Genomic DNA, 57,671 nt, shown 5'->3' on the forward strand with positions numbered 1-57,671 from the left:
TTCCGGCGAGAGGCAGCCTCGCTTGAGCCCCTCGGACAGCACCTTGTCGCCCATCGTGCTCATGAGGAAGACGTTCGGCTCGCCCGGCAGCTTCATGAGTTCGGAGTGGTTGATGCGGTCCACGTCCATGTTGTGGGTGTAAAGCCGGGTGATGCCATGCGGCAGCGTCTCGCGCGTGGGCTTGCGGCTGGCGAGGATTTCGAGGTGCTCGCGCCGGCAGGCGTTCGAGCGGATGGCGCCGAGAAGCTCGGAAAACGCGTGGTCGGTCTGGCGGTGCTGTTCGGTCAGGTAGCAGATGGCGGGGTCGAGGTCGCGCCACGCGCGGCTCGCATAGGCGAAGGGCGACGCGTCTGCCTCGTCCTGGCTTTCCGTCTCGGCGCCCGGATGCTCGTCGCGGCGCACCACGGGCGGAAGCTGAAAGAAGTCGCCGACGAACACCGTCTGGATGCCGCCGAAGGGCGCGGACGACTTGCGCACATACTGGCAGACCTGGCTGACGGCGGTAAGCGTCTGCCCGGACAGCATCGACACTTCGTCGACGATGAGGACGCGCGCCTTCTTGATGCGGTCGGTCACGCGACGGTTGCGCGCGATGAAATCGAGGTCGGCGCGTGACAGGTTCGAGCGCGTGCCGATGCCGCTCCATGCATGCACCGTCATGCCGCCAAGCTGGGCTGCCGCGATGCCGGTCGACGCGGTGACGCTGACGGGGATGCCCTCGCGCCGCAGATAGCCGACGAAACGCGACGCGACGTAACTCTTGCCGCTGCCCGGCTCGCCCGTGAGGAAGACGCTCGCTCCCGATTTGAGGATTTGAAGTGCTTCGTCCTGTCTCATGCCTGCTCGCCACCCCTCTGAGTGGGCAAACATAGCGGATCGCGAAAGGCCCCAACAAGCTGCGATTGAGCCCTGTCCCCTTCCTTCGCGCGGTGAGGGGCACCGCCGCCGGAACCGGCGCCGCGCTTTGCGGCCATGAATAGCGCGGCGAGACCGATTGTGTGCCGTCGAACCGGCTAAGGCCTGAACTGGAAGGAAGTATGCAGGCCGAAGCGCTTTACGATAATGGTCTTCCGGCCCGCGTTGCGGTCTGTCGAGGCGCTTCGCGTCCCCCCTCCGGCGTTACTGAATTTGTCCGGTCACGAGCCAACTGTTGGCCATATAGGCCCCGCCCGTCTGACCGCTACCGCCGCCCGTACTTGTGGCGACGAGGGCGCTGTCCTTCTGAGCGCTCCCGCCTGAGGCGGCAGTCTCGGAGCGCACTTTGCCGGTAAGCTGTTCATTCGCCTGCTGGAGTTCGACCCATTCTGTCCGCATCACGTCGACGCTGCCCGCCTTGATTTCGGGGCGTACGACCGTAGCCGCAGACGCCGTCCACCGGCCGGTTACGGTCGCCATCTCGGGAGGAGTGCGGAACGCATCGGGTCTCGCCACCATTTCGGGATTGGGCTGATAATTCGTGTTGGAAACGACATGCACGAACTTGTAGCCGTCTTTCTTGAGCGCGGTGATGATGCCGTCGAGCGCTTCCGCCGTGGGCTTCTTAATGTCGTGGAAAAGGATGATGCCCTTGCCTGCTCCGCGAACGCGCGCCAGCACGTCACGCGTCACCTTGGCTGCATTCGCGCCGGGATCGGTATCGCCCGAAATGACATCGACCGACCACGTGCTGATATTGCGACTGGCCAGATAGGCGACGACCTCGGGAGAATCGCGAAGACCGGGGAAGCGGAAGAACGGTGCGACAGGTTTGCCGAGCGCATGGCTCACCGCTGCGAACCCCTTCTCGATCTCGGCGATGGCATCCCGCGGAGCCATGCGGTCCATGCCGAACGGATGCGAAAAGGTATGTGTGCCGATGGTATGGCCCCGCCGGTCATATTCCTTGAGAAGCTTCGGATCGGCGAGCGCCATGCGTCCCACCGAGAAGAACGTGGCCTTCACGCAGTGTTTGTCGAGCGTGTCGAGCACCGTGCGTGTATTCGAGCCAAGGGGGCCGTCATCGAATGTCAGCACCACTTCGCGGTCGCGGAGGTTGAGCGTGCGCGCATAGGACCGGTTGGACTGCGCATTCAGCGCTGTGCCGTAAAGCGCGCCGTGGGTGGAATCGGCTGCGATGATGCGCGAAACGGAAGATGTTTTCGGATCGTACGCGCAGTCGTTGTCGTTTGCGAGAGCGCCCGAAAAAACGCCCCCCGCCAGGATCAGACTTAGTACAAACCGCATCTCGAAATACCTATCGTCCCGCTAGACACCGCAAATATAGATCGGAACCGCATGCCTGACGAAGCCCAAAGGCCGCGATGCGGTCGGATTTTCACGCCGCTGTTGATTCAGGGAGACAGCTGCCGCCCTTCACGACGCCGGCGCAAGTTTACGGGTGAGAGTCTCGAATTCGCGCCTTAAATTTTCATTGCGGAAGATCTGCTCGAAGCCGGGAGCGTCAAGCTTTTGCAAAGAATCGAAAGAGGTTTTTGCTTCATCCATGAGCGCTTTCAACTGAAAGCTCGCTTCGACGGTTTCATAGGTATTATCCGCGACGTTCAGATCGAACAGGGTTTTTTCACGCGTTTGCCATAAAAGGCGCCGCTGCGTCGCGAGATAGTCGCGGTAGAAGCCGGACACCTTGCGTGAAAGCTCCTGCGCCCTGGCGTTCGCTTCCAGCGTCCGGCGCTGATCGTCGCGCGTGGCCGACTGCATCAGATCCCTCGTCTTCGCGCCCGTCCTCGCGATGTCGCCGATGATGCCGTCGAGACGCGCCATGTAAACCTTGTCGATTTTCTCGATGAGCAATTCCTGCGCCTGCACGAGGAGCGCGAACAGCGCGGCGTGCATCGCGAAATAGCGGCGCGCGGCCTTCAGATCGTCGTTCGATTGCACGACGAGTTCCGCAAGCTTCCGGTCGGCGATCTTCGCCACTTCATAAGCCGTCATCAGCTTCAGAAGATCCCCGCCGAGCACGCTGTCGAGCAGGAGATCGAGTTGATCCTGGCTGAGGGGGATTCCCGCGACGTCGAGCGCCTTCCCGATCTCCTGCTTGACACGCACGATGTCCGCTTCGCGTTCCTTGATGTCGTCCTGAAGCGCCGCGATGGTCCGGTCGATCGAGTCTTTCGTGTCCGTGAGAATACCGGGCCACACGCCGCCCTGCGGCGCGTCGAGCCGCCGCTCGCGCAAGGTGGCGATGCGGTCGCGGTTGGAGGCGATCTTCTCGCGCTGGCGGGCGATGTCGTCCTGAAGCTTCAGAACGGGAGCATCGGTCACGATTGACAGCGCGCCATCAAGCAGCGCGCGAACGGTTTTCTCGCGGTCCTGTCGCGTTTCGGTGAAGACCGGCTCGAACAGAAACTTGTCCCGGTTCGGCAACGTCTTCACCGCCTCGCGTTCTGCCGCCGCGCGTTTCAGGATGCGGTCGATGGTGGAAAGCAGCGCGTCGGACTGAAGCCCGCGTGTATCAGGCTCCGGGGCTTGCGTCGCAGCAGCGGTGGCGGCCTCGGGCCGCTCCTCCGCGGCTCGCGATACGGCCAGCCCGAGAGGCGCGGCAAATACGACGAGCGCCACGGCGGCGCGGGCAGCGACGGTTCGTGACATGGCAGGCAACATGACGCAAGTCCCGGTCCCAGAGCAGGTTGGGCGTTAATATGGCGTCGTTTTCGACGGTTCCAATCTCCCACCTCTCGCGGGCGTTGAAGGTGGCGTCATGCACAGGTTTGTGAGGCAGGCGCAGAGGTCGCCTCGCGGCCGTGACGCGCCATTGCGAGGCCGCATTTTGCTTGCGGGATCGGCGAAGGACATTTAACCCGAAGCATCTTATCCGGCGTCGCCTCGCACGACGCGGACCAATGGCAGAGGCCGTGTGTGATATGATTTCGAACCATGTCGCAGATTTCGACAGCGCGTCAGGCATCGACGAGAACGCCCTCAAGGATCAGAAAGAAAAGGTGCGCCGCTTCCGAAAGCGCTTGCAGGCGCGCGAAGCGTTCATCCTCCCTGAGGTCTGGGACGTCATTTCTGCGCGCGTGATCGGCGACGCGGGTTTCGATATCATCGGCATATCGCCCGTTTCCGTCGCTTGGTCGCGCGGGCTCCTGCCGGCAGATCGCGTCCCCCTCGACACGCTTGTGGAAACCGCAAAAAGCGTCGCCTCGAATTTTTCCGTGCCGGTGAACGCAGACCTTGAGGGCGTCATCGGCCGGTCCATGGAAGAAATCGGCCGCGCGGTCAACGCCGTCGTTTCGGCCGGTTGCGTGGGCGTGACCATCGGCGACGGCGGACGGGGCGGCCAGCATGGCATGGCCTCGATGCATGACATGACGGCGGCCATCAAGGCGGCGAAGGCGGCCGCGCTTGAAACGCGCATTCCAGCCGTGGTGACTGCCCGCACCGAAGCGTTTCTGCTGGAGCCGCCCCCCTATTCTCCATTTGAAACCGCCGTCGAGCGCGCGGAAGCCTACTTTGCGGCGGGCGCGGACTGTATCGCCGTGCCCGGCGTGCAACATATCCAGATCGTCGAACGGCTTTCCGCGCATGTTGACGGCCCGCTCCAGATCAATGTCGCGCTGACGCCCGCGCCGGACCTAAAGGCCCTGAGCCGGGCGGGTGCATCCTCCGTCGTGCTCGGCACCGCGCTGATGCGCTCGCTGCTCGGCAATTTGCGCCTCAAGGCCGAGGAGATCCTCGCCTTCGGCCAGTTCAACAACCTCGACAAGGCCATCTCCGCCGACGCGCTGAACGACCTGCTGCGATAGCGATCAACCGCAGCGGAAGCTTCGCGTTCGAGCTTGCGCAGGAGGGCCCGCCGCCTTATTCTTAACGGCGGTCGGCAGTTCACCGAGGCGTCGCTATTCCCGCCGGGAAGCTAAACCTGCCCTCAACACCCATCGACGGACACCCTCGGTGCCAGTCGTCAAGAGCGACCCGCGACCCGTTCTCCAAGCGGTTTGGCGCCATGAGGATGAGCCATGTCCAGAACCGTGTTTCCTTACGCCACCAACGATATATCCGCGCTCGCCCGTTCGATCGGTCGCGAGCTTCAGTCCACGCCCGAGAAGCCGGGCCATGTTCAGATCCTGAACATGCTGGCGCGCGGAGCGGGCTTTCGCAACTTCCAGCACCTTCGCGCGCAACACGAGGCGGAAGCGAGGCTCGAACGCGCGCCCGCCGCGCCGGAGCCGGTGGATTTCGTCCGCGTCGAACGCATCGCGCGCTATTTCGATGCCGCCGGACGGTTCATCCGCTGGCCTTCGAAGGCTAGCCACCGCGACCTCTGCCTGTGGGTGATGTGGTCGCGATGGCCCGCCGGCGCGGTCCTCGCCGAGCGCGAGGTGAACCACCTTCTCGCCGCCCATCACCTGTTCGGCGATCACGCCCTGCTCCGGCGGGAGATGGTCGACGCGGGTCTCCTGACCCGCACGCCCGACTGCCGCGAATATCGGCGCCTTGAGAAAAAGCCTCCGGCGGATGCGGTCGCGCTGATCCGTCACTTGAGCACCCGTCTGCAAAGCTGACGCCGTGGCCTCGATCTTGCTAACGGAACTTATATATAGAGTAATACAAGAAAGGCTCCCGACCATGACCGAGGCCACCGCACCCAGCGCGCGCACAACAGTCAATCGCTACCGCTGGCTCGCGAAATACGACAAGGACACCATCCATGCCATCCTCGACGCGCAGCCGCTTTGCCATGTCGCGTTCATCCACGACGGCAAACCCATCGTGACGCCGACGATGCAGTGGCGCGAAGGCGACCGCATCTACTGGCACGGAGCTGCCGCGGGACGCGCGATGAAGGCGGCGACGGATGCGGAAGTCTGTCTTTGCGTCTCGATTCTCGACGGATTTGTCATGGCGCGCGCCGCTTTTAACTTCAATGTCAATCATCGCTCCGTGATGGTGTTCGGAAAGGCGGAGAAGGTTACCGATCGCGCGGAAAAGGAGCGCCAGTTGAAGCGCATGGTCGACGGCTATGTCGCGGGCCAGTGGGATCGCCTGCGCCCCGTCACCGAAGCCGAGATGAATGCAACGACGATCCTGTCGCTTTCGCTCGACGAGGCTTCCGCCAAAGTGCGGACCGGTCATCCCGAAGACAACGATGCCGACTATGATTTTCCGGCATGGGCGGGGACGATTCCGATCCGTTTCGATGTCGGCGAGCCGATCCCGGACCCGCGCAACCTGCCGGGCGTCGAAATGCCCGCCGGTGTGAAGGACTTCAAGATCGGCTAGAATCCATTATCTCTTCCCATGACTTTTCTCTTCGCGCGAACCGGAAACCCGCTTCGCGCGAAACCGCTTCGGGGGCTACCATGCGCATTCTCGTTTTCCAGCATCTCGCGGTCGAACATCCGGGCGTCTTTCTCGATTTCTGGCTCGACGCGGGTCATGAGGTGCTGGCCGTAGAACTCGACGAGGGGGACGAGATCCCGGCCCTCGAAGAGTTCGACCTGCTCGTGGCCATGGGCGGCCCGATGGATGTCTGGCAGGAGGACGAATTGCCCTGGCTCGCAGACGAGAAACGCGCGATCCGTCGTTGGGTGGGCGAGCTTGGCCGCCCTTATCTCGGCATCTGCCTGGGGCATCAGCTTCTGGCGGCGGCGCTCGGTGGCGAGGTCGGCCCGATGGACGCGCCCGAGGTCGGTTTCACACATGTCGACCTTACAGAGGCGGGCCTTGCCGACCCCATCTTCAAGGGCTTCCCGCCCCGCGCTGAAATCTTCCAGTGGCACGGCTCGGAAGTGAAGCGGCTGCCCGAAGGCGGCGTCGTGCTCGCGTCAAATGCGGCCTGCGCTACTCAGGCGATCCGCGTCGGCCGCCACGCCTACGGCTTCCAGTATCATGTCGAGATCACGCCCGACACGGTGCCGGAATGGCGCGACATCCCGGAATACGCCGCGAGCCTCGAAAAGGCACTCGGCAAGGAAGGGGCAGCGGCGCTGGAAGGCGAGACAGAAGCGCGGCTCCCCGCCTTCAACGAAGCCGCGCGTAAGCTCAACGACAATCTGATGGCCGTCATCTCACCTTCGAACGCGTGATCGGTCGCTTTTTCGACAAGCGCTGAAAACGCCGCGATGCATGAATTAAGCTATTCCCTTATAGATACAGCTTGGCGTATAGTTTGCATGCCTGCGTCATTGAGCGCACCGCGTCTTCAACACGCGGCGACACATGGCTCAGTTCTACGGAATCGGCCGGCCCCCGGGAATGCCGCCTTGGCGGGTCGGCCGTGATCGCAGGTCTTGAGCGTGATCGCCATCGATGAATGCGGCCGCGCTCTGGTTTCTTGGTGGAGCATGACCGGTTGCGAAACCGGCGCCCCTTTTCGGACCGTGCTCCAAGGGCAGGATATATGGACGACACTCTGGTTCTCGACCTCGACATGGGTTCGCCCGTCGACGACTTCACGCATTGCTTCACCGGGGAGTGCCGCGCGAACGTCCTGCCGATCCTCTACAGGCTGAACCGCGCGATTTCCTCCGCGCAGGACTTGAGCGAGCCGCTGCGCATCATCCTGGACGTCATGCGCGAGACGCTTCGCATGCATCGCGGCGCGATCACGCTGTACGACCGCCAGTCCGAAACGATCTTCATCCACGACAGCTTCGGCCTGACCGACGAACAGAAGCAGCGCGGCATCTACTCGCTCGGCGAAGGGATCACGGGCAAGGTTGTAGAAAGCGGCAAGCTCATCGTGGTGCCCCGCCTGCACGAAAGCACCGATTTCCTCGACCGTACGAAGGCCCATCAGGACAGAAAGCATCCGAAGGCGACATTCTTTTGCGTGCCGATCCTGCTCGGCCAGCGCGTCCTCGGCACCATCGGCGCGGAACGGGTCTATCTGAATCCGCACCTTTTCAAGCAGGACGCGGAATTTCTCGCCGCCATCGCGCTCATGATCGCGCCCGCCGTCGAACTTTACCTCATCGCGAACAACGAGAAGGTGCGGCTCGAAAACGAGAATCGCCGCCTCAAGAACGCGCTGAAGGAACGCTACAAGCCGAAGAACATCATCGGCAATTCGAAGCCGATGATCGATGAGGTATACAACCTGATCGGCAAGGTCGCCTCGACGCGCGCAACGGTGCTGATCCTCGGCGAAAGCGGCGTCGGCAAGGAATTGGTGGCAAACGCCATCCACTACAACAGCGCCAGCGCCGACGGCCCGTTCGTGAAATTCAACTGTGCGGCAATTCCCGAAGCGCTCGCCGAAAGCGAGTTGTTCGGCCATGAGAAAGGCTCGTTCACCGGCGCGCTCCAGACCCACAAGGGAAGTTTCGAACAAGCGGACGGCGGCACGATCTTCCTCGACGAAGTGGGCGAACTGAGCCTCACCGTGCAGGCAAAGCTTCTGCGCGTGCTTCAGGATCGCACCGTCGAGCGCGTCGGCAGCGGCAAATCCATAAAGGTCGATCTGCGCATCATCGCCGCGACGAACCGCAATCTTCCCGAAATGGTGGAAAACGGACTGTTCCGCGAAGACCTGTTCTATCGCCTCAACGTGGTGCCGATCACAGTGCCGCCGCTGCGCGAGCGCGGGTCCGACGTAATCCTGCTCGCGGATTATTTCGTCGCGAAATCCTGCGAGGCCAACGGGCGCAGCGTGAAGCGTATCTCGACGCCCGCGCTCAATATGCTGATGGCCTACCATTGGCCGGGAAATGTACGCGAACTGGAAAATGTCATCGAGCGCGCGGTGATCCTGTCGGACGATGAAGTTATCCACGCCTACAATCTCCCGCCATCGCTGCAGACGCCCAAGGAAAGCGGCACGGGATTTGGTGTCGGGCTCGAAGAGAAGGTGCGCGCGGTCGAATATGAAATGATCGTCGAGGCGCTGAAGAACTCGAACGGCAACATCGGGACCGCCGCGCAGGAACTTGGGCTCACGCGCCGCATGCTTGGCGTGCGGATGGAGAAATACGGCATCAATTACAAGAACTTCAGATCGGCCGGCTACAAGCCGAAAGACGGGGAACCCGGCCGCCGGCAGCCAGAGAAAGTGAGCGCCGGCTATCGGTGATGGCTCACGCGGCGCGCCGATGGGTCAAGCATAGGTTTCGATCAAATCGAAGATGATAAGCGTCAAGACCATCCACGCGAATGCGCAAGCAACGGCGATCAGGCATTTCCTTCTGTTTTCTCGCCCGCAAGGCGTCAGGCAGCTCGACCGATACATGTTCAAGTCGAAATCGAACCATCGACGCCCGCACACTAAGGGTGAATTCCATTTCGTTAAGTAATAAAGCGCCGCACTCCGATACGCGACGCTCCCAAACAAATATATGTAACGAGTCCTAATACTACTCTTTCATCTTGCTACCTTCCCTTTCTCCACAGACACAGCCCCGCGAACACAAAAATCACGCGCATGGTCGTGATCCCATATCCGTTATCGCGCGTGCCGTCCTACATCGCCGCTGCCCGATCGATTGCTTTCCCTGCGTCTTCACGTCGGGAAGTTTCGATTTGGAAGAACGCGCCTGCTCCCGTTCGTCTGCGGGATTGTGGGGGTCCAAGCGGGCAAGCGGTCAGCCGGGCTGCATGTTCCTCTTCGAATCTCTTTTGCAATCCCCACGAAACGGATTTCCCGACGGAAACCTGGCGCTTGCCCTCCCATGGCGCCGTTAACAGGAATTTACATTTTACGTATCGCTTCGAGAACGATTCTACCGGACGGGATTTCCACCGCCGCGACCCCACCATCGCGGCGACCACCACAGATTTACAAAGATGTGAAAACCGTTTTTATTTTTTCATTCCTGTCATTATTTCCCCCAGCAAAGGCCTGATAAATCAGGCTCACAATAAAAATTAGAGGAAGTCGAATTTTTTGCGCGATCTGGCGAGTATTGGCACGCCGGTTGCTCTTAAGGGGGTGTGAAGGCGGCGAGAGGGCCGCTAACGCAAGAACACTCTCAGGAGCACCCACTCATGACTCGCAAGGTTGCCATTTATGGCAAGGGCGGCATCGGTAAATCCACCACGACGCAGAACACCGCGGCCGCGCTCGCATACTTCCATGACAAGCACATCTTCATCCACGGCTGCGATCCCAAGGCCGACTCGACACGCCTCATTCTCGGTGGTCTGCCGCAGCAGACGGTGATGGACACGCTGCGCATTCACGGCGCCGAAAAAGTCACGCTCGACAAGGTGGTGAAGACGGGCTTCAAGGAAATCCGCTGCGTGGAATCGGGCGGCCCGGAGCCGGGAGTTGGTTGCGCGGGCCGCGGCGTCATCACCGCCATCGACCTGATGGAAGAGAATGACGCCTACACCGAAGACCTCGACTTCGTGTTCTTCGACGTGCTCGGCGACGTGGTGTGCGGCGGCTTTGCGATGCCGATCCGCGACGGCAAGGCGGAAGAAGTGTACATCGTCGCCTCCGGCGAGATGATGGCCATCTACGCCGCGAACAACATCGCGAAGGGCCTCGTGAAGTACGCCAAGCAGTCCGGCGTGCGCCTCGGCGGCATCATCTGCAACAGCCGCATGGTCGACGGCGAAAAGGAATTCCTCCACGAATTCACGTCCGCCATCGGCACGAAGATGATCCACTTCGTTCCGCGCGACAACATCGTGCAGAAGGCCGAGTTCAACAAGAAAACCGTCACGGAGTTCGATCCGAACGCCAATCAGGCGCAGGAATACAAGCAGCTTGGCAAGGAAATCCTTGAGAACAAGGACTTCGTCATTCCGAAGCCGCTCAACATGGACGAACTGGAATCGATGGTCGTGAAGTACGGCCTCCTCGACTGACGTCCGCGGGCGAGCCGCAAAACCGAAGCCATAGCCCGTCGCTGCAAAGCCCGCCGATCCGGCTCTCCGGATCGAACGGCAGAGCCTTGCCCAGCGACCGGGCGCGGCCAGGGCGGCGGCTCGCCCACGACAAGCCACTCAAGACACCGGACGGAACCGAACCATGCCGTATCATGAATTCAAAGTCAGTAAGTGCATTCCCGAGCGGAAAGAGCACGCGGTCATCAAGGGCCCGGGCGAAGACCTGAGCCATGCGCTGCCCAAGGGATACCTCAACACCATTCCGGGCACGATCTCGGAGCGCGGTTGCGCGTATTGCGGGGCGAAACACGTGATCGGCACGCCGATGAAGGATGTGATCCACATCTCGCACGGCCCCGTCGGCTGCACCTATGACACGTGGCAGACGAAGCGCTACATCTCCGACAACAACAACTTCCAGCTGAAGTATACCTTCGCGACCGACGTGAAGGAAAAGCACATCGTGTTCGGCGCGGAACCGCTTCTGAAGAAGAATATCCACGAAGCTTTCGACGCGTTCCCCGAAATCAAGCGCATGACGATCTATCAAACCTGCGCCACCGCGCTGATCGGCGACGACATCGACGCCATCGCGCAGGAAGTGATGGAAGAACGCAAGGACGTCGACATCTTCGTCTGCAACTCGCCGGGCTTCGCCGGTCCCTCGCAGTCGGGCGGTCACCACAAGATCAACATCGCCTGGATCAACCAGAAGGTCGGCACCGTCGAGCCCGAGATCACGAGCGACTACGTGATCAACTATGTGGGCGAGTACAACATCCAGGGCGACCAGGAAGTGATGCTCGACTACTTCAAGCGCATGGGCATCCAGGTGTTGTCGACCTTCACCGGCAACGGCAGCTATGACGGCCTGCGCGCCATGCACCGCGCGCACCTGAACGTACTCGAATGCGCCCGCTCCGCCGAATATATCTGCGACGAGCTGCGCGCCCGCTACGGCATTCCGCGCCTCGACATCGACGGCTTCGGCTTCGAGCCGCTCTCCGGCTCGCTACGCAAGATCGGCCTGTTCTTCGGCATCGAGGAGCGCGCGGAAGCGATCATCGCGGAAGAAACCGCGAAGTGGAAGCCGCAGCTCGACTGGTACAAGGAACGCCTCAAGGGCAAGCGCGTCTGCCTGTGGCCGGGCGGCTCGAAGCTCTGGCACTGGGCGCACGTCATCGAAGAGGAAATGGGCGTCAAGGTCGTTTCGGTCTACACGAAGTTCGGCCACCAGGGCGACATGGAGAAGGGCATCTCGCGTTGCGGCGAAGGCGCTCTTGCGATCGACGATCCGAACGAGCTTGAGGGCTACGAAGCCATCGAGATGCTGAAGCCGGACTGCATTTTCACCGGCAAGCGCCCGGGCGAAGTCGCGAAGAAGGCGGGTGTTCCATACCTCAACGCGCACGGCTATCACAACGGCCCGTACAAGGGTTACGAGGGCTGGGTCCGCTTCGCTCGCGACATCTACAACGCGATCTACTCGCCGATGCACCAGTTGTCGAACCTCGACATCTCGAAGGACGAGATCCCGACCGACAAGGGCTTCGTCACCCGCAAGATGCTGTCCGACGCGAACCTGCCCGAGGAAATCGTCAACGACCCGAACCTCAAGCAATACGCCGGCAAGCTGGACCCGATCCCGGATCTTCGCGCCAAGACCTATCCGGAATTTCCCAAGAAGGAAGCTGCTCCTGTCGCGGCCGAGTAAAGAGAGACGATGACTATGGACGATCTGACAAAAGACCGCATGGAGCAACTTCTCAACTACATCATGAAGAAGTGCCTCTGGCAGTTCAACTCCCGCGCATGGGACCGCCGCAAGCAGAACGCCGGTATTCTCGGTCAAACCGCACAGATTCTGTGCGGCGAGACGCCGGTGCACGAGACCGCCAACGACAAATGCTACTGGGTGGATGCCGTGCTGCTGGCCCGCGAATATCGCGCCCGCTTCCCGTGGATCAACGAGCTGTCGCACGACGAAATCAAGGCTCTCATCAAGGTTTTGCACGAGCGCCTGGACTTCCTCACCATCGATGGCTCGCTCAATACTGAACTCACCGTTCAGCACTACTAGGAAAAGGACCCCAGACAATGACTTGCCATGTAGTGCCCAAGGAACGGGACGGCGTCATCAACCCGATCTTCACCTGCCAGCCGGCGGGCGCGCAGTTCGCGTCCATCGGCGTGAAGGAATGCATCGGGATCGTGCACGGCGGCCAGGGCTGCGTGATGTTCGTGCGCCTGCTGATCTCCCAGCATCTGAAGGAAAGCTTCGAAATCGCCTCGTCGTCGCTCCATGAAGACGGCGCGGTGTTCGGCGCGCTGAACCGCGTCGAGGAAGCCGTCGACGTGCTGCTGTCGCGCTATCCCGATGTCAAGGTGGTGCCGATCATCACCACCTGCTCGACAGAGGTCATCGGCGACGACGTGGACGGCGTCATCACGAAGCTTGAGGAAGGGCTGCTCGCCGAGAAGTTCGCGGGCCGCGAGGTTCATCTGATCGCGATGCATCAGCCGAGCTTCGTCGGCTCCATGATCTCCGGTTACGACCTCGCCGTTCGCGACTTCGTCAAGAAGTTCGCGGAAAAGGACGAGCCGACCGACAAGATCAACCTCATCACGGGCTGGGTGAACCCGGGCGACGTGAAGGAGCTGAAGCATCTCCTCAAGGAAATGGATGTCGAGGCGAACATTCTCTTCGACATCGAAAGCTTCGACTCGCCGCTCCTTCCCTCGAAGGACAACAGGAACCACGGCAACACGACCATCGAAGACCTGCGCGCTACCGCGAACGCGAAGGCAACCTTCGCGCTGAACCGCTATGAAGGCGGCAAGGCGGCCGACTTCCTCAAGAAGAAGCACAAGGTTCCGGCCATCATCGGCCCGACGCCGATCGGCATCCGCAACACGGACACCTTCCTGAAGAAGCTGTCCGACGTGACCGGCAAGCCGATCCCGCAGAAGCTCGTGCACGAACGCGGCGTTGCGATGGACGCGATCGCGGACGTGAGCCACATGTTCCTCGCGGAAAAGCGGGTCGCGATCTACGGCGCGCCGGATCTCGTGATCAGCCTCGCCGAGTTCTGCCTCGATCTCGAAATGCGCCCGAAGCTCCTACTGCTCGGCGACGACAACTCCAAATACGCCGAAGATCCGCGCATCAAGGCGCTTCAGGAGAACGTCGATCACGAGATGGAAATCGTGTTGAACGCCGACTTCTGGGAGCTTGAGGACCGCATCAAGAACAAGGGCCTCGAACTCGACCTCATCCTCGGTCACTCGAAGGGCCGCTTCATCTCCATCGACTACAACATCCCGATGTTGCGCGTCGGCTTCCCGACCTACGACCGCGCCGGCCTCTATCGCTATCCGGTTGTCGGTTACAACGGCGCGGCATGGCTTGCCGAGCAGATGGCCAACACGCTGTTCCAGGACATGGAGAACAAGAAGAACAAGGAGTGGGTGCTGAACGTCTGGTAGCGCCGGGTTCCTCACCCCCCGTTTCGTCTCCTTCCGAGGCGGGGGGCTCCAATGCCGCCGGGCTCCTGGCAGTGTCCGGCGGCGTTCTTCCGCCTTTCAATGAAGACAGCCGCAGCGAGCGAGGGGCCCCATGAAGATTGCAGCCTATGTCAACGACGACGGCGAACTGACGAGCCTTTACAAAAAGGGCCGGTTCCGGCTCTACGATGGCGAAGCGAAGACATGGCGTCCCATCGGCGACATTTCCTTCGAGATGAGCGCGGACGCCTCGCTGCCCAATGTGCGCGCGACCATCGAAACCGCTGCCACATCGCTCGGCGAATGCAAAATCATCCTTTCGAGCGAAGCGCGGGGCTTTTTCTATTCCTATTTCGCCGAGCTTGGCGTTTCGAGCTGGAAATCGAATGCGCCCGTGCTCGACGCACTGCCGACAGTCGAGAAGGGGGAGCGCGAGAAGGCCGAAGCCGCTGCCGCCGCTGGCTGTGAAAGCGCGCACGAAGGATGCAGTTCCGGCGGGTGCGGCTCGAAAGGGCGCAAGAAGCTGGTCCAGTTGCAACCCGTGAGCGCCGCCGAGCCCCTTATCCCCGCCGAAGACCTCGGTAACGGGCATTATCGCTTCGACCTCGCCAACGAACTGAAGAAAAACCCGCTTCTCAACTCGCGTCAGGCACTGATCCCGATTCTGTCGCAAACGCCTTTCGAAACGCTCGAAATCATCTGCGATCACATCCCGCGCTGGTTCATGCAGCGCGTCGCGGAACTCGACCTCGACGCCGCGATCGTCACGCTCGAAGCGCCCGCACACGGCGTCAAAGCCACGGTCTCGCGAAAGCCCGGCTGCGAGACTTCGCTTCGCCGGGCGCCCGTCAGCCTATCCGGCGGATGCGCGTAAAGGAGAGCCACCGCATGAAATCGATAACCCTTCTTTCGGCACGGCCCTCATCCTCCAAGCCGGCAAAGCCTTCTGCGCGAAGTACGCCCGTGCTCGCCTTCATCTACGGCGCGGCCATGAACCCCGCATGGCTCGCCGAACGGGGCATCCGCGCGGAGCCCGTCGCAATCGCGCGCCTGCCCGATCAGCGGCTTTCGTTCCACGGCTATAATCAGATGTGGGACGGAGCCGAAGAAGCCACGCTGCCCGCGCATGGAAAGGATGTCTGGGGCGTTGTCTACAAGGTGGCGGGGCTCGATGTCGACCGGCTCGACGCCGCTCAGGGCGTTCGCCTCAACGGCACCGGCACCTACTTCCACTATCCCGTCGAGGTCGTCGGCGCGGAGGGCACGGTTTATACCGCCGTCATGTACCGCAAGGCGGCGCTTCGCGACGAGCGACCGCCAAGCGCCGAATATCTCGCCTATATCGTGCAAGGCGCAAAGGCGCGCGACCTGCCCGCCGATTATATCGACGCGATGAGCGCCATTGCTTCGGTGCCGGCCGCCTACCCCGTGCCGCTCAAGGCAAATTCCACCCCCCAGGCCGCCGAATCGGAGTGCTGCTGAAAGGCGGCTCGTGGTCCGATCCGACATTTGCATCCGTTTGCAGCACGCTTGCGAGCAAATGTCGGAATCGAAAGGACCACTAGCAACATCATGATTCTAGTGGAGTTTTTGAATTTGACATTTGAGCGAGAGCTCGCAGCCACCGGGACTCAAATGTCAAATTCGCTCCACTAAGGCGGCAGAATGAGCTATGCAGCGGACGCGGGCGTGCGGCCAATCAGAGGAGCGAGTTCCGCGAGGTCGACGAACTGATCGGCCTGGCGGCGAAGGTCGTCGGCGGCGATGGGTGGCTGCGTGCGGATCGTGGACACGACCGTGACACGCCGCCCCTTCCGCTGCAAGGCCGACACCAGACCGCAGAAATCGCCGAGCCCCGAGAACAGCACCAAATGATCGAGCGACGGCGCGAGAGTCAACGCGTCGACCGCCAGTTCGATGTCCATGCCGCTCTTGATCTTCCGCCTGCCGCTCGCGTCCACGTAGTCCTTTACCGGCTTCGTGATCACGGTGTAGCCGTTATACTGAAGCCAATCCGCGACGCCCCGCAGCGGCGAGGTGGCAAAGTCCTCTGCGATAGGCAGGTAGTAGTTCACGCGAACGAGTTGGCCTGAGCCACGGAACACCTGCAGCAGCGCGGCGTAATCGATCATGAAACCGAGCGTTCTTGCGGCGGCAAAAAGATTTGGCCCGTCGAGAAATAACCCGAGGCGTTCGTTCCGGTAGAATTGCATCGTCGAAAAAGGTCCTTATCCAGATAGGAGAGCCGTGAGGGAGAGAAGGCGCCGCGGCCTTCGCTCCGGAGCGGGATCGAGAAAAACGCTCCCCCTTATTATTCAAAACGCCTCTTCGGCCCTCGAACGTAACCATTCGCGGACCGAGCAGACCTCACGAGCGATGCTCAGGCGGCCGAGACGGCGGAAAGCGAAGGCGGGCTTCCGCGTCTGCAAGCTTGGCGAGTTGTTCCGGCGCGAGCTTCGAGCGAAGAGCCTCGACGGATTTGACGAGCGCCTCGGCAGCCTTTGCGCGCTGGGTTGCGGAGTCGGCGAGCCGCAGCGCGGACTCGAACGGCTTCGCCTTTTCGGGCGCGTCACCTGGAACGGGAGGCTTTGGCGGCCGCGGCGGCTGGGCGACGGCGAGGAACGCGTCGGTGAAATCGCGCCAGGCGTCGATCTGGTTCGCGCGGATGCCGATCTCGGTTTCGAGCGTGGAAAGCTCCTGCGCGAGCGAGGGCCGGGGTGGATGGCGGAAGCCGTCATGCGAGAAGGGAGGGCCGTCGCCCCGAGGTGCGCCCGGACCGCCTGCTTCGCCCGGCAACGGAGGCTGAGCCGCGAATGCAACGTGCGGGAGCGGCGGGCGATCGGGTGTCTGCGCGGACGCCGAAGATGCGATGCAGGGGAGCAGAAACGCTGCAACGAGAGCGCCCCGCGATAATGAGCAAATCATCGAATATACTCCTTGTTCGACCGGGGGAGCTTACGGTTTGCGAGGCCGATTTCGATGATCGCGAGGCGACGAAGTGTAACGCTCTGTTACACGACGCCCAAACCTGCGAAATTCGCGACACTGTTTAAAATCCGGTCTCTCGAGAACAAAGGCGGTGTTCGATGTCACAACCGGGGAAGTGCACATATTTGCAGCGTCATAGAAAGAGGATATCCGTGTGCGGCGGTGTTCGCGCTTAGTATCGCGACGCGCGAACGACGAGGGTGTCTGAAACAGAGACCAAATCGCAATGCCCCCGCCGCGCCGAAAGGGCATGCAAGAGCATCCCTACAATCCGCTGCCTGTTCGTTCCCGTATCGCGACGGCGACGCATGTAACGCTCGGTTACACGCGGAGGGTGGCGGCGTGAGCTCTGCCTCTCTATGATGCGGATGTCCGGTAAACGGGAGTTTTCCTTGGCTTCGACACATCATATTCTTGTCGTGGACGACGACAGGCGCATCAGAACCAGCCTCAAACGCTTTCTCACCGACAATGGCATACGAGTAACCGAAGCCGCCGATGGCGTCGCCATGTTCGCGGCCGTCGAGGCCGGGCGTTTCGATCTGATCGTGCTCGACGTGATGATGCCGGGCGAAGACGGCCTTTCGCTCTGCCGACGACTTCGTGCAACGAGCCGCATCCCGGTCGTTCTGCTCACCGCCATGTCGAGTGAGACGGATCGCATCATCGGCCTCGAAATCGGCGCGGACGATTATGTCTGCAAGCCGTTCAGCCCCCGCGAGCTTCTCGCCCGCATTCGCGCCGTGCTGAGACGAACCGGCGACGCCACGCCTGAAACGAGGATCGCGGGCATCACCTATGTCTTCGAGAACTGGCGGCTCGACGTGGTGCGCCGCACACTGCACAATCCGGGCGGCGCGCTCGTGGACCTGACCGCAGGCGAGCACGATCTGTTGCTGGCCTTCCTCGAACGACCCCAGCACGTTCTCAGCCGTGACCAGCTTCTCGATCTCGCGCGCGGCCGCGCCGCTTCGCCCTTCGACCGCAGCATCGACGTGCAGGTGTCGAGGCTGCGCCGCAAGATCGAGGCCGACCCGCAGACACCCGAACTCATCAAGACGGTGCGGAGCGGCGGATATATCTTCTGCGCGCCGGTTTCGGTCGAAGACACAAGGCAGTCGGCGTGACGGGATGAGACTGCCGAGCATCCGCCCGCGTTTAAGCCTCGGCACGCGCATCGCCGTCACGACGCTGATCGCGCTTCTTGCGGTGCAGGCGCTGAACTCGGCCGTGTTCTTCCTGATGCCGCACCCGCCGGCAACGGTCTACAGCGCGCGCTGGCTCATCGCCGAGGTCGCGGAAACAACGCGTTCGATCCTCACCGCCCAGGAAGCGGAACGCGAAACCGCCGCAAGAGAAGCCGCCACGCGGACCGGCCTCGATATCCGGTGGCATCCGCGCGGATTTGCGCCGCCAGTTCCTGCGCTCGACCGTCCGCCTACAGGACGCCGCTCGTTCCATGAAAGGATTCGCGCAACCCTTGCCAGCGAGCTTGAAGGGTTCGGAACGCGGGTCATCATCTCCAGCCGAGGCGGCCCGTCGTTTCCGAGAGCGGAGGCGGGCGAAATGCGCTTCGTGCCGCCGGAATTCATGAAGTCGATCCGGACCGGCCCGCTCGAACCTCAGGAGGGCGATTTCCCGCTGTTCGGCGATTTTGAAGTCGTCATCCAGGGAAGCGACGGCGACACGCTCACCGTCGGGCCGGATCGGCCGCCGCGTTTCGCGCCCTTCTTCGATCCGAGGGTGGCGAGCATTCTGGGCGCCATCCTCCTTGTGGTGATCCTGTCGGCGATAACGTCGCACCGTGTCCTCGTGCCGCTCGGCCGTCTCGCGGATGCCGCCCGCACTCTCGGCCGAACGCGCGATCCGGTTCCCATCGACACAACGGGGTTGAACGAGTTCACGGTGGTCGCCGAAGCGATGAACGACATGCAGGAGCGCATCAAGCGATTCATCGACGAGCGCACCCACATGCTCGCGGCTATCTCGCATGACCTGCGATCCTCGCTGACGGGCCTGCGCCTTGACGCCGAGCGCTTGCCAGAGGGCGACACGAAGGCCGATCTCATCGCCGCCATGGAAGAGATGGAGCGGATGATTTCCGCGACGCTCACCTTCGCGGGCGACGACCTCAAGGGCGAGCGCCCCGAACGCGTGGACCTCGCCGCGGTACTCATAAGCCTGTGCGATACCTTTTCTGACCGTGGCCGCCTCGCCGAGTACGAGGGACCGGACCATGCCTTTCTCGTCTGTCAGCCAACCGCGATGAAGCGCGTCTTCGCGAACCTGATCGACAATGCCGTGAAATACGGAAGCCGCGCCGAGGTCAGCGTGACCACGGGCGATGACGGCGTCACGGTGATCGTCGCCGATCGAGGGCCGGGAATCCCGCCCGGGAAAATTGAAATCGCGTTTCAGCCGTTCCGCCGCCTCGAAGATTCCCGCTCACCCGAAACCGGCGGCGTCGGCCTTGGCCTCGCCATCGCGCGGGACATCGTGCGAGCCCATGGCGGCGAAATCGCGCTTGCGAACAAGCTCGAAGGCGGCCTCAGGGCGCGGGTATGGCTTCCCCGGGGGAGCGCCCCCCTGAGCGCGTCCGCAAAATGTGAAGCGGCTTCCCGATAGGACGCACGACAGAAAGACGGCGTCCCAAACTCACAGCATCGTGCCGCATCCGATGCAGGGCCGCTTCCCGCCAGCCTCTCTGAAGCAGCGCGGCGCGCTGCGGCGCCATGCCGGACCTCGATGCCGGGTCAGGTGGTTTCAAATCCCTTCAGTCCGAAGCGGCCAGACTTCGGCCAACCCTTTGGCACGGGTGAGCCCGCCCCTGCGCGGGCGCCCCGGAACTCATCCAGTTCGGTCACGACGCGGACGCGGCCCGCCGTATCGCCGAGCTTCAGGCCCGTTTCGCCACCGAACACCTGCACATCCGCGACACCGCCATCCTTGTATTTCTGAAGGCGAACGCCGCGACCGCGCGTCAGTTCATTCAACTCGGCCAGCGGGAAAACGAGCAAGCGGCGGTTTTCTCCCACGACGGCCAGCGTATCCCCCTCCGCCGGACGGCACAGCGCGGCGCGCTCGCCATCGCCGAGGTTCAGCACCTGCTTGCCCTTTCGCGTCTGCGCGACAACCTCATCCTCAGCCACAACGAAGCCGTTGCCGACGCTCGATGCCACAACGAGCTTGCGGCCCGCCTTGTGCACGAAGGCTTCAAGCAGATCGTCCGCCTCGTCGAGGTCGATCATGAGGCGCACGGGCTCGCCCTGCCCGCGCCCGCCCGGAAGCTGGCTCGCTTCGAGCGTGTAGAATTTACCGTTGGTGGCGAAGAGCACGATCTTGTCGGTCGTCTGCGCCTTGATCGCGACCTTCAGCGCGTCGTCGGTCTTGAAAGTGAGCTTGGCGAGATCGGCGTCGTGGCCCTTCAGCGCGCGTATCCAGCCCTTCTCGGACAGCACGACCGTCACCGGCTCCCTTTCGATCAGCGCTTCCTCGGCCGAAAGGTCGATGTCGGGAAGAGCCGCGGTGCCGGTCTTGCGGCGCCCGAGAGGCGTCGCCTTGCCGAACTGCTTCTTGATGTCCTTGATCTCGGCGGAAATCCTGTCCCACTGCTTTTCATCGGACCCGAGAAGATCGACAAGTCCTTCGCGCTCCTTTGTCAACGCGTCGTTCTCGGTGCGGATTTCCATCTCCTCAAGCTTTCGCAAGGATCTCAGCCGCATATTGAGGATCGCTTCGGCCTGCACGTCCGTCAGAGCGAAACGCGCGATCAACGCCGGCTTCGGCTCGTCCTCGTTGCGGATGATGCGGATCACCTCGTCGAGGTTCAGATAGGCGATGAGCAGGCCGCCCAGCACCTCAAGCCGGTGATCGATCTGCTTGAGGCGATGCTCGGAACGACGGCGCAGCACGACGCGACGGTGGTCGAGCCACTCCTGCAACACCTGCGTCAGGCCCAGCACCTGCGGCACCTGCCCCTTCGACAGCACCGTCATGTTGAGCGGAATGCGCGCCTCAAGCTCGGTCTGGCGGAAAAGTTGCTCCATGAGCAGCGCCGCGTCCACGTTTCGCGATTTCGGCTCGATGACGATGCGGATGTCCTCCGCGCTTTCGTCGTCGATGTCGCCGAGCAGCGGCAGCTTTTTCGCTTGCAGAAGGTCGGCCATCTTCTCGATGAGCCGCGACTTCTGAACGCCGTAGGGAATTTCCGTGACGACGATCTGATAGCCGCCGCGACCGGTGTCTTCGGTGTGCCAGCGCGCGCGCAGCCTGAACGAGCCGCGCCCGGTGCGGTAGGCTTCCACGAGCCCCGCCGTGTCATCGACGAGCACGCCGCCGGTCGGAAAGTCCGGCCCCGGCAGGAAGGTCAGCAGCGTCTCGACGCTCGCCTTCGGGTGCTTGATGAGATAGAGCGCCGCGTCGCAGACCTCTTCCGCATTATGCGGGGGGATCGACGTCGCCATGCCGACCGCGATGCCCGACGAGCCGTTGGCCAGAAGGTTCGGGAACGCGGCGGGAAGTACCACCGGCTCTTCTTCCTCGCCGTCGTAGGTTTCGCGGAAATCGACGGTGTCCTCGTCGATGCCGTCGAGCAGCGCCGCAGCGATCGCCGTCATGCGCGCTTCGGTGTAGCGCATCGCCGCCGCGTTATCGCCGTCGATATTGCCGAAATTGCCTTGCCCGTCGACGAGCGGGTAACGCTGGGAGAAGCTTTGCGCGAGACGCACCAGCGCGTCGTAGACCGACTGGTCGCCATGCGGGTGATATTTACCGATCACGTCGCCGACGACGCGCGCGCATTTCTTGAAGCCGCCCGCCGGATCGAGCTTCAACTGCCGCATCGCGAACAAGAGGCGGCGATGCACGGGCTTCAGCCCGTCGCGCACGTCGGGCAGCGCGCGATGCATGATGGTGGAGAGCGCGTAGGCGAGGTAGCGCTCTTCGAGCGCGTCCTTCAGCCGGATCGGCTCGATGGGTGGGTTCGCGAGAATCGTTTCGTCGGCCATGCGTCAGAGGTAGCGGGTTCGCGATGGCGGCTCAAGGGCGGAGGGCGCAGTTCCCGACGGGCTTACAATTCCAAAGGCCCATCGGCACCTGAACCGCCGATCCCCGCGCGTCGACCGGCAGGAGGCTTCGACGTGAGAAGTTGATACGCGGCTGGCTACGACACCGCGCGGACGTAGGAGCCGGGTGCGTCCTCGATGGGCGCGTAACCATTGCCGCCGGGTTCGCGCGGCGGAACCTTGTCGCCCGAAAGCGAGCCGAGCCACTTCGCGTAGTCCGGCCACCAGGAACCCGGATATTCCCTTGCCCGCGCCACGAAGGCGTCGACAGTGGGGATCGTCTTCGGATCGCCGTCCTCAAGGATCCAGTGCTGATATTTGGCCCGGCTTACAGGATTGACGACGCCCGCGATATGCCCGGATCCGGCCAGCACGAAGCGCACCGGTCCGCCGAACAGCTTCGAGCCGACGAGCACCGACTGCGCGGGCGCGATGTGATCCTCGCGCGTGGCGAGTTCGTAGATCGGGATCGTCACGCGGGAGAGGTCGAGCGGCACGCCGCCGAGCGACAGAAGCCCGCGTGCAAGCTTGTTGTCGCGATAGAATTCGCGCAGGTAGAAGCTGTGGTTCGCTGGCGGCATGCGCGTCGAATCCGCATTCCAGTACAGGAGATCGAACGGGAACGGCTGCTTGCCGAGCAGGTAATTGTTGACGATGTAAGGCCAGATCAGATCGCGCGGGCGCAGCATGTTGAACACGGCCGACATGCGCGCGCCATCGAGGAAACCGCGCTCCGCCATCACCTCGTCGAGCGCCTTCAACTGCTCGTCGTCGATGAAGACGAGAAGATCGCCGGCGTTGGTGAAATCGGTCTGCGCGGCGAGGAACGTGGCCGACGCAATACGGTCGTCGCCCGTCCCGGCCATGTAGGCGAGCGTGCTCGCGAGCAGCGTGCCGCCGACGCAATAGCCGACGGCATTGGTGCGCGGCTCGCCCGTGATGCGAAGCACGGCGTCGGTCGCGTCGAGCACGCCCTCACGCATGTAATCCTCGAACGATTTCGAGGCGAGGTTGGCGTCCGGATTCACCCAGGAGACCACAAAAACCGTGAAGCCCTGATCGACGACCCATTTGATGAACGACTTCGGCGGTGTCAGGTCGAGGATGTAATATTTGTTGATCCATGGCGGCACGATCATCAGCGGCACGCGATACACGCTCTCCGTCGACGGCGTGTACTGGATGAGCTGCATGATGTCGTTCTGATAGACCACCTTTCCGGGGGTGACGGCGAGATTCTTGCCGACCTCGAAAGCCGACATGTCGGTCTGGCGGATGCGAAGCAGTTCGCCCGACTGGTTCAGATCTTCCACAAGGTGCTGCATTCCCTCCGCAAGGTTCTGACCGCCGGTCGAGACGGTGGTGCGGATCACCTCGGGATTGGTGAAGGGGAAATTGGACGGCGAAAGCGCGGTCACGATTTGGTTCAGATAGAACTCGGCACGCTTCCTTGCGTGTCTGTCGACCGTCTCGGCGTTCTCGACGAGATCGCCCGCCCATTTGCCGGTCAGAAGATAGGCCTGCTTCAGGAAATCGAAGAACGCGTTCTCCGACCACTCCTTGTCCTTGAAGCGCGGATCGCTGGCGGCCGGCTCGATCAGCGGCTGGACCTCCTCGCCGAGAAAACGCTGATAGGTCCGGCCCCAAAGGTCGATGAGATCCTGATTGAGCTTCGCCTGAGCGGCTGCCAGCTTCTGCGGGTCGCTCATCCAGTATTGCGCGATCGGCGCGAAAATCTTGCCGATGTCCGCCATTCCGCCCGCAACCGTGAAAGCGCCCGACCGCTTGTCCCGGTCCTCGTAGATTTTCGCGACGGCCTGCCCGCTAGCCTCAAAGGCGCGAAGAAGGTTCGTCGCGAATTGCTCCGGAGACTGAAGGCCCGGCAAAGGTCTGGATGGCGCCGGAGCGCTCGCGGCTTCTCGCTTGTCGCCTTTTTGACGCTTGTCTGACATCCGTGCGTAGCTCTCCCAAACCGCAAAGTTATTCTTGCGTCCTTTTGCGCTCGTTGAATCGAGCATGGACTAATAATATAACATTCTGGCGTCGTTTGGTGAGGGGCTGAAAGCTTTTCTTCGCCCGCTGCGCTTGTCCTCCGACTAAGTGTTTACTATAGCGCTTCGCTGGCGGCTGTCCCGCCCTCGCGATAAGCGCATATCAGCCATGACTCGTCAGGTTCGATCTTAATATCGCCGCAGGAGCGCGACGAGCTTGCCCTGGATCTTCACACGGTCAGGACCGAAAATACGCGTCTCGTAGGCCGGGTTTGCGGGTTCGAGGGCGATCGATTGCCCGCGCTTGCGAAGCCGTTTCAGGGTCGCCTCCTCGTCGTCGATGAGCGCGACCACGATATCCCCGCTTTCCGCGGCGGCCGTCTTTTTCAGCACGACCGTATCGCCTTCCTGAATTCCGGCTTCGACCATGGAGTCGCCGCGCACTTCGAGCGCGAAGTGATCGCCCGTGGAAAGATATTCCGGCGGCATGACGAGGACGTGGCTGTGGTCCTCGATGGCCGAGCGCGGCACGCCCGCCGCGATACGTCCCATCACAGGAACCGATATGCCGCCGTCTTCCCGGTCGCGGATGAAAGGAGACTGCGGTGCGTCCTCGAAAGATGACCGGCGTCCTTCGATGACGGTCGGCATGAAGCCCCGCCGGCGGTCGGCCTCGAAACCCGCGCGCGCGCGCTCCGGCATCTTCATCACTTCCAGGGCGCGGGCGCGATGGGGAAGCCTGCGGATGAAGCCGCGCTCTTCCAGCGCCATGATCAGGCGATGAATGCCGGACTTGGACTTGAGATGCAGCGCCTCCTTCATTTCATCGAACGACGGCGGCACGCCGGTCGCTTCGATACGCTCATTGATGTAGAGGAGGAGTTGCTTTTGCTTCGGTGTCAGCATGGGCGGCCCGGTTGTGGCGAAGGACTGTACAAACCAAGAACACCATTAAGCGTTCTCATTAAGTTCCGCAAGGAAAAAGGGCACTTTTGGATCAGCCCTGCACAGGAGGAATCTCTAGCGACAGGAGATTTCCCAATGGCTAATTTATTCCCGGTCCCGCCGCCGTTCGACTTGTCGGACCGGTTTCCCCTTCCGGCCTGCCCGATTTCAGGCCGCATTTCTGCGTTGTTCAAACGCACTCGCCCCCACAGTCATCATATTGTGACGCACAAGAGAATCCAGCTTGCGAAGTCAGTAAGCAGAGAGTATCCGTGACAAGCGCAATTAGGTATATTTTTTATGACGATTACCAACGATCCGATCAACGATTCTGATCTTCAGGCGCCTTCGGTGAAGCTTCGGGCGAACGTGGCGCCGCGCATTAATCTGGCCTTTCAGGTCAATTCAATTCCGGCCATCGGCGAAATCGAGATCGCCAACGGAACAGAGCGCGACTTCTCGGATGTCCTGATTTCCATTTCGTCGGAACCTCCTTTTCTCAAGCCGACGACCTTCCGGCTGGATCGTCTCAACGCGGGAGGCGTCCGCTCGATCAGCCCGGTCGAGGCCGATCTCGACCCCGCTTTCCTCAACCGGCTGACCGAAGCCGCGGACGGCGAAATCCACATCTCGGCGACAGCGGGCGAGGAATCGCTGGCGACCGCGACGATCCCGTGCCGGGCGCTCGCGCCGAACGAATGGACCGGGCTTTCCACGCCGCCGGAACTCGTGGCCGCTTTCGTCCGCCCGAACGACCCGGCCGTCGAGGTGATTTTGCGCAACGCCGCCGAGAAACTTCGTCTGCATGGCAGGAACTCGGCGCTCGACGGCTATTCGGGCAACCGGAAAGGACGTTCGTGGGAGGTCGCCGAGGCGATCTGGGCTGCGCTCGTCGACGCGAAGATCGTTTACGCGTTCCCGCCCGCGAGTTTCGAGCAGGACGGGCAGAAGATCCGCCTGCCCGGCGCGATCCTTGAACGCAAGCTCGGGACATGTCTCGATCTCACGCTGCTTTACGCGGCCTGCCTGGAACAGGCCGGGCTCAATCCGCTCGTAGGCTTTTCGACGGGCCACGCCTATTGCGGTCTCTGGCTCACCCAGGAGGCTTTTTCCTCCTGTGTCGTCGACGAAGCCGAGACCGTTCGCAAACGCCTGCAACTGCAGGAAATGATCCTGATCGAGACAACGCTTCTCACGAACCATCCACCGCTGAAATTCCGGGCCGCGGTCGACAAGGCCGCGAGCTACGCGAACGAGGACGAACCGCGCCGCTTCGAACTGGTCGTCGACATCGCGCAGGCGCGCCAACGCCGAATCCGCCCGCTCGGCGTCGAGCATGACGGTGCGCAGGATGCTCTGCCCGTGACAGCGGAGGCCGGCGGATCGGTTGGGCTCGACGAACCGCCAACCTTCGTGGAGGAAGCCGTCAGGGCCGCCGAGCCGGAACAGCCGCTCGATCGGGTGGAACAATGGAAGCGGAAGCTGCTCGACCTCTCGCTTCGCAACAGGCTCCTGAATTTCAAGAGCGGGAAAAGCGCCGTCGATCTCTCCTGCCCTGACGCGGGCGCGCTGGAAGACCGGCTCGCGAGCGGCAAGGAGATAAAAATCCTCGCCAGAGCCGACGTCATGAGCGGCGACGATCCGCGCGACGCCGAAGTTTACCAGTTGAGGGCTGGCGAAGACGCAGCGAGACAGCACGCGCTCGAAGCGCTCGGGCGGGGCGACGTGCTCACCGCGCTTTCCGACGACGACCTTCAGGACCGGCTGACCGAAATCCATCATGCCGCGCGAAGCTCGCTCGAAGAAAGCGGCGCGAACAGCCTGCATCTTGCCATGGGCTTTCTGTCGTGGTCGCCTGCGGGGAAGGACCAGCGTTGTCGCGCGCCGCTGCTTCTCGTGCCGGTCCGGCTGGAGCGCCGCACCATTCGCTCGGGCTTCCGGCTCGTGCGCCATGACGACGACGCCCGCATCAATCCGACGTTGTTGCAAATGCTTCGGCAGGATTTCGGCCTCGAAATGCCGGAGTTTGAGCGCGATCTGCCGCAGGATGCGTCGGGCCTCGACGTGGCGCAGATCTGGCGCATCGCGCGGCTGCACATCAAGGACATGAAGGGGTTCGAGTTGACCGAGGAGGTCACGCTTTCGAACTTCTCTTTCGCCAAATATTTGATGTGGAAGGATCTTGTCGACCGCGCGGAGCTTCTGAAACGGAACCCCGTGGTTCGCCATCTCATCGATACGCCGAAAGACACCTATGGCGATCCCCGAGACATGCCGGAGGAACGCGCGCTCGACCGCGAGATCCACCCGAAAGACCTGTTCATGCCGCTGCTGGCGGACTCGTCGCAGACAGCCGCTGTCGTCGCCGCGTCGCGCGAGAAGGATTTCGTGCTGTTCGGCCCGCCCGGCACGGGCAAGAGCCAGACGATTGCGAACATGATCGCGCAGCTTCTCGGCGACGGGCGGTCCGTGCTGTTCGTTTCGCAGAAGACGACGGCGCTTGAGGTCGTTCGCAAGCGACTGAACGACATCGGCCTCGGCTCCTTCTGCCTCGAAGTGCATTCGGCCAAGGCGCAAAAAACCGCCGTCCTCGCTCAGCTCAAGACAGCGTGGGAATCGCGCTCCGCCGATGCCGCGCGCGAATGGGATGCTGCGACGGAGGATTTGAAAGCGCTTCGCGACCGGCTCAACGAGGTCGTCGTCGCGCTGCATCGCCGCCATGGCAACGGCCTGTCGGTGCACCGGGCTCTGGGCCGCGTCATAGCGCAACGGGACTTCGCACCGAAGGTCAAGCTCCCGTTCCCCTCCCCCGATCAGCACGACGAAGCGGAGATGCGCGCCTTGCGCGATCTCTGCCGCAGCCTGCGAACCGCCGTGCAGGCGCTTGGCACGACGCCCGCGGCGCACCCGCTGAAGGAGATCGGCCATGCCGACTGGTCCCCGGTGTGGCGTGGCGAACTGGAAACGGCGTGCGCCGCGTTCCGCAAGGCCGTGGCCGATCTGTCAAACGCGGGCGCGGTGCTCGCGAAGCATTTCGGGACGCACGAAACGGGAGACCCGCATCGCCTCTATGCGATGATCGTCTTTGCCGCGCTCGCCTTCAAACCGGAGGCACGCGACGCCGCCACGCTTGCCGGCAAGGATATGCGCGCGCTCAAACCGGCCTTCGAGGCATGGCGCAGGGACCGTGCCGCCTTCGATGCCGCGCAAGCGCGGCTCGCCAATCGTTACCGCGACGCCGTGTTCAGCCTCGACTTCGGGCGTCTGATGCAGGACTGGCGCGATGCAATCGCGGCCTCCTTCCTGACGCGGAGCGGCCGCAAGAAGCGCGTGTGGGAGGCGCTCGCACCGTTCACCGACGGCGCGCCCCCCGAGGATCTCGGCGCCGAGATCGTCGGGCTGATGGAGGTGAAGGAGGGGCGCGCCAAGGCGATGCGCCATGACGCGACGCTCGGAGCGCTTGGCCCCATCTGGCAGGGGCTCGAAACCGACCCGGCGCGCGTCGAAGCAGCCTTCGCATGGCTCGGCCAAATCTCCGAAGCAGCCGCTTCGCTTGCCACCCCGCAGCGTGACAAGGCGGGGTGGCTCGCCCTTCTCGCCGCGCTGATCCTCGATCGGCCGGACTTCATGCGCGAGGGCGGCCGCTTCGCGACGGACGCGGGGAAGACGCTGACCGCGTACAAGACGTTTCAGGCGGCGCGCAAGGAACTTGTCCGCCTCGCGCATCTCTCTGACGACTATTTCGGTCTGCCGCGCTCCGGCCATTGGCTGCGAGACGCCGCGAGCCTCGCCGAAATCTGGGCAGCGAACGCGCCGAAAAGCCAGCGCTGGTGCGACTGGCTTCGCCATGCCGCCGCCGCGCGCGCTCGCGGCCTTGCGCCGCTGACAGACGCGCTGACAGCCGGCGAGATCGAAGCGTCGGATATCGAAACGGCCTTCGAGGTCGCCTATGCACGCTGGTGGGTCGAACAGACCGTGCATCGCGACGCGCTCCTTCGCGGCTTCGTCTCGGACCAGCATGAGGACGCGATCGCGCGCTTCATCGAACTCGACCATAAGGTTTCGCAGCTTGCACGCCATGTGGTCGCCGCGCGCCTGTCGGGAGCGGTGCCCGCCCGCAACGCCTTCGGACAAGACCCCGAATTCGGCGTCCTTTCGCGGGAGATCGAAAAGCGGGCGCGGCACATGCCGCTTCGCAGCCTGTTCTCGAAGCTGCCGAACGCGCTGACGGCACTTACGCCTTGCGTGATGATGAGCCCGCTTTCCGTCGCGCAATTCCTGCCCGCCGACTCGCAGCCCTTCGATGTCGTGATCTTCGACGAGGCGTCGCAGATCCCGGTGTGGGACGCCATCGGTGCCATCGCGCGCGGCAGGCAGGTGGTCGTCGCGGGCGACCCGAAGCAGCTTCCGCCGACTTCCTTCTTCGACCGCGCGGGCAATGCCACGGAGGATGCGAGCGAGGTCGAAGACCTCGAAAGCATTCTCGACGAGTGTCTTGCCGCGAACATTCCGAGCAAGCGGCTGGCCTGGCATTATCGCAGCCGCCACGAAAGCCTGATCGCGTTCTCGAACCAAAACTATTACGACGGCGCTCTCGTCACCTTCCCGTCTCCCGTGACCGAGGATCGCGCCGTCCGTTTCGAGCATGTGCCGGACGGAATCTACGAACGCGGTTCGGGGCGCGTCAACAGAGAGGAAGCACGCGCCGTCGTGGCAGACGTAGTGCGGCGTCTTTCCGATCCGGCCTTTGCCGCCGGCGGAAGTTCGCTCGGCATCGTGACGTTCAATGGCGAGCAGCAACGGCTGATCGAAAACCTGCTCGACAAGGAGCGCCGCGAGAAGCCGGAACTCGAACGCTTTTTCAGCGAAAACGAATGGCACGAACCCGTGTTCGTGAAGAACCTCGAAAACGTGCAGGGCGACGAGCGCGACGTCATCCTGTTTTCCATCGCCTACGGCCCCGATCAGGCGGGCAAGGTTTCGGTGCAGATCAGCACACTCAACAAGGAAGGCGGCACGCGGCGGCTCAACGTGGCGATAACGCGCGCGCGCTCCGAACTCGTGGTGTTCGCGACGCTCCGGCCGGACCAGATCGACCTGTCGCGCACGAAGGCGACAGGCATCCGCGATTTCAAGCACTTTCTCGAATACGCGGAACGCGGACCGCGCGCGCTTGCCGCTGCCTCGGAGGCTCTTGGCGAGACGGAGTCGCCGTTCGAGGACGCCGTGAAGAAGGCGCTCGAAGCGAAGGGCTGGCAGGTGCATCCGCAGGTCGGCGTCTCGGGCTTCCGCATCGACCTCGGCGTCGTGCATCCCGATGCGCCGGGCCGCTATCTCGCGGGCGTGGAGTGCGATGGCGCGACCTACCATCGCTCTGCGACCGCGCGCGACCGCGACCGGCTCCGCGAGGGCGTGCTTCGCAATCTGGGCTGGCGGATCGTGCGCGTCTGGTCGACCGACTGGTGGGTCGACCCCGACAGCGCGTTCACAAATCTGCACGCGCGACTTTCCGAGCACCTCGAAGCGGACCGGCTGGCCGAGGAGGCCAAGTCGCAGGACGCACCTGCCCCCGTCGATGCGGCCCCCGCACCCGTCGAGGCGGTGCTCGCGCTCATCTCCGAAACGTCGGACGAAGGCGCCCCTTCCCTGCCCGCGCAGGCCGCCTCAGCCGATGAACCCGATTTGGTCGGAGCAAAGGAAGACGCGCCGCCGCAATCCGCGCTTTATGCGGCGCGCGCAGAGGGCGACCAATTGGCGTTCCCCATTGCCGACGGGGGCGGATATCGCGCCGCCGACCTTGCCGCAGCCGGTTTCGCGCCTGATCGCGACGGCTTCTACGAAACGTGGTATCGGCCGACACTTCGGAAAATGGTCGCTCACGTCATAGAGGCCGAAGGCCCCGTTTTCGACGATGTCCTCGTTCGCCGCATCGCGCGCGCCCACGGCTTCGACCGCGCCGCCGGTCGCATCCGCGAAACGGTGCTCGATGTGGTCGAGCGGCGCTTTCCCCGCTCCACGGAAGAGGGGCGCAAGATCTATTGGCCCGAAAATGCCGACAAGACGCAGCTGCCGCGTTTCCGCGCCGGCAGCACCGAGCTGCGCGATCACACGGACATTCCGCTGGCAGAACTTGCAGCCCTCGCGGACCGGTTTCTGGCGGACGGCGCGAAGCCCGAGGAAGCGGCCTTCATGATGGCAAGACACCTTGGAATCGGGCGTCTGCGCGAAGCCGCGCGCGAGCGTTTTCTGGCTGCGGCCCAACACGCCGCGCGCTTCCAGGGCGAACTTTCGGATTGAGGCAAGCGCGGCCTTTCATGGAAGCGGCGCGGCTTATTTCACGCTGGCGCCGCGCCTCCCGCGTGGCATAAGGGGAGCAAATCGCGCGATAGCGCATCCGAAAACTCTCGCAGCATCCCCGGTGGTCATGATCCGTCTCGAAAACATCAGCAAGCAGCATGGCAATCATCTGCTTTTCATCGAGGCGTCCGCCTCTCTCCTGAAAGGCGAGAAGGCTGGCCTTGTGGGCCCCAACGGTGCGGGCAAGTCATCGCTTTTTCGCATGATCACCGGGCAGGACGAGCCCGACGAAGGTCAGGTGGCGATCGATCGCGGCACCACCATCGGCTATTTCAATCAGGATGTCGGCGAAATGTCGGGCCATAGCGCCGTGACCGAGGTGATGAACGGAGCAGGCCCCGTCAGCGCGGTTGCGGAGGAGCTGAAGGAGCTTGAGGCCGCGATGGCCGACCCCGACCGCGCCGACGAGATGGACGCGATCATCGAGCGTTACGGCGAAGTCCTGCACACTTTCGAGGAACTCGACGGCTACGCTCTCGAAGCGCGCGCGAGAGAAGTGCTCGCCGGGCTCTCCTTCACCCAGGAGATGATGGACGGCGATGTCGGCAAGCTCTCCGGCGGGTGGAAAATGCGCGTCGCTCTCGCGCGCATTCTCCTGATGCGGCCCGACGCGATGCTTCTCGACGAGCCGAGCAACCATCTCGACCTCGAAAGTCTGATCTGGCTCGAACAGTTCCTCAAGAACTATGACGGCGCGCTCCTGATGACTTCGCACGACCGCGAGTTCATGAACCGCATCGTCAACAAGATCGTCGAAATCGACGGCGGCTCGCTTACCAGCTACTCCGGCGATTACGAATTCTACGCGCAGCAGCGCGAACTGGCCGAGAAGCAGCAGCAGGCGCAATTCGAACGCCAGCAGGCGATGCTCGCCAAGGAAATCAAGTTCATCGAGCGGTTCAAGGCGCGCGCCAGCCACGCCTCGCAGGTGCAGAGCCGCGTCAAGAAGCTCGAAAAGATCGACCGGGTGGAGCCGCCGCGGCGACAGCAGAGCGTGCAGTTCGATTTCCCGCCCGCGCCGCGCTCCGGCAACGATGTCGTGGCGCTCAAGGACATCCACAAGCGCTACGGCAGCAAGGTCATCTACGAGGGGTTCGATTTCGCGATCCGGCGCAAGGAACGCTGGTGCGTGATGGGCGTCAACGGCGCCGGCAAGTCGACGCTGCTCAAGCTCGTGGCAGGCGCGAGCGAGCCCGACAAGGGCACCGTGACCATCGGGGCGAGCGTGAAGATGGGTTACTTCGCTCAGCATGCGATGGAAACGCTCGATGGCGACGCGACCATCTTCCAGTCGCTCGAACATGCCTTCCCGCAGGCCGGACAAGGTACGCTGCGCACGCTCGCCGGCTGTTTCGGCTTTTCCGGCGACGACGTCGAAAAGAAATGCCGCGTGTTGTCGGGCGGCGAGAAGGCGCGGCTCGCAATGGCGATCATGCTGTTCGATCCGCCGAATTTCCTGGTGCTCGACGAACCGACAAACCATCTCGACATGGCGACGAAGGAGATGCTCATCAAGGCGCTCGCGCAATATGAGGGCACGATGCTTTTCGTCTCGCACGACCGGCATTTTCTCGCTGGCCTGTCCAATCGCGTGCTCGAACTGACGCCGGAAGGCGTGCACAGCTATGGTGGCGGCTACACCGAATATGTCGCGCGCACGGGCCATGAGGCGCCGGGCTTGCGCAGCTGACGCTGCCCTTTATGCGCGCCCCGGCAGCGCCGCCGGGCGCCCCCGGTTTCACGTTTGCTCGACACAATCGCGAGCTGTTTCAAGGCGATGCCGACCCGTTCCGGTGGGCATCGCCTTCTCGCAAGAAAGCGCGACGGGGCACAAACCGGCTGAAGCGCCGCCGGTGTTACGCCCGCGACGCCGCGAAAGCCTGTTCCAGATCCCAGATGAGGTCGTCCACGTCCTCGGTGCCGACGGACAGGCGGATCTGGTTCGGTTTCACGCCGGCGAGCAGTTGCTCTTCCTCGGTCAACTGCCCGTGCGTGACTGTTCCCGGGTGAACGATCAGCGATTTCGAGTCGCCCACATTGGCGAGGAACGAGAAGATCTTTACCGCCTCGATCAGTTTCTTCGCGCGCTCGAAGCCGCCCTTCACGCCGAATGTCAGAATGGATCCCGGCCCTTTCGGCAGGTATTTCCGCGCAAGCTCGTAGTGCGAGCTGCTCCTGAGGCCCGGATAATTCACCCACTCCACTTCCTCGTTGGCCTCCAGCCATTCCGCGATGGCCTGCGCGTTGCCGATCTGGCGCTCCAGCCGGAAGGACAGCGTTTCAAGCCCTTGCAGGAACAGGAACGCGTTGAACGGGCTGAGGCTCGCACCGAGGTCGCGCAGATAATGCAACCGCGCCTTGATGATGTAGGCGATGTTGCCGACGCCCGGATAATTGCCCCATTTGTCCCAATGGACGAAGCCGCTATAGGCCGGGTCCGGCGTCGTGAAGTCGGGAAACTTGCCGTTCGCCCAGTTGAAATTGCCGCCGTCCACGATGAGGCCGCCGATGCTGGTGCCGTGGCCGCCGATGAATTTCGTCGCCGAATGCACCGAGATATTCGCGCCGTGATCGAACGGGCGGAACAGATATGGCGTCGCGAAGGTATTGTCGACGATGAGCGGGATGCCATGCCGCTCGGCGATACGCGCCACGGCCTCGAAGTCGATGATGTTGATGTCGGGATTGCCGATGGTCTCGACGAAGAGCGCGCGGGTCCGCTCATTGATGGCGCGCTCGAAATTGCCGGTATCGGCGGGATCGACGAGGATCGTCTTGACGCCGTGCTTCGGCAGCGTGTTCTGAAACAGGTTGAACGAACCGCCGTAAAGCGTCTTCGCGGCGACGATCTCGTGGCCCGCATGGGTGATGTTGAGGATGGAATAGGCCGTCGCAGCCGAGCCGGAGGCGACCGAAAGCGCGCCCGTGCCTCCCTCCAGCGCCGCGATACGGTTTTCGAGCACTTCGTTCGTCGGATTGGTGATGCGCGTGTAGTCGAAGCCGAATTCCTCGACCGAACTGATGGCTTTCGCCGCCGCGAAGTCCTTGAAAACAAAGGACGTCGTCTGATAGATAGGCACCGCCCGCGCGCCGGTTGCCGGATCGGGCGTCTGGCCCGCGTGAAGCTGTTGCGTGGCAAAGCCGAATTGGCGCTCGCTCATACGTCCTCTCAGGAGAAATAGGTTTCGGGGTCGATGCGGTAGGGATCGAGGCTCGCGTCAGCGTCGATGCGAAGCGCGCTGTTGAAGACGTTGTTCACGATCATCAGCGCGCCGAACACGGTGAGGTCCACGATTTCGGCATTTGAAAAATGCGCCGCGACGCGGGCATAAAGCGCGTCGCCGATGCGGTTCGGATCTTTCGCAAGCTGCCAGCCGAAATCCCAGATCGCCTGATCGCGGGGCGCGAGGTTCAGGTTCTCCGGGTCTTCGCCCCAGCCGATGATCGCGCGTCGCATGAAGGTGGTGCAAAGCTCGCAGGCATTCGCGCGCGAGATGGCAAAGCAGAACAGCACCGCCTCGCGCTCGCCGAGGAACGGTTTCACGCGGTCGAACAGCTTGTACCATTCGAGCACGGCGTCGAGCGCGACGGGCGAATGCAGGAGCACCGCCTTCATGTTGGTGAGTGCATGGGTCTTGACGAGAACGTCGTGACGCCGCTGGATCTCGGGCGGCGCGGTTTCGAGGTCGACGGGTGGGATGCGGGACATGGCCTTTTCCTATGACTTTTTGGGTCGACAGACCTTCTCCACCGCATCGACGACGATGTCGGCGATCCGGGACAGGTCCGTGTCGGTGATGGTGAGAGGAGGCGCGAGGCAGATCGTGTCGTTCACGATGCGTGTGTAAAGGCCGCGAGCCAGGAGTTCGGCGCGCAGCCGCGATGCGAGATTGAATTCGGGTGCGAAGCGCGCCCGCGTGCGCCGGTCCGCGACCAGTTCCACGCCCGCGAGAAGGCCGAGGCCGCGCACTTCGCCAACATGCGGATGCCAGCCGAGAGCCTCGCGCAGACGGCCGAGCAGAGCCCCCCCTTGCCCGGCCGCCCGCTCGACGAGGCGCTCCTCGCCGATGATGCGCAAGGTCTCAAGCGCGACCGCGCAGGCCACAGGATGCGCGGAAGCCGTGAAGCCGTGCCACCACCGCTGGTCAGGTTCCGCGGTGTCGAGCGCATCCTTGATGCGCGCGCTGATGCCGATGCCGCCGAGCGGCACATATCCGCTGGTTATGCCCTTGGCGAATTGCACGACGTCGGGAGCGATGCCCCAGTGTTCGAGGGCGAACCATTTGCCCGTGCGGCCGAAGCCGGTGATCACCTCATCGGCGATGAACAGCACGTCGTGGCGGGAACAGATTTCGCGGATGCGCTCGAAATAGCCGTCCGGCGGCACGATGACGCCGCCCCCGCCGCCCTGTACCGGCTCCGCGATGAAGGCTGCAACCGTTTCCGGCCCTTCGCGAAGGATCGCAGCTTCGAGCAGATCCGCTGCCGCGTCGCCGTCGCCGTCGAAGCGATAGGGATAGGGCGAAGGGATATGGACAAAGCCCCGTTCTCGTGGGCCGAAACCCGCCGTGAATTCCTCCACGCCGGTGGCGCTCGCCGCGCCAATCGTCGAGCCGTGGTAGGACCACTCGCGCGCGATGATCTTCGTTTTCGCGGGCTTGCCCTCCTTCCGCCAGAACCAGCGCACGGTGCGGATGGCGGTGTCCGTCGCCTCGCTGCCGCTCGTCGTGAAGAAGAACGCCTCGATGCCGGTGGGCGCGATCTTCCTGAGCTGCTCGGCGAGCCGGATGGCCGGTTCGTGCGTGGCACCTGAATAGGCCGTAGCAAAGGCGAGCGTGGAAAGCTGGCGCGAAGCCGCTTCCACGAGTTCCCAGCGCCCATGACCAAGATGGACGTTCCACATGCCGGAGAGGCCGTCGAGATAGGCCCGCCCCTCGGTGTCGTAAAGTGTCGATCCTTCCCCTCTGCTCCAGATGATGGGGCTTTGCTGTTCGGACGGATGATGCTGGGGATGCAGAAGGTGGAGGCGGTCAGCCCCCACCCACGCGGCCGCTGTCGCGGGCCTTTTTCTTGCGCTCTCGGACATGCAGCGGCTATTCGGCGGCCGCCGCCGGAGCCGCAGCGTCGGCTAGATCCTTCTGGATGACCTCCAGCACGGCGGGCGAGCGCCACCTGAGAACGATGAACTGAAGCGCACCGATCAGCAGAAGTCCGAGGAAGACATAGGGCAGGATGTTGAGCGGGTAGTCCGGCACCGGATAAAGCACGCCGAGGACCGGCAATGTCAGGAGCAGGATCGACAGCACCGAAACCAACACATGATGGAAGCGGAGTTCACCGCGCGACCACAGGAACACCGGCGCTGCGATGGCGACGAGAATGTAAGTGGTGAGGAAGCCCAGCGTCGCGATCGTACCGAGATACGCAAACACGTCGAGCAGCCCGATACCCGCAGCGATCAGCGGCAGGGCAAGCAGCGCGGCGATGGCCGCCGAGATCGCCACGGCCACATGCGGCGTCGCGTGCGTTTCATGGGCGTCTCCCGCGCGGTTGAAGATGATGCCGTGACGCGAGAGCGAGTAGATGATGCGCGCGCCCGCGTTGATGCTGCCAAGCGCCGACGCAAAGAAGCTTGCCGCCACGCCCGCCGCGATCAGGAGGCCGAGCGGTTCGAGCCCAACGGTCGTTGCAAGAACGGACAGCGGCGCGTCGACCTTGTCGAGCCCGGTTGCGGCGCCCTGGAACGAGGCCACGAGCACGTAGCCCGTGAAGACGAAGAAGAGGCCGACGGAGAGGACCGTAACGATCACCGCGCGCGGAATGACGCGCAGCGGGTTCTTTGCCTCATGGCCGAGCACAGTTGCGCCCTCGAAGCCCACGAAGCTGAAAAAGGCGAGCACAAGGCCGAGCCGCACCTGGTCCGCCGTCACGCCATCGAGGCGAAGCTGAGCGGTATCGACGGGATTCGGCGCGCGGACGAGCCAGAGGATCGAGATCGCGAGGATGGCTATGACCGTGACGGCTTCGAGCGTGAGCGTGAGACGCGTGGACAGCTTGATGCTTCGCCATGCCACGTAGAAAGCAATCGCGACCAGAACGGCGGCGATTGCAACCGATGCGATGCGATCTGCGAAGGGGCCGAAAACGGAGTGCAGCACCACAAGGGCGTAATTCACCCCGCCCGCAACGACCGCGCCCGCAGTAAAGAGATAGGCGATGACGAGAGCCCAACCGGTGATGCTGCCCCAGAAGGCGCCAAGGCCCTGCCCCGCAAAGGTGTAGAGAGCGCCGGGCGATGCCGAGCGGCGGGAAAACGCAGTGATGTTGAACGACAGAAGCAGCAACGCGAGCGTTGCGAAAAGATAGCCGAGCCAGAGCGCGTTGCCAGCGGTCGCGAAGACGCCGAGAAACACGAAGGCCGGTGTGCCGGATGGCGCAATGATGCCGATGGCCTGAGCGACGACATCGAGAAAGGACAGGTGATCGCGCTTGAGCGACCCGCGAGGCGCGTGGGAGTCCGTAGACATGGTTCCATGCTCCGTTGACGGCAGAGAAAATTGTGCGGGGAATGGCCCCTTCCACGAGGCCCGGCGGCAGCGCTTACGCTACCGCCCCACTACACGGGTCTGCTGCTCCGGCAACGGCGGGCAGAAAGAGGGCGAAGCCGGCAAAGCCGCTCACTTCCCTCCATGGCAATGCGTAAGACATGCGCAAGGCTCCGCCCGAGTTAATCCATATAACGCTTACAGAACTTGTCATCTTTCGGCAACGAAATTCTAATACTCGCGCGCATCTCGCAAGAGATAGGGCGGTAAATTCTGGAGATCGGGATTATTCGAGGAACTTATTCCGATTTCGTCGAACTTCGCGAACTTATTGCGCCGGGCGCCGTCCGCGTACGTTCACCGAAGGCAGGCGAGGGATTTGGTTGTCGGCTCCCACCGACAACCACCCTTGGTGCGTCCTCAATAAGGCATGAAGCCGCGTGTTCCCTTCTCTCAAGCAGCTTCGCGCATGGCTGAAATATCGGACGAAGGCTCCCCGATCGGCATCAGATTGAAGCTGCGCACCAATATGTCGAGCACCTTTGGCGTCACGAAAGCGGGCAGCTTGGGCCCGATGCGGACGTTCCTTATGCCGAGGTGGAAAAGCGCCAGCAGGACGCACACCGCCTTCTGCTCGAACCATGAGAGCGTGATCGAAAGCGGCAAGTCGTTAACGCCGCATTCGAATGCGTCGGCAAGCGCGAGGGCTACCTTCACCGCCGAATAGCTGTCATTGCATTGGCCCATGTCGAGCAGGCGCGGCAGGCCGGCGACCGTGCCGTAATCGTGGCCAAGCAGACGATATTTTCCGCAGCCCAGCGTCAGGATCACGGTGTCGTCGGGAAGTTCGGCGGCGAGATCGGTGTAATAGCTGCGCTCGCCTTCGGAGCCATCGCAACCGCCGATAACCGCAAAATGGCCGATCTGCCCCGCCTTCACAGCGGCGACGACCTTGTCCGCGACACCGAGCACCGCGTCATGGCCGAAGCCAACGGTATGCCCGCGTTCCTCACGGGTGTCGGTGAAACCCGGCGCGGCAAGAGCAGCCTCGATCACGGCCGAGAAGTCGCGTCCAAAGACGTGGGCGATACCGGGCCAGCCCACCACATCGCGGGTGAAAAGACGGCCGCGATAGTCCTCCGCCGGTGGCATCAGGCAGTTGGTCGTCATGAGGATGGCGCCTGGAAACTCCGGAAATTCGCGCACCTGCTTCATCCACGCCCCGCCGAAATGCCCGGCGAGATGCTCGTGTTTCCTGAGCTCGGGATAACCATGGGCGGGCAGCATCTCGCCATGGGTGTAGACGTTGATGCCGGTGCCCGCCGTTTGATCGAGCAGCGCTTTCAGGTCCACCATGTCGTGCCCGGAAACAAGGATCGCCTTGCCGGGGATGTGGCCCATGCGCACAGCCGTCGGCGTCGGGACGCCGAAAGTGGAGCAATGCGCCCGGTCGAGCAAGGCAAGCGCGTTAACCGTCACAGCGCCGCATTCGAGGTTCAGCGCGAGCAGCGCGTCGATGTCCGCGAGCCCGTCGTCGATGGCCGCGAGCGTCTTCACGACGAACGCATCGACCGCCGGATCGGACAATCCCATCTGGCGAGCGTGATGCGCGTAAGCCGCCATGCCCTTGAGACCATAGGCAAGAAGCTCCTGAAGGCCGGTGACGTCCTCGCCAAGAGCGGCCTTGCGCGCCGTAATGCTCGAAGGTGCCGACCATTCGAGGATATCGGCCCTGGATGCGTGCGGCGGCAGGCCCGCGAACGCACCCGACGCGGCCAGCAGCGCGCGGACGCGCCCTTCGATCACGTCCGGATCGAAATTGACGTTTGTGACCGTGACGAACAGCGCATCTTCGAGGAGCGGCGCAAGACTTGTCGGGCGCGCCTCCGCCGGCGTTTCGGCGTAGCGGCTCGCAAGACGCCGCGCGGCAAGCATAAGCGCGTCCTGCAGGTCGGCGACCTCCGGTGACTTGCCGCAAACGCCTCGCGTGACGCAGCCGGTCCCCCGGTTCGTTTGTTCGCATTGATAGCAGAACATGTGTGCCCTCCTTGGCGCTGTCGGATCGGGGCGTTAAGGCCCTCGCTGACGCCAACCTAGAAGGGTTCAAAAGTCGGAACGTTGTTGCGGCGCAAACTCGCGGGACTTTACGCAGCGGGCGATGAGGAGGAATCACTGGCGTCCCCGACAGGATTCGAACCTGTGACCCCCAGATTAGGAATCTGGTGCTCTATCCTGCTGAGCTACGGGGACCGCAGGCTCATTAGAGCGCGGTTCGCTGAAAGGTCAATAGTCTTCGGGTGAGGCGGGCGAAGCCATCGCGCGTTCCCCTGCGATATCTTCGGACGCGGGCTCTTGAGCCTTGAACCCGTCGCCGCTGGCGAATCGAAACCTTCGCCACGCAAAATCGCCTACCCGGCCAGATCCGCGGCCCTGACGCGGACTCCGCTTGCATCCACGGCATCGAAAGGCGTCTTGCCCGTCACGCGCGCGGCAATTCCCACCGCGTCGGAAAGCGTCATGAAGGTGTGGCGGCCTTTCTCTTTCGCGGAAGGAAAGTCGAGCCGGCAATGCGCACCGCGGCTTTCCCTGCGCTCATGCGCGGCTGCGGCTATCAGGATCGCCGCGGCCGTCATGTTCGCAAGCGCCGGCGATGCGGGAATGCGTGAGATGTCCACCAGCGACGAGAGCGCCGTCTTCAGCGTTTCAGCGGTGCGTTCGACGCCGACATGCGCGGCCATCGCCTCGCGAAGGCGCTTCAGAAGGCGTGCTTCCTCGGCGGGCGCGACGACCGGAACGGCGATGGTTTCTGGCGCTTCGATCTCGCCCATGGCAGGCCAGTGCGGCGCATCCGCAGCGATATCTTCAGCGACGCGGGCGGCAAACACCACCGCTTCGAGGAGCGAATTCGACGCGAGCCTGTTCGCGCCGTGAAGCCCGGTACAAGCAACCTCTCCGCAAGCCCACAGCCCGGTGAGCGACGTGCGGCCACGCATGTCGGTTGAGACACCGCCCATGTGATAATGCGCTGCGGGCGCGATGGGGATCGGCTGTTTCGCGGGGTCGATGCCAGCTTCCGTGCACACGTCGTAGGCGGTCGGGAAATTGTGAGCGAGGTCGAGCGCACGCACATCGAGGAAAGCGCCGCGTCCGGCGGCGATTTCGCGATGTACGCCGCGCGCCACCACATCGCGGGGCGCAAGCTCGCCGCGCGGATCGATGGCCGGCATGAAACGCTCGCCGTCGCGGTTAACGAGACGGCCGCCATCGCCGCGAATCGCCTCTGACGCAAGCGGCGCGGGATCGCGGCTCACGTCGAACGCGGTCGGGTGAAACTGCACGAATTCGGGATCGGCGATGATGGCACCCGCCCGCGCCGCCATGGCAAGGCCGCCGCCACGCGCTTCCGCCGGGTTGGTGGTGACACGGAAAAGGTGGCCGATGCCGCCGGTTGCGAGCACGACCGCGCGGCCGGCGAGAAACGAGGCGCGTCCGTGGCCGCCGCTTCGTGTGGCGTAAAGCCCGACGATGCGGCCGTCACGCTTGACGAGTTCCACCGCTTCGACATTTTCGAGCACCGAAATCGACGGCGTCTTGGCAACTGTCGCCATCAGCGCGGCCATCACCGCCTTGCCGGCGCGGTCGCCATCGACGCGCACGATGCGGCGCGCGCTGTGGGCGGCTTCCTGCGAAAGGCGGAGCTTGCCGTCAAGCTCGCGGTCGAAGGGAACGCCATAGGAGAGAAGGTCGCGGATGCGATCGCCCGCTTCGCTCGTGACGACACGCGCCACCTCGGGATCGGTCAGACCCGCCCCTGCCGCGATGGTATCGGCGGCGTGTGCGTCCGCATGGTCGCCCGCGCCGATGGCCGCGGCGATGCCGCCCTGCGCCCAGACCGAGGACGAACCCTCGCCAAGCGGCTTTGGAGTCAGCACCGTCACGGGAAGCGGCGCAAGCCGGAGCGCCGTGAACAGTCCTGCGAGGCCGCCTCCGACAACAAGAACACGATCAGGCCCCGTCCGCCGCCGGAAAGGCAGCAGATCATTCGCGCGAGTATGGTTCATTTCGGGATGCTCCCCACCTGACAAGTCGGCGCATCCTCACCGACGAGGTTGCCGAGGGCGCCAACGGCAGGGACCGTCGGCGCTCCGACTAAAGCGGCAGCTTCACCATGCGTTCGACCGCCGCTCTCGCACGGTCCGCAACTGCCGGATCGACGGTCACCTCTACCTTCTCGTGCAGCAGGCTGTCGAGAATCTTCGGCAGCGAAATGCGCTTCATGTGCGGGCACAGATTGCACGGCCGGGTAAATTCGGTCTTCGGCGCGGCATAGGCGACGTTGTCAGCCATCGAGCATTCGGTGACGAGCACGACGCGCTTCGGCTGGCGGTCCGTCACCCATTTGATCATGCCGGCGGTCGAGCCTGTATAGTCGGCCTCCGCGATGACGTCTGGCGGGCATTCCGGGTGCGCGATGATCTTCACGCCCGGTTCCGCCTCGCGATACCCGCGAAGCTCCGCGCCCGTGAAGCGCTCGTGCACCTCACACGCGCCCTTCCAAGAGATGATCTCGACCTTCGTCTGCGTTGCGACGTAGCGAGCGAGGTATTGATCGGGAATCAGGAGCACGCGCGGGGCGCCGAGGCTTTCCACCACCTTCACGGCGTTCGCCGAGGTGCAGCAGATATCGCACTCGGCCTTCACTGCCGCGCTCGTGTTGACATAGGTGACGACCGGCACGCCCGGATAGGCAGCGCGAAGCGCGCGAACATCCTCCGGCGTGATCGACGACGCAAGCGAGCAGCCCGCCTTCGGATCGGGAATAAGCACCTTCTTTTCCGGGCACATCAGCTTCGATGTTTCGGCCATGAAGTGCACGCCGCACTGAACGATGATGTCAGCGTCGGTTTTCGCGGCTTCCTTCGCAAGCTGGAGGCTGTCGCCGAGGATATCGCCCACGCCATGGAAGATTTCCGGCGTCATGTAGTTGTGAGCGAGAACGACGGCGTTCTTAGCGCGCTTCAGGTCGCGGATCGCCTTGATGTAGGGCGCATGCGCGACCCATTCGAAGGCCGGGATCACGCGTTCCACCTTGGCATAGACAGGCTTCAGTTCGCGGATCGCTTCGCGGACGAAGGCGGCGTCGAAATGATGGCGCGCGGGTTCGATGTCGACGTCCGCGTCGAGCGCGCAAACCGGGTCCGCGCTCCTATGCCGACGGAACGGCTCCACGCCGCTATCGAGAAATACCATGCCGAAAGTCCTCCACCCCACGTCCCGTCGCCGGGAGTAATGCTCCGTTTGAGCATAAGGAGGACAGGCAAAAAATAACCCCCTCAGGTTTCTCGCCCAAGCCGATCACTCGACTCGACCTTATGCTCACTCGGACTATAAGATAAGGGGGGCGTTACGGCTTGCCAATCACTTTTTTGCGCACGAGCGCCGCAATTGCGGCCAAATGGCGTCAAAGCCTGCAAAGATGCTCGGCTTTGCGGCTCCGAATGCGGTGGTTTGACGCGAGCCTGTGCGAAAATAGCCGGGAAGATCCCGGCTATCTGCATCGATAATGGCGGATTACAACTTCACCTGATCGGTCAATCCGCCTCTGAACTTCAAGAAGAGACCGTTTTTCCGATCGATGGCGACTCAATCAGATCGGAACGGGTTCTAGAAGAACAGGAAGCCGGCGCCGAACAGTCCGCCGTTGCCCCCACAGCCACAGCCGCACCCACAGGGGTTAACGACCCTGACGTACGTCGTGGTCGTCGTGCAGCAGCTGGTAGTCGTGACAACGCGCTTCTTGTAGCAGCCAACCTTCACGATGGCGCTTGAAGCGGAGGCGTCGACGCCAGTGGTGGCAAGCGGAAGTGCAGAGGCACCGCTCGAAGCGAGGGTCGCGGCCGAAAGGGCGGCGATAGCAATGACGAGTTTTTTCATCTTATCCTCTACGGTATTACACGCACACGCAGCATCTAGGCTGCACATCATCCTATGACTTAGCGAATAACGGTTCCATTAAGCCGGATATTTCATTCGCGATAGCCTGTTTAATATATAATTTTTCTCACCTTGCTTCGCCGATAGCATCACATTCCAACAATTGCGAGAAATGCCGCACGATAATTACCGCATCTAAACGACGATTGTGACATTAGCTTCCCCCATAAGCTTACTTGAGGGGAGTCGAACTCAAGATATTTCCCGCTGCCCGGAAGGGCTCCGCGCGAGCAAAACGGGAACGGACCGATGCTCCGTGGTTTCGCCCGGCAGTCGTCCATGCGGCAACAAGAGGAGCGGGTTCGTCATGCGTATCAGAGGATCGATTATCACCGGTGTCGTTTTCGGTTTGGCAGCATTGGCCGCGCCTGCGGCATCAGGGTCTGCGCCAAGCTTGGGCGCCTCGGTCACGACACCACCCGTTGGCGTTGCGGACGCGGCTACCCTCGTCAGAGGCGGCGGCTTCGGCGGAGGCCCTGGCATGGCAGGCGGAGGCTTCCGCGGTGGTGGCGGGGGCGGCTTCGGCGGAGGCCCCGGCATGGCAGGCGGCGGCTTCCGCGGCGGAGGCGGGGGCTTCGGCGGAGGCCCCGCGTTTCGCGGAGGCGGACCGGGCGGCGGACCGCGGTTCGGCGGACCGGGTATCGCTGGCCCGCGATATGGAGGACCGGGACCGGCGGCCCGCAACCCCGGATTTGCGGGGCCGCGTTACGGCGCCCCTCCCCGCTTCGGATCGAAGGGCACCATCGGTGGCGGTCCGCGTTGGGCCGATCCCGGTCCTCGCTATAGCCGTAATTACGGGAGACGCGGCGGATATTGGCGGGGCGGCCGTTGGTATTGGTACGGTGCGCCGCTGGTCGGGCTCGGCGTCTACGGCTATGGCAGCAGTTGCTACAACAACTGCCTCGCGGCGGGTTACGGCCCGGCCTATTGCTCGACCTATTCGTCCGACTTCTGTTACTGATTTTGGACACCCTTGTTCTTCGGCGGCTTGCGAAGAACTCCCCTCGACCGTGATCCAACAAATCTGAAGGAAAGGCTGCCGCACCGGCAGCCTTTTTTTGCGAGCGCCCTGCAATTGCGGCGAGTTACAATTTTTGACGAAATTCTTTATAAGCTCTGCCATCGGCGATTATACTCTATCGTTCAGATAAGCCTGACGGCCATGCCGTTCGTGCGTCTGACGTCGCGCTTATTGCCCGATGTCTGGGGCGCGGGGCATCTCCGGGACGGAAGAGGGACTGAAATGACCTTGAGAAGAACTGTTATCGCGGCGTTCGCTGCAGTTGGTCTGTGCGCGGGCGGCGCGGTTGCCTCCCCCATCGAAGGGGGAGCACCAGCAGCGATCGCGAAAAACGGAGCGAGCACGTTCACCTTGATCAGTGGACATCACGGACATGGAGGAGGCAAAGGAGGCTTCGGCGGTGGCGGCGGGTTTCGCGGCGGCCATTTCGGCGGTTTTCGTCCGGGCGGTCAACCGCCCGCGTTCAGGATCGCGCCGTCACATAGGCCGCCAAGCGGATATCCCGGCTCTTTCAAGCCTCACAGACAGCCCAATTTCTCCGGCATACCGCACAACAAGCCTTACCCCGGATTCCGCCCCCCTCTCGGGAAGCGGTATTATGGCGGGAAACCACCGTTTGCGGGCGGCAAGCATCCGCCTCACGCGGGAAATTGGCATCACCGTCGCCGGTATTGGCGCAACGGGCGCTGGTACTGGTACGGCGCGCCCCTGATCGGGTATGGCGCCTACAGCGCCTATGACAGCTGCTACTGGAGCTGCATCAACGACGGTTACGGCCCGGCCTATTGCACGAATTACGCAACGAATTATTGCGATTGATGCCGAATTGAAGAGGGCCGCCATCGGCCGCCTTCACGCTGCTGACTAAGCTCCCGCCTCGGCGGGAGCTTTTTGATTCAGGGGGCCATGCCGAAGAAACCGATTCCCCCAACAGACCGTGTCCGGCATGGTAAGCATCGAGAGGCTGGTCTCGAAGGACCACCTTCTGAGGAAGATCGAAGCGGCGGGCGACTTTCATCCGCGATCCGGTTTATTGCGCTGGCCGAGGCGCGCGAAAAAACCGACAGCCACCGCCTCACGAGCCTGCGACAGAGCGTCAACAAGCGCCGCAAGGAAACGGTCGAGCGCCTCTTCGCCGACGCCAGCCCGCCGATCCGGCGACTGACAAAGTCCGTTTTCCTCAATACTGACGCTCGAAAGCGCGCAGATAGCCGGTGTTGAAGCGCGCGAGAATGTTGTCCTGAACGCTCGCGTCTGAATCCCAACGATAGCGGAACGGCAGATCCTCATCGTACGGATACTGGCTGTAATGATATCTGCCGAAGCAGCCGCCTTGCGCGCATGGGCTGACGCGATAGCAGTTATAGGCGCACCAGTTCGAGAACAGGTCGCCGCGTCCATGATGACGCCCGGTGTCCGACACGCGGATCGTCTGGGTGGGCGCGGCGGCCGGGGGGGCATCGAACGCTGGGAACGATTGGGCCTTGGCGGCGACAAACATCGAAGCAGCAACGCAAAACAAGATTGACGCTCTCATGGCTTTCGATCCTGGTTGACGGTATGGCTTGGCAGTATGATCTGCAAAAGTGGACGCCCCATTTACGTGGGACCGCGACCCAGCAACCCAAGGTTGAGCGCGCATCGAGGCGGCCGGGGTAACATCAAGTTCATGCCGAACCTGAAGAAGCGCTCGGCCTTCTCGCCCTGGCTTTACCGCCAGAGAAACGCGTTCGAGCCGCGCCCTGACAACCCGTGACGACAAGCGGCGACAATTTTCTCGGCTCCGTCAAGCTTGCGTCAGTCCGGATATGGCTGCGAAGTTACGAATCGGCGACCCGGAATCGTGGTGTTGCCGGTGGTCCTGTTGATCCCGACATGTGCTCGCAAGCGTGCCGCAAACGGATGCGAATGTCGGCATCGGACCAGTCGATAGGGGCTTCCACCGGACAAGGATCATGACCACGCTCTCAAGCGAAGAAATCGATCGCTACAAGCGCCACCTGCTTGTCAAGGATATCGGTGGCCAAGGTCAGCAACGCCTCAAGGCGGCGCGCGTGCTGGTCGTGGGAGCGGGCGGTCTCGGCTCACCGCTCCTGATGTACCTCGCGGCGGCGGGCGTCGGCACGCTCGGCATCATCGATGACGACCGCGTTTCGCTCGACAATCTTCAACGGCAGGTCGCCTATCGCACCGAGGACGTCGGCAAGCCCAAGGTAGAGCGCGCCGCATCGCTTTTGCGTTCGCTCAACCCGCATGTCGAGGTCGAGGCTATGCCGTTTCGCCTCACCTCTGAAAACGCGCTTTCGGTTGTCTCGCGTTACGACATCGTGGCGGATGGCTCGGACAATTTCGCGACGCGCTATCTGGTGAACGACGCCTGTTATTTCGCGCGAAAGCCGCTCGTCTTCGCCGCACTCGGCCAAATGGAAGGGTATCTCTCGACCTTCCGCGCCTTCGAGACGGACGAGAGGGGGACGCCGCGCCCGAGCTATCGCGACCTCTTCCCCGAGCCGCCTGCACCGGGCGAAATACCGAATTGCGAGGAAGCGGGCGTGCTTGGCCCCGTGGCGGGCGTGATCGGCACCTTGCAGGCCGTGGAGGTGGCGAAGGTGATCCTCGGCCTCGAAGGCACGCTTGTGGGCAGGCTCCTCATCTATGACGCGCTCGCGTGCAGATTCCAAACCATCGCGTTGAAGTGGGACGCGAATAATCCGCTGACCGGGCTCCGTCCAACCATCCGCGACCTGTCGGTTCACGCCGCCGGCGCTTCCGGTTAGGCGCGTGATCGCCTTTGTTTTGCCTCACTTTCGGACGGGATTCGCGCCATCACCCTTTCGGGCCGTCCGCCGTCTTCCCGCAAGGTCCGATGTTTATAGAACGGGTGACATTGCGGGGGGCGGCCTGAAAAGCACCGTTTCGGCCCATTTTCCGACCATGCTCGACTGGAGACTTTGCGATGAGACGCCTTTTATCCCGAACGATGATTGCGAGCCTCCTCGTCGCGGCGGGCGCGAGCAGCGCTTCGGCGGCTTCGTGCTCCACGTCGAGCGCGGGGTTCGACCGCTGGTTGTCGCAGTTCAAGGCAGAGGCGCGAAGCCAGGGCATTTCCCCGCGCGCGCTCTCGGCTCTCGATGGCGTGACCTTCGACCAGAGCGTCATCAGCAAGGATCGCGGCCAGAGCGTGTTTTCGCAAACTTTCCTCGAATTTTCCGACCGGATGGCCGCGAAATACAGAATCGATAAGGCGCGCCAGCTCATCGGTGGCAAGTACAAGCGGGAGTTCGAGCGGGCGGAACGTGAGTTCGGCGTGCCAGGTGCGGTCATCAGCGCGTTCTGGGCGCTCGAAACCGATTTCGGCGCAAACAACGGAAACATGGAAACGGTGCGTTCTCTGGCAACGCTCGCTTATGACTGCCGTCGGCCCGAGAAGTTCCGCGAAGAGCTGATCGACGTGCTGAAGATCATCGACCGCGGAGACCTTACCCCGAGCGAAATGCGCGGGCCATGGGCGGGCGAGCTTGGCCAGACGCAGTTCGTTCCCTCGGTCTATCTCAAATACGGCATCGATTACGACGGCGACGGCCACTCGGACCTCATCCGCAGCGCGCCGGACGTGATCGGCTCCTCGGCGAACTATCTCAAGGCGCTCGGCTGGCGGCGCGGCGAGCCGTGGCTCAAGGAAGTGCGCGTGCCGGAAAGCATGGACTGGAGCCAGGCGGATCTCACCATCCAGCATCCGCTCAGCGAGTGGCAGCGCATGGGTGTGCAGATTGCGGACGGCGAACGCCTCTCCGGCGACCGCCCCGCTTCGTTGCTGCTCCCAATGGGACGCAACGGGCCTGCCTTCCTCGCCTTCGACAATTTCAAGGTATTCCTCGAATGGAACCAGTCGCTCATCTACTCGACGACGGTGGCCTATCTCGCGACCCGCATCGATGGCGCGCCGCCGGTTTCGCGCGGGCGCGGCGTGGCGCCGTTCGGCTATGAGCAGACGAAGGAATTGCAGACCCTGCTTCGCGCCAAGGGCTATGACGTCGGCGAAGTGGACGGCAAGCTCGGCCTTCTCACGCGCGCAAGCATCAAGAAGGTGCAGCAGAAGTTCGGCCTGCCCGCCGACTCGTACCCCAGTCCCGAGTTGGTTTCCCGGCTGCGCGGACGATAGGCAAAGGCGGGGCTCACAAGGCGGGTCTCACGGGCCCGACCGCCTATCCAGGCCGTTTTCGACAGGGGTCGAGGCGTCGAACACCGGATCGAACAGCTTCAGCCCCAAAACCATCGATAGGCGCGGTTGACCTCGATCTCGCGCACGAACTGGCACGCCGAAAAGATAGCCGATGAACAGGCCTTGAACATTCAAGACCGGGTCGGGCGCGAGCCTCCAGTCATCGGCGCATTGAAGACCTGGGACCCGATCGCGAACGAAGCGAGAAGGCGCCGCCGCTTCGATCTTCCTCAAAAGCGGTCCTTCGGGACAAGCCTGTCGATACGCGCCATCTCAAGCACGGCCTGTCGAGAAATCGGTTTTTCAGCGTGCCCGCCGAATCACAAAGCTCCCGCCGAGGCGAGAGCTTTGCAGCAGTCGAGCCGGGGAACGCCCGGCTTTGCTATACCAATCACAGCGCCCACGGAGCGACGCCGTGCCGCCCGGCTACTCGGCAGCGGTGGCGGCAATCGCACCATGACAATGCTTGTACTTCTTGCCCGATCCGCATGGGCAGAGCGCGTTGCGCGCCACCTTGCCCCACGTCGCCGGGTTGTTCGGATCGAGTGCAGGCGCCTTTCCGCCACCGCGAGGGGCCGACGCTTTCGCTGCCGCGGGCGCTGACGGCTTAGCCCCCTGCTTCGCGGCCGCGCGGCGTTCCTGCCTCGACTGCGGCGCTGCTTCGGCTTCGCTCTCGGATATGTCTGCGCCCGTGATCGGATCGGCGCGGAACATCTGAAGCTCGGGAAGCTCGCTCTGCGCATAGTCTTCCGGCTGCGCGAGCTGAACGTGCATGAGTTGGCCGGTCACATCGCGACGAAGGCGCGACAGCATGCTTTCGAAGATCTGGAAGGCTTCGCCCTTGTACTCGTGAAGCGGATCGCGCTGGGCGTAGCCGCGCAGGCCGACAGCCTGACGCAGATGCTCAAGGCTGACGATATGCTCGCGCCAGAGATGATCGAGCGTCTGCAAAAGGATCGCCTTCTCGATCTGCCGCATGGTCTCGGGGCCGACCTCCGACGCCTTGCGCGCAGCAGCCGCATCGGCCTTCGCGAGAAGCCGCTCCTCGATCTCCTGTTCCGCAATCCCTTCCTCGGCGGCCCACTCTTCGACCGGCACATCGATGCCGAAGACCGCGTTGAATTCCTCGCGCAGGCCTTTCACGTCCCACTGCTCGACGAAAGCCTTCGCCGGGATGTGCGTCGTCACGAGATCCTGAACGACTTCGCGGCGCATGTCGGCCACGGTCTCTTCCACCGTGTCTTCCTGCATCAGGTCGATGCGCTGCTCGAACACCACCTTGCGCTGGTCGTTCATCACGTCGTCGTATTTCAGAACGTTCTTGCGCATGTCGAAGTTGCGCGCTTCGACCTTCTGCTGTGCCTTTTCCAGCGCGCGGTTGATCCACGGATGCGCGATAGCTTCGTCTTCCTTGATGCCGAGCTTCCGCAGCATGAAATCCATGCGGTCGGTGCCGAAGATGCGCATCAGGTCGTCTTCGAGCGAGAGATAGAACCGCGAGGCGCCGGGATCGCCCTGGCGGCCCGAACGGCCGCGAAGCTGATTGTCGATGCGGCGGCTTTCGTGGCGTTCGGTTCCGAGCACGTAGAGGCCGCCGGCGGCGAGCGCCTGCTCTTTCTTGGTCTCGATGTCGGCGGCGATCCTGTCGCGCTCCACCTTGATTTCTTCCGGCGTCGGCTCGACGCCGGCCGCGCGCTTCTCGGCGATCCAGGCGGCGATCTGCATGTCGGCGTTGCCGCCGAGCTGGATATCCGTACCGCGGCCCGCCATGTTGGTCGCGATGGTCACCGCCCCCGGCATGCCCGCCTGCGCGATGATGAAAGCTTCCTGTTCGTGGTAACGGGCGTTCAACACCTGATGCGGCACGCCGAGCGGCTTCAGCATCTCGGAGAGCGTTTCCGACTTCTCGATTGAGGTGGTGCCGACAAGGATCGGCTGACCGCGCTTCGCGCAGTCCTGGATCAACCGGATGATGGCGCGATATTTCTCCGCTGCGGTGCGGTACACCTCGTCGTCCGAATCGATGCGGCGCATGGCGCGGTTGGTCGGGATCTCGATGGTCTCCAGACCGTAGATGTCGAGAAACTCCGCCGCTTCCGTGATGGCCGTGCCGGTCATGCCCGCCAGCTTTTCATAGAGGCGGAAGTAATTCTGGAAGGTGATCGAGGCGAGCGTCTGGTTTTCCGGCTGGACGTCCACGCCTTCCTTGGCTTCGAGCGCCTGATGCAGACCTTCCGAATAGCGGCGGCCTTCCATCATGCGGCCCGTGAACTCGTCCACGATAACGACCTGCCCCTTGCGGACGATATAATTGCGGTCCTTGAGGAACAACTTGTGCGCCTTCAGCGCCTGGTTGACGTGATGGACGATCGTCACGTTCTCGGCGTCGTAGAAGGTGGAGTCCGGCTCGATGAAGCCGGCTTCCTGCAGAAGCTCCTCGATGCGCTGGTTGCCCTCTTCACTGAAGGTCACCGTGCGCTGCTTCTCGTCGAGTTCGTAATGCTCCTTGCCGAGCTTCGGAATGATCTTGTCGATGCTGATGTAAAGGTCCGACTTGTCCTCGATCGCGCCGGAAATGATGAGCGGCGTGCGCGCCTCGTCGATCAGGATCGAGTCCACTTCGTCGACGATGGCGAAGGCGTGTCCCTGAAGCTCCGGCGGACGGCCGCCGAACTGCACCATCTCGTCGATGGAGTACTTCATGTTGTCGCGGAGGTAATCGAAGCCGAACTCGTTGTTCGTGCCGTAGGTGATGTCGCAGGCATAGGCCGCGCGGCGTTCGGCATCGTCAAGCTCGTGGGTGATACAACCAACGGTCAGGCCGAGGAAGCGGTAGATCTGCCCCATCCAGTCGGAGTCGCGTTTGGCAAGATAATCGTTAACCGTGACGACATGCACGCCGCGTCCCGGCAGCGCGTTGAGATAGGCCGCGAGCGTGGCAACGAGCGTCTTGCCTTCGCCGGTCTTCATCTCGGCGATCTTGCCTGAATGAAGCACCATGCCGCCGATGAGCTGAACGTCGAAGTGCCGCTGGCCGAGCGTGCGCTTTGCAGCTTCCCTCACCGTGGCGAAGGCTTCGGGCAGGAGCTTGTCGAGGTCTTCGCCGTTCGCGAGCCTCTCGCGGAATTCCACGGTTTTCGCGCGCAGTTCGTCATCCGAAAGCGCCTGGAACTTAGGTTCCAGCGCATTGACCGGCGCGACCCTCGATTGAAAACTCTTCAGGCGCCTGTCGTTGGAACTGCCGAAGATCTTGGTTGCGAGCGCTCCAAGAGAAACCATGTTGCCGAGCCTCACTGCCTCGCCAGGAAAATGCAGTCCGGAGATGAAGGGACCGCTGCCAGAGCGCCTTTTCTTTTGGCGGTAGCTTTCTTACGGGCTGTTTGCAAAATTGACCGGGAGAAGTGGCTCTTCTCCTCATGGCACGAGAAATAAGCAGACGCGGCGACGCTGTCAACGCGCCGCGACGGCCTGTCCAATGGTTGCGAGCGCGGTTCGCTTTGCCGTCAAGCCCGCCCCGGGCCCTGCCGCGCCGATCCCGTTCAGGATGCGGGGCGCCGTGCGAAGGCGAGAGCGACGCCGAAGGCCACCATCATCGACCCGCTCACGCGGTTGATCCATCGCGACGCGCGTCCTCCCTGCGCGAGGCGCCCGATGCGCGAACCGAGCAGGGCATAGATCGCAATCGCCGGAACTTCGAGGATCAGGAAGATCACGCCGACGAAGAGGAAGCTTCGCCAATAATCGCTCTGGTCCACGAACTGCGGCAGGAAAGCCGTGAAGATGAGCATGGCCTTCGGATTGGTTGCCGCGACGAGAAATTCCTGCCTAAGGAAGCTGCCGGGAGCTTGCGCCCTGCCGTTTGGTTCGGCGAGCGTGTCGAAACCCTTGGCGATGATGAGCCGCGCGCCGATCCAGACGAGGTAGGCCGCGCCGAGAAGCTTCACCGCCGTGAATGCCGCCTCCGACGCCATCAGGAGCGCTCCCATGCCAGCAGCCGTGATCGCGATCATGACGGCGAAGGCGACGAGCCTCCCCGGCGCGGCGGCGATCGCGGGCATCACGCCGTGGCGCGCGCCGATGGTGAGCGAAAGGAGGTTGTTCGGCCCGAACGCCATGTTGAGCGCGAAGCAGGCCGGGAGGAAAATGGCAAACGAAGTCGACATTGGAAATCCACCGGAAGGGCGCGCCAAACGGAGCGTGCCTGTTAATCGGGCAACCTAAACCCGCCGCCAGGCATGCTCAAGGCCGGTCTGCGCCACGTCCCGTGGTTTTGTTTTATCGTGATCCTTGTCGCAAGCCAGCGGCCGATTTTTGCGGAAGGCGCGGCTTCGCCGTGGCCGTCGCCCGAAATCGCCGCCTCAAGCCTGCGCTGCCTGGCCTAGAGCCAGTCCTGAAGGATGGGCACGAGCGGCAGGTCGGCGGCGGGCATGGGATAATCGCGCAGCTTGTCGCGGCGCACCCATGCGAGCGTCTGACCTTCGAGCGGGCGAATTATGCCGTTCCAGTTCCGGCAGATATAGAGCGGCATGAGAAGATGGAACGTCTCGTAAGAGTGGCTCGCGAAGGTGAGCGGCGCAAGGCAGCGCTGCGGCACCTCGATGCCGAGTTCTTCCTTCAACTCGCGGATGAGCGCCGCCTCGGGAAGCTCTCCCGGCTCTATCTTGCCGCCGGGGAACTCCCAAAGCCCGCCCATCGGCTTGTGCGCGGGGCGCTGCGCGAGCAGCACGCGGTTGTCGGCGTCGATCAGCGCCACGGCCACACACGTCACAAGCTTGAGCCCCGGCGCGGGGGCGGCGTCAGCTCCGGTAGTCGGCATTGATGCGGATGTAGTCATAGGTGAGGTCCGAAGCCCATACGGTTGCGCGCCCCTGCCCGCCCGCGCCGCAATCGACGCGGATCTCGATTTCGCCGCGCTTCATATAGGCCGAACCCAGCTCCTCTTTGTAATCGGGGTCGCGCAAGCCTTCCTTCGCCACCTGAATGTCGCCGAACCAGATCGACAGCCGGTCGCGGTCCGCCGCTTCGCCCGAACGGCCTACGGCGGCGACGATGCGGCCCCAGTTCGCGTCCTCGCCCGCAACCGCAGTCTTCACGAGCGGTGAATTGCCGATGGTCATGGCAATGCGATGCGCGGCTTCATCCGATTCCGCCCCCTCGACATGGATGGTCATCAGCTTGGAGATGCCCTCGCCATCCTTAACAACCTGAATGGCAAGGTCGTGAAGGAGCGAGAGAAGCGCCGCCGAAAACGCCGCCGCTTCCGGGTCGTCCGGCCCCGCGATCTTCGGCGCGCCCTTGGCCGCCGCCTCACCCGTCGCGAAGATGAGAAGCGTGTCGCTTGTCGACGTGTCGCCATCGACCGTCACGGCGTTGAACGTCGTCTTCACGTGGCGGCGCAGAAGCTCCGTCAGCACGTGGCCTTCGACGGCCGCATCGGTGACGATAAAGGACAGCATCGTCGCCATGTCGGGCTGGATCATGCCCGAGCCCTTGGCAATGCCGTTGAGCGTGACCGGCACATTGTCGACGAAGGCGCGGCGCGTGGCCACCTTCGGATAGGTGTCGGTGGTCATGATCGCGCGCGCGGCATCGTGCCAGAGGTCTTCCTTCGCCTCGCCCGCCATCTTCGAAAGCACGTGGCTGAACTTCGTGGCGTCGAGCGGCTCGCCGATGACGCCCGTGGAGGCAATGAACACGCGCTCCGCCTCGAAGCCGCCTGCTTCGCCCGCGAACGCCGCCGTGGCTTCCACCGCATCGCGGCCGCGCTGCCCCGTGAACGCATTCGCGTTGCCGGAATTGACGACGAGCGCGCGGGCGCTTGCATGCTGAAGCTGCTCGCGGCACCAGTCGACCGCCGCCGAAGACGTCTTCGACCGCGTCAGCACCCCGCCCACCTGCGTCCCTTCCGGGAACAGCATGAGAAGCACGTCGGTGCGGTTCGCATATTTGATGCCCGCCTCCGCGACCGCGATCTTCACGCCCGCGATCGGCGGCAGGGGCACGAGTTCGCCGGGCGCGAACGGCGAAACCTTTGTGATACTCGCCATGAACCCGGCTCCTTTCGTTGGCTGCTACTTCTGCTGCGTCGGCGTTTCGATCGCGGCGGCCTTGGCGTCTTCGTCGATGGCCTTCTTCAGCTCCGGATCGACGATGTCCACCTTAGCGGATGAACGCAGTTTCTGCACTGTTTCGCGAAGCTGGTTCTGAACGAGCGAGGCGACGATCTGGTCCTTCACCTCGTCGAAGCTCGGCACGGGCCGGTTGCGCTTGTCCTCGACCTTGATCACGTGCCAGCCGAACTCGGACTGCACGGGCTCGGAAATCTGGCCGGGCTGAAGCGAGAACGCGGCGTCCTCGAACACCTTCACCATCTGGCCCTTGGAGAAATAACCGAGATCGCCTCCGGTGTTCGCGCTGGGGCCATCGGCGCTTTTCTTGGCCAGTTCGTTGAAGTCCGCGCCGCCCTTGAGCTGCTTCACGAGATCTTCGGCCTCTTCCTTCGTCTTGACGAGGATGTGGCGCGCACGCACTTCCGGCTCCGGCTTCAGCTTGGCGATCTGCTCGTCGTAGGCGGCCTTGGCTTGCGCGTCCGTGACCGCATCGCGGACCTTCTTCTCATAGAAGGTGTCGCGCAGCGCACGCAGCTTGTAATAAGCCGCCCGCTCCTCGAAATCCTTGGCGGCGTCGAGCTTGTCCTTCGTCGCCTCGTTGGCGAAAAGATGCGCCTCGACGAGATATTCGACCAGCACGCGACGGCGGCTTTCCGCCGGAAGCCCGGCGATTTCCGCCCCGACCTCGGCTTCCGCGAAGGCGATCTCGGCTTCCGTGATGTCAGTTCCGTTGACGCGCGCGACCGGAGCCGCCTGCGCCATCTGCGCGCCGAATGCCAGCATCGCCGCACTCAGTAAAATCCTTGCATTCACGATGGAAACTCCTCGCCCTTAGGGAAACGTCGAACCGTTGTCTTTGCAGCGACTTATGTTTTTCGCCGCTTTTAAGACCCGTCGCTCTCGATGGGAAGCACGATCTTGCGGTTATTAAGGCGTTTCAATCTTCCTGCGAGTCCGCCACGCCTCGTGCATCGTGCCTTAAATAGGCTAAGCCTACGGCGGAACAAGCTTTTTCTGGAATGGTTCTGCTTTCTGACTATCAGCACGGCTCCGCGCGACAAGCCATCCAAGATTTCCGACGCGCTTCCGATGCCCTTTCAGGAGGCACCGCCCAATGGCGAAGACGAAAACCAACGGCGATTACACGAGCATAGCCTACGGGCAGGAAAAGGTCCTGCGGGGCGAGGGAGGCGAAACCCATCAGGTTGCGGGCGGCGACGTACCCGTGCTGACGACGCAGCAAGGCGTGCCCGTCGCGGACGACCAGAACTCGCTGAAGATCGGCGCGCGCGGCCCGACCGCGCTCGAAGATTTCCACTTCCGCGAAAAGATTTTTCATTTCGACCACGAGCGCATCCCGGAGCGGGTGGTGCACGCGCGAGGTTACGGCGCCCACGGCTATTTCGAGACGACGGCTTCGCTCGCGGACGTCACACGCGCCGACATCTTCCAGCGCGTCGGCGAAAAGACGCCCGCCTTCGTGCGCTTTTCCACCGTCGCGGGCGCGAAAGGCTCGTTCGACCTCGCCCGCGACGTGCGCGGCTTCGCGGTGAAACTCTACACGAAGGAAGGCAACTGGGACATCGTCGGCAACAATATCCCGGTCTTCTTCATTCAGGACGCGATCAAGTTCCCCGACTTCGTGCATTCGGTGAAGGAAGCGCCGGACCGCGCCTTTCCGCAGGCGGCCTCGGCGCATGACAATTTCTGGGACTTCATCTCGCTGAGCCCTGAAAGCATGCATATGATCATGTGGGTGATGAGCGACCGCGCAATCCCGCGCTCCTTCCGCTTCATGGAGGGCTTCGGCGTTCACACCTTCCGCTTCGTGAACGCGGAGGGCAAATCAACCTTCGTGAAGTTTCACTGGAAGCCGAAGCTTGGGCTGCAATCCGTGGTCTGGAACGAGGCCGTCAAGATCAACGGCGCCGATCCGGACTTCCACCGCCGCGACCTGTGGGACGCGATCGAGAGCGGCAACTTTCCCGAATGGGAACTCGGCGTGCAGCTTTTCGATGACGCCTTCGCCGACAAATTCGCCTTCGATGTCCTCGACGCAACGAAAATCATCCCGGAAGAGGAAGTGCCGATCCGCGTCGTCGGCCGTCTCGTGCTCGACCGCATGCCGGACAATTTCTTCGCGGAGACGGAGCAGGTT

Annotated in this window: 42 protein-coding genes, 1 tRNA gene and 1 pseudogene (2 of these 44 only partly in view); 20 read left to right on the forward strand and 24 right to left on the reverse strand. The window is 62.9% G+C overall.

Features of this window, described 5'->3' with window-relative positions; translation table 11 throughout:
- From EK416_RS06605 to EK416_RS06615, 3 genes are all read right to left on the reverse strand, one after another.
- Positions 1-837, reverse strand: the 5' portion of a protein-coding gene (locus EK416_RS06605) for an ATP-dependent DNA helicase (protein ID WP_127076721.1). 750 nt of this gene lie to the left of the window's left edge; 837 of the gene's 1,587 nt are visible here — the first part of the coding sequence; the start codon lies at positions 835-837; its stop codon lies off the left edge, out of view.
- A 282-nt stretch (positions 838-1,119) separates the two neighbouring features.
- Entirely contained in the window at positions 1,120-2,223 is a 1,104-nt protein-coding gene (locus EK416_RS06610) for a polysaccharide deacetylase family protein (protein ID WP_127076722.1), read from the reverse strand.
- A 129-nt stretch (positions 2,224-2,352) separates the two neighbouring features.
- Positions 2,353-3,588: a hypothetical protein gene (locus EK416_RS06615; RefSeq protein WP_127076723.1), complete on the reverse strand. Its 1,236-nt coding sequence runs from the start codon at positions 3,586-3,588 to the stop codon at positions 2,353-2,355.
- A gap of 272 nt (positions 3,589-3,860) precedes the next feature.
- Between EK416_RS06615 and EK416_RS06620 the strand changes: the two genes are divergently transcribed.
- From EK416_RS06620 to EK416_RS06670, 11 genes are all read left to right on the forward strand, one after another.
- On the forward strand, positions 3,861-4,745 hold the full coding sequence (locus EK416_RS06620; RefSeq protein WP_164729895.1) for an isocitrate lyase/PEP mutase family protein: 885 nt from the start codon (positions 3,861-3,863) through the stop codon (positions 4,743-4,745).
- Between the two features lie 213 nt (positions 4,746-4,958).
- Positions 4,959-5,504, forward strand: coding sequence for a DUF2087 domain-containing protein (locus tag EK416_RS06625; protein ID WP_127076725.1), 546 nt, complete (start codon positions 4,959-4,961; stop codon positions 5,502-5,504).
- A 64-nt stretch (positions 5,505-5,568) separates the two neighbouring features.
- The gene (locus tag EK416_RS06630; protein ID WP_127076726.1) at positions 5,569-6,222 is read left to right on the forward strand and encodes a pyridoxamine 5'-phosphate oxidase family protein; all 654 of its coding nucleotides are present in this window, start codon (positions 5,569-5,571) and stop codon (positions 6,220-6,222) included.
- A gap of 80 nt (positions 6,223-6,302) precedes the next feature.
- Complete coding sequence (locus EK416_RS06635; protein ID WP_127076727.1) at positions 6,303-7,028, forward strand: type 1 glutamine amidotransferase; 726 nt, start codon at positions 6,303-6,305, stop codon at positions 7,026-7,028.
- A gap of 314 nt (positions 7,029-7,342) precedes the next feature.
- Positions 7,343-9,013, forward strand: a complete 1,671-nt coding sequence (locus EK416_RS06640) for a sigma 54-interacting transcriptional regulator (protein ID WP_127076728.1) — start codon at positions 7,343-7,345, stop codon at positions 9,011-9,013.
- Positions 9,014-9,924: 911 nt separating this feature from the next.
- A complete protein-coding gene (nifH, locus tag EK416_RS06645; protein ID WP_127076729.1) occupies positions 9,925-10,752 on the forward strand; it encodes a nitrogenase iron protein in 828 nt (275 codons plus the stop codon).
- Positions 10,753-10,915: 163 nt separating this feature from the next.
- A complete protein-coding gene (gene anfD / locus EK416_RS06650) occupies positions 10,916-12,487 on the forward strand; it encodes a nitrogenase iron-iron protein, alpha chain (protein ID WP_127076730.1) in 1,572 nt (523 codons plus the stop codon).
- Between the two features lie 9 nt (positions 12,488-12,496).
- On the forward strand, positions 12,497-12,853 hold the full coding sequence (gene anfG, locus EK416_RS06655) for a Fe-only nitrogenase subunit delta (protein ID WP_245433967.1): 357 nt from the start codon (positions 12,497-12,499) through the stop codon (positions 12,851-12,853).
- 17 nt (positions 12,854-12,870) lie between these two features.
- Positions 12,871-14,259, forward strand: a complete 1,389-nt coding sequence (anfK, locus tag EK416_RS06660) for a Fe-only nitrogenase subunit beta (protein ID WP_127076731.1) — start codon at positions 12,871-12,873, stop codon at positions 14,257-14,259.
- Positions 14,260-14,389: 130 nt separating this feature from the next.
- Positions 14,390-15,151 (forward strand): Fe-only nitrogenase accessory protein AnfO, encoded by a 762-nt coding sequence (anfO, locus tag EK416_RS06665; RefSeq protein WP_127076732.1) that lies wholly within the window; start codon positions 14,390-14,392, stop codon positions 15,149-15,151.
- 14 nt (positions 15,152-15,165) lie between these two features.
- Complete coding sequence (locus EK416_RS06670) at positions 15,166-15,759, forward strand: gamma-glutamylcyclotransferase family protein (protein ID WP_127076733.1); 594 nt, start codon at positions 15,166-15,168, stop codon at positions 15,757-15,759.
- Positions 15,760-15,947: 188 nt separating this feature from the next.
- Here EK416_RS06670 and EK416_RS06675 read toward each other — a convergent pair whose 3' ends face one another.
- Entirely contained in the window at positions 15,948-16,490 is a 543-nt protein-coding gene (locus tag EK416_RS06675; protein ID WP_127076734.1) for a LabA-like NYN domain-containing protein, read from the reverse strand.
- 154 nt (positions 16,491-16,644) lie between these two features.
- Positions 16,645-17,202 (reverse strand): hypothetical protein, encoded by a 558-nt coding sequence (locus EK416_RS06680; RefSeq protein ID WP_127076735.1) that lies wholly within the window; start codon positions 17,200-17,202, stop codon positions 16,645-16,647.
- 455 nt (positions 17,203-17,657) lie between these two features.
- Here EK416_RS06680 and EK416_RS06685 point away from each other — a divergent pair, with 455 nt between their 5' ends.
- Both EK416_RS06685 and EK416_RS06690 read left to right on the forward strand, forming a co-directional pair.
- Positions 17,658-18,392 (forward strand): response regulator, encoded by a 735-nt coding sequence (locus tag EK416_RS06685; protein ID WP_127076736.1) that lies wholly within the window; start codon positions 17,658-17,660, stop codon positions 18,390-18,392.
- Positions 18,393-18,396: 4 nt separating this feature from the next.
- Positions 18,397-19,890, forward strand: coding sequence for an ATP-binding protein (locus tag EK416_RS06690; protein WP_127076737.1), 1,494 nt, complete (start codon positions 18,397-18,399; stop codon positions 19,888-19,890).
- A 128-nt stretch (positions 19,891-20,018) separates the two neighbouring features.
- On the opposite strand, the gene parC is transcribed toward EK416_RS06690, so the two are convergent.
- The 3 genes from parC to lexA all read right to left on the reverse strand — a co-directional run bounded on the left by parC (position 20,019) and on the right by lexA (position 25,225).
- Positions 20,019-22,271, reverse strand: a complete 2,253-nt coding sequence (gene parC / locus EK416_RS06695; protein WP_127076738.1) for a DNA topoisomerase IV subunit A — start codon at positions 22,269-22,271, stop codon at positions 20,019-20,021.
- Between the two features lie 155 nt (positions 22,272-22,426).
- Positions 22,427-24,280, reverse strand: coding sequence for a PHA/PHB synthase family protein (locus tag EK416_RS06700; RefSeq protein ID WP_127076739.1), 1,854 nt, complete (start codon positions 24,278-24,280; stop codon positions 22,427-22,429).
- A gap of 228 nt (positions 24,281-24,508) precedes the next feature.
- The gene (gene lexA / locus EK416_RS06705; protein WP_127076740.1) at positions 24,509-25,225 is read right to left on the reverse strand and encodes a transcriptional repressor LexA; all 717 of its coding nucleotides are present in this window, start codon (positions 25,223-25,225) and stop codon (positions 24,509-24,511) included.
- A gap of 339 nt (positions 25,226-25,564) precedes the next feature.
- Between lexA and EK416_RS06710 the strand changes: the two genes are divergently transcribed.
- Both EK416_RS06710 and EK416_RS06715 read left to right on the forward strand, forming a co-directional pair.
- A complete protein-coding gene (locus tag EK416_RS06710) occupies positions 25,565-31,561 on the forward strand; it encodes a DUF3320 domain-containing protein (RefSeq protein WP_127076741.1) in 5,997 nt (1,998 codons plus the stop codon).
- Positions 31,562-31,688: 127 nt separating this feature from the next.
- Positions 31,689-33,311 carry an ABC-F family ATP-binding cassette domain-containing protein gene (locus EK416_RS06715; RefSeq protein ID WP_127076742.1) on the forward strand — a complete coding sequence of 541 codons (1,623 nt, stop codon included), beginning with the start codon at positions 31,689-31,691 and terminating at the stop codon, positions 33,309-33,311.
- A 166-nt stretch (positions 33,312-33,477) separates the two neighbouring features.
- Here the strand turns inward: EK416_RS06715 and EK416_RS06720 are convergent, their stop codons facing one another.
- From EK416_RS06720 to EK416_RS06760, 9 genes are all read right to left on the reverse strand, one after another.
- On the reverse strand, positions 33,478-34,782 hold the full coding sequence (locus EK416_RS06720; protein WP_127076743.1) for an O-acetylhomoserine aminocarboxypropyltransferase/cysteine synthase family protein: 1,305 nt from the start codon (positions 34,780-34,782) through the stop codon (positions 33,478-33,480).
- 8 nt (positions 34,783-34,790) lie between these two features.
- Positions 34,791-35,330: a carboxymuconolactone decarboxylase family protein gene (locus EK416_RS06725; RefSeq protein ID WP_127076744.1), complete on the reverse strand. Its 540-nt coding sequence runs from the start codon at positions 35,328-35,330 to the stop codon at positions 34,791-34,793.
- A 9-nt stretch (positions 35,331-35,339) separates the two neighbouring features.
- A complete protein-coding gene (locus tag EK416_RS06730; RefSeq protein ID WP_127076745.1) occupies positions 35,340-36,707 on the reverse strand; it encodes an aminotransferase family protein in 1,368 nt (455 codons plus the stop codon).
- A 7-nt stretch (positions 36,708-36,714) separates the two neighbouring features.
- Positions 36,715-38,148, reverse strand: coding sequence for an APC family permease (locus EK416_RS06735; RefSeq protein WP_127076746.1), 1,434 nt, complete (start codon positions 38,146-38,148; stop codon positions 36,715-36,717).
- A gap of 471 nt (positions 38,149-38,619) precedes the next feature.
- The gene (gene hcp / locus EK416_RS06740) at positions 38,620-40,203 is read right to left on the reverse strand and encodes a hydroxylamine reductase (protein WP_127076747.1); all 1,584 of its coding nucleotides are present in this window, start codon (positions 40,201-40,203) and stop codon (positions 38,620-38,622) included.
- Positions 40,204-40,339: 136 nt separating this feature from the next.
- Positions 40,340-40,416 (reverse strand) — tRNA-Arg (locus EK416_RS06745).
- Between the two features lie 158 nt (positions 40,417-40,574).
- Positions 40,575-42,227: an L-aspartate oxidase gene (locus EK416_RS06750; RefSeq protein WP_127076748.1), complete on the reverse strand. Its 1,653-nt coding sequence runs from the start codon at positions 42,225-42,227 to the stop codon at positions 40,575-40,577.
- A gap of 88 nt (positions 42,228-42,315) precedes the next feature.
- Positions 42,316-43,416, reverse strand: coding sequence for a quinolinate synthase NadA (gene nadA, locus EK416_RS06755; RefSeq protein WP_127076749.1), 1,101 nt, complete (start codon positions 43,414-43,416; stop codon positions 42,316-42,318).
- Positions 43,417-43,830: 414 nt separating this feature from the next.
- Positions 43,831-44,100 carry a hypothetical protein gene (locus EK416_RS06760; RefSeq protein ID WP_127076750.1) on the reverse strand — a complete coding sequence of 90 codons (270 nt, stop codon included), beginning with the start codon at positions 44,098-44,100 and terminating at the stop codon, positions 43,831-43,833.
- A gap of 541 nt (positions 44,101-44,641) precedes the next feature.
- On the opposite strand from EK416_RS06760, the gene EK416_RS17685 reads away from it, so the two are divergent.
- Both EK416_RS17685 and EK416_RS06770 read left to right on the forward strand, forming a co-directional pair.
- A complete protein-coding gene (locus tag EK416_RS17685; RefSeq protein ID WP_164729896.1) occupies positions 44,642-45,121 on the forward strand; it encodes a hypothetical protein in 480 nt (159 codons plus the stop codon).
- A 12-nt stretch (positions 45,122-45,133) separates the two neighbouring features.
- Entirely contained in the window at positions 45,134-46,000 is an 867-nt protein-coding gene (locus EK416_RS06770) for a hypothetical protein (protein ID WP_127076751.1), read from the forward strand.
- A 361-nt stretch (positions 46,001-46,361) separates the two neighbouring features.
- Here the strand turns inward: EK416_RS06770 and EK416_RS06775 are convergent, their stop codons facing one another.
- Positions 46,362-46,718 (reverse strand): hypothetical protein, encoded by a 357-nt coding sequence (locus EK416_RS06775; protein WP_127076752.1) that lies wholly within the window; start codon positions 46,716-46,718, stop codon positions 46,362-46,364.
- Positions 46,719-47,136: 418 nt separating this feature from the next.
- Here EK416_RS06775 and EK416_RS06780 point away from each other — a divergent pair, with 418 nt between their 5' ends.
- Positions 47,137-47,958, forward strand: coding sequence for a HesA/MoeB/ThiF family protein (locus tag EK416_RS06780; RefSeq protein WP_127076753.1), 822 nt, complete (start codon positions 47,137-47,139; stop codon positions 47,956-47,958).
- A gap of 179 nt (positions 47,959-48,137) precedes the next feature.
- Positions 48,138-49,343: a lytic murein transglycosylase gene (locus EK416_RS06785; protein ID WP_127076754.1), complete on the forward strand. Its 1,206-nt coding sequence runs from the start codon at positions 48,138-48,140 to the stop codon at positions 49,341-49,343.
- 54 nt (positions 49,344-49,397) lie between these two features.
- On the opposite strand, the pseudogene EK416_RS06790 reads toward EK416_RS06785, so the two are convergent.
- From EK416_RS06790 to EK416_RS06815, 6 genes and pseudogenes are all read right to left on the reverse strand, one after another.
- A pseudogene (locus EK416_RS06790) lies at positions 49,398-49,675 on the reverse strand (transposase); the annotation flags it as partial.
- Between the two features lie 154 nt (positions 49,676-49,829).
- Positions 49,830-52,682: a preprotein translocase subunit SecA gene (gene secA / locus EK416_RS06795; RefSeq protein ID WP_127076756.1), complete on the reverse strand. Its 2,853-nt coding sequence runs from the start codon at positions 52,680-52,682 to the stop codon at positions 49,830-49,832.
- Positions 52,683-52,942: 260 nt separating this feature from the next.
- A complete protein-coding gene (locus tag EK416_RS06800) occupies positions 52,943-53,566 on the reverse strand; it encodes a LysE family translocator (protein ID WP_127076757.1) in 624 nt (207 codons plus the stop codon).
- Between the two features lie 215 nt (positions 53,567-53,781).
- Positions 53,782-54,219, reverse strand: a complete 438-nt coding sequence (locus tag EK416_RS06805; protein WP_127076836.1) for a (deoxy)nucleoside triphosphate pyrophosphohydrolase — start codon at positions 54,217-54,219, stop codon at positions 53,782-53,784.
- Positions 54,200-55,450 carry a bifunctional glutamate N-acetyltransferase/amino-acid acetyltransferase ArgJ gene (gene argJ, locus EK416_RS06810; RefSeq protein WP_127076758.1) on the reverse strand — a complete coding sequence of 417 codons (1,251 nt, stop codon included), beginning with the start codon at positions 55,448-55,450 and terminating at the stop codon, positions 54,200-54,202. Before argJ ends, EK416_RS06805 begins: the two co-directional genes overlap by 20 nt.
- A gap of 24 nt (positions 55,451-55,474) precedes the next feature.
- Positions 55,475-56,296, reverse strand: coding sequence for a peptidylprolyl isomerase (locus tag EK416_RS06815; RefSeq protein WP_245433968.1), 822 nt, complete (start codon positions 56,294-56,296; stop codon positions 55,475-55,477).
- A 331-nt stretch (positions 56,297-56,627) separates the two neighbouring features.
- Here EK416_RS06815 and katE point away from each other — a divergent pair, with 331 nt between their 5' ends.
- Positions 56,628-57,671: the beginning of a catalase gene (gene katE / locus EK416_RS06820; protein ID WP_127076760.1), read on the forward strand. The gene runs 1,167 nt beyond the window's last position; only the first 1,044 of its 2,211 coding nucleotides appear in the window; the start codon lies at positions 56,628-56,630; its stop codon lies off the right edge, out of view.

Source organism: Rhodomicrobium lacus, assembly GCF_003992725.1.
Taxonomy (GTDB): Bacteria; Pseudomonadota; Alphaproteobacteria; order Rhizobiales; family Rhodomicrobiaceae; genus Rhodomicrobium; species Rhodomicrobium lacus.

Bases quoted from the DNA above. Each gene is read 5' to 3' on its own strand.
- argJ (WP_127076758.1), bottom strand. From the start codon at position 55,450: ATGGCGAGTATCACAAAGGTTTCGCCGTTCGCGCCCGGCGAACTCGTG.
- EK416_RS06715 (WP_127076742.1), top strand. From the start codon at position 31,689: ATGATCCGTCTCGAAAACATCAGCAAGCAGCATGGCAATCATCTGCTT.
- EK416_RS06630 (WP_127076726.1), top strand. From the start codon at position 5,569: ATGACCGAGGCCACCGCACCCAGCGCGCGCACAACAGTCAATCGCTAC.
- EK416_RS06690 (WP_127076737.1), top strand. From the start codon at position 18,397: ATGAGACTGCCGAGCATCCGCCCGCGTTTAAGCCTCGGCACGCGCATC.
- EK416_RS06675 (WP_127076734.1), bottom strand. From the start codon at position 16,490: ATGCAATTCTACCGGAACGAACGCCTCGGGTTATTTCTCGACGGGCCA.
- anfO (WP_127076732.1), top strand. From the start codon at position 14,390: ATGAAGATTGCAGCCTATGTCAACGACGACGGCGAACTGACGAGCCTT.
- EK416_RS06805 (WP_127076836.1), bottom strand. From the start codon at position 54,219: ATGCCGACTACCGGAGCTGACGCCGCCCCCGCGCCGGGGCTCAAGCTT.
- EK416_RS06730 (WP_127076745.1), bottom strand. From the start codon at position 36,707: ATGTCCGAGAGCGCAAGAAAAAGGCCCGCGACAGCGGCCGCGTGGGTG.
- EK416_RS06700 (WP_127076739.1), bottom strand. From the start codon at position 24,280: ATGTCAGACAAGCGTCAAAAAGGCGACAAGCGAGAAGCCGCGAGCGCT.
- anfK (WP_127076731.1), top strand. From the start codon at position 12,871: ATGACTTGCCATGTAGTGCCCAAGGAACGGGACGGCGTCATCAACCCG.
- EK416_RS06780 (WP_127076753.1), top strand. From the start codon at position 47,137: ATGACCACGCTCTCAAGCGAAGAAATCGATCGCTACAAGCGCCACCTG.
- hcp (WP_127076747.1), bottom strand. From the start codon at position 40,203: ATGTTCTGCTATCAATGCGAACAAACGAACCGGGGGACCGGCTGCGTC.
- EK416_RS06610 (WP_127076722.1), bottom strand. From the start codon at position 2,223: ATGCGGTTTGTACTAAGTCTGATCCTGGCGGGGGGCGTTTTTTCGGGC.
- EK416_RS06815 (WP_245433968.1), bottom strand. From the start codon at position 56,296: ATGCTGGCATTCGGCGCGCAGATGGCGCAGGCGGCTCCGGTCGCGCGC.
- EK416_RS06725 (WP_127076744.1), bottom strand. From the start codon at position 35,330: ATGTCCCGCATCCCACCCGTCGACCTCGAAACCGCGCCGCCCGAGATC.
- EK416_RS06775 (WP_127076752.1), bottom strand. From the start codon at position 46,718: ATGAGAGCGTCAATCTTGTTTTGCGTTGCTGCTTCGATGTTTGTCGCC.
- EK416_RS06735 (WP_127076746.1), bottom strand. From the start codon at position 38,148: ATGTCTACGGACTCCCACGCGCCTCGCGGGTCGCTCAAGCGCGATCAC.
- EK416_RS06635 (WP_127076727.1), top strand. From the start codon at position 6,303: ATGCGCATTCTCGTTTTCCAGCATCTCGCGGTCGAACATCCGGGCGTC.
- secA (WP_127076756.1), bottom strand. From the start codon at position 52,682: ATGGTTTCTCTTGGAGCGCTCGCAACCAAGATCTTCGGCAGTTCCAAC.
- EK416_RS06710 (WP_127076741.1), top strand. From the start codon at position 25,565: ATGACGATTACCAACGATCCGATCAACGATTCTGATCTTCAGGCGCCT.
- EK416_RS06750 (WP_127076748.1), bottom strand. From the start codon at position 42,227: ATGAACCATACTCGCGCGAATGATCTGCTGCCTTTCCGGCGGCGGACG.
- nifH (WP_127076729.1), top strand. From the start codon at position 9,925: ATGACTCGCAAGGTTGCCATTTATGGCAAGGGCGGCATCGGTAAATCC.
- EK416_RS06615 (WP_127076723.1), bottom strand. From the start codon at position 3,588: ATGTCACGAACCGTCGCTGCCCGCGCCGCCGTGGCGCTCGTCGTATTT.
- EK416_RS06785 (WP_127076754.1), top strand. From the start codon at position 48,138: ATGAGACGCCTTTTATCCCGAACGATGATTGCGAGCCTCCTCGTCGCG.
- nadA (WP_127076749.1), bottom strand. From the start codon at position 43,416: ATGGTATTTCTCGATAGCGGCGTGGAGCCGTTCCGTCGGCATAGGAGC.
- EK416_RS06760 (WP_127076750.1), bottom strand. From the start codon at position 44,100: ATGAAAAAACTCGTCATTGCTATCGCCGCCCTTTCGGCCGCGACCCTC.
- parC (WP_127076738.1), bottom strand. From the start codon at position 22,271: ATGGCCGACGAAACGATTCTCGCGAACCCACCCATCGAGCCGATCCGG.
- EK416_RS17685 (WP_164729896.1), top strand. From the start codon at position 44,642: ATGGCAGGCGGAGGCTTCCGCGGTGGTGGCGGGGGCGGCTTCGGCGGA.
- EK416_RS06640 (WP_127076728.1), top strand. From the start codon at position 7,343: ATGGACGACACTCTGGTTCTCGACCTCGACATGGGTTCGCCCGTCGAC.
- EK416_RS06620 (WP_164729895.1), top strand. From the start codon at position 3,861: ATGATTTCGAACCATGTCGCAGATTTCGACAGCGCGTCAGGCATCGAC.
- EK416_RS06670 (WP_127076733.1), top strand. From the start codon at position 15,166: ATGAAATCGATAACCCTTCTTTCGGCACGGCCCTCATCCTCCAAGCCG.
- EK416_RS06680 (WP_127076735.1), bottom strand. From the start codon at position 17,202: ATGATTTGCTCATTATCGCGGGGCGCTCTCGTTGCAGCGTTTCTGCTC.
- EK416_RS06625 (WP_127076725.1), top strand. From the start codon at position 4,959: ATGTCCAGAACCGTGTTTCCTTACGCCACCAACGATATATCCGCGCTC.
- anfG (WP_245433967.1), top strand. From the start codon at position 12,497: ATGACTATGGACGATCTGACAAAAGACCGCATGGAGCAACTTCTCAAC.
- lexA (WP_127076740.1), bottom strand. From the start codon at position 25,225: ATGCTGACACCGAAGCAAAAGCAACTCCTCCTCTACATCAATGAGCGT.
- EK416_RS06800 (WP_127076757.1), bottom strand. From the start codon at position 53,566: ATGTCGACTTCGTTTGCCATTTTCCTCCCGGCCTGCTTCGCGCTCAAC.
- anfD (WP_127076730.1), top strand. From the start codon at position 10,916: ATGCCGTATCATGAATTCAAAGTCAGTAAGTGCATTCCCGAGCGGAAA.
- EK416_RS06720 (WP_127076743.1), bottom strand. From the start codon at position 34,782: ATGAGCGAGCGCCAATTCGGCTTTGCCACGCAACAGCTTCACGCGGGC.